This window comes from Mesorhizobium sp. Mes31 (assembly GCF_024519675.1).
Taxonomy (GTDB): Bacteria; Pseudomonadota; Alphaproteobacteria; order Rhizobiales; family Rhizobiaceae; genus Mesorhizobium.
In genome coordinates, this window is record NZ_JALJRL010000016.1 from 1 (window position 1) to 55691 (window position 55691).

The 55691-nt window shown below is 64.1% G+C and carries 56 protein-coding genes and 2 tRNA genes (1 of these 58 running past the window's edge); 29 read left to right on the forward strand and 29 right to left on the reverse strand.

Annotation, left to right across the window (positions count from 1 at the left end; translation table 11 throughout):
• Positions 1–166: 166 nt before the first annotated feature.
• Positions 167–1201 (reverse strand): aspartate-semialdehyde dehydrogenase, encoded by a 1035-nt coding sequence (locus NR193_RS23910; RefSeq protein ID WP_256753216.1) that lies wholly within the window; start codon positions 1199–1201, stop codon positions 167–169.
• 106 nt (positions 1202–1307) lie between these two features.
• Entirely contained in the window at positions 1308–1496 is a 189-nt protein-coding gene (locus NR193_RS23915; protein WP_256753217.1) for a hypothetical protein, read from the reverse strand.
• Between the two features lie 296 nt (positions 1497–1792).
• Here NR193_RS23915 and NR193_RS23920 point away from each other — a divergent pair, with 296 nt between their 5' ends.
• On the forward strand, positions 1793–3658 hold the full coding sequence (locus NR193_RS23920) for a DEAD/DEAH box helicase (protein WP_256753218.1): 1866 nt from the start codon (positions 1793–1795) through the stop codon (positions 3656–3658).
• A gap of 91 nt (positions 3659–3749) precedes the next feature.
• Here the strand turns inward: NR193_RS23920 and NR193_RS23925 are convergent, their stop codons facing one another.
• A complete protein-coding gene (locus tag NR193_RS23925) occupies positions 3750–5198 on the reverse strand; it encodes a glycosyltransferase (protein WP_256753219.1) in 1449 nt (482 codons plus the stop codon).
• Positions 5199–5339: 141 nt separating this feature from the next.
• Here NR193_RS23925 and NR193_RS23930 point away from each other — a divergent pair, with 141 nt between their 5' ends.
• Both NR193_RS23930 and NR193_RS23935 read left to right on the forward strand, forming a co-directional pair.
• Positions 5340–6050: a DUF805 domain-containing protein gene (locus NR193_RS23930; RefSeq protein WP_256753220.1), complete on the forward strand. Its 711-nt coding sequence runs from the start codon at positions 5340–5342 to the stop codon at positions 6048–6050.
• Positions 6051–6403: 353 nt separating this feature from the next.
• The gene (locus NR193_RS23935; protein WP_256753221.1) at positions 6404–6775 is read left to right on the forward strand and encodes a DUF805 domain-containing protein; all 372 of its coding nucleotides are present in this window, start codon (positions 6404–6406) and stop codon (positions 6773–6775) included.
• Here NR193_RS23935 and NR193_RS23940 read toward each other — a convergent pair.
• The 6 genes from NR193_RS23940 to leuD all read right to left on the reverse strand — a co-directional run bounded on the left by NR193_RS23940 (position 6765) and on the right by leuD (position 11377).
• Positions 6765–7250 carry a GNAT family N-acetyltransferase gene (locus NR193_RS23940; RefSeq protein ID WP_256753222.1) on the reverse strand — a complete coding sequence of 162 codons (486 nt, stop codon included), beginning with the start codon at positions 7248–7250 and terminating at the stop codon, positions 6765–6767. The genes NR193_RS23935 and NR193_RS23940 overlap by 11 nt on opposite strands.
• Before the next feature lie 4 nt (positions 7251–7254).
• Positions 7255–8358, reverse strand: coding sequence for a 3-isopropylmalate dehydrogenase (leuB, locus tag NR193_RS23945; RefSeq protein WP_256753223.1), 1104 nt, complete (start codon positions 8356–8358; stop codon positions 7255–7257).
• Positions 8359–8455: 97 nt separating this feature from the next.
• Positions 8456–8806, reverse strand: a complete 351-nt coding sequence (locus NR193_RS23950) for a VOC family protein (protein ID WP_256753224.1) — start codon at positions 8804–8806, stop codon at positions 8456–8458.
• A gap of 4 nt (positions 8807–8810) precedes the next feature.
• Positions 8811–9194: a RidA family protein gene (locus NR193_RS23955; RefSeq protein WP_256753225.1), complete on the reverse strand. Its 384-nt coding sequence runs from the start codon at positions 9192–9194 to the stop codon at positions 8811–8813.
• 248 nt (positions 9195–9442) lie between these two features.
• The gene (locus NR193_RS23960) at positions 9443–10369 is read right to left on the reverse strand and encodes a hypothetical protein (RefSeq protein WP_256753226.1); all 927 of its coding nucleotides are present in this window, start codon (positions 10367–10369) and stop codon (positions 9443–9445) included.
• Positions 10370–10771: 402 nt separating this feature from the next.
• Positions 10772–11377: a 3-isopropylmalate dehydratase small subunit gene (gene leuD / locus NR193_RS23965; RefSeq protein ID WP_256753227.1), complete on the reverse strand. Its 606-nt coding sequence runs from the start codon at positions 11375–11377 to the stop codon at positions 10772–10774.
• Between the two features lie 291 nt (positions 11378–11668).
• On the opposite strand from leuD, the gene NR193_RS23970 reads away from it, so the two are divergent.
• The 6 genes from NR193_RS23970 to NR193_RS23995 all read left to right on the forward strand — a co-directional run bounded on the left by NR193_RS23970 (position 11669) and on the right by NR193_RS23995 (position 14775).
• Complete coding sequence (locus NR193_RS23970; protein WP_256753228.1) at positions 11669–12094, forward strand: GNAT family N-acetyltransferase; 426 nt, start codon at positions 11669–11671, stop codon at positions 12092–12094.
• Positions 12095–12197: 103 nt separating this feature from the next.
• Positions 12198–12509 (forward strand): helix-turn-helix transcriptional regulator, encoded by a 312-nt coding sequence (locus NR193_RS23975; protein WP_208604591.1) that lies wholly within the window; start codon positions 12198–12200, stop codon positions 12507–12509.
• Positions 12509–12955, forward strand: a complete 447-nt coding sequence (locus NR193_RS23980; RefSeq protein WP_256753229.1) for an SRPBCC family protein — start codon at positions 12509–12511, stop codon at positions 12953–12955. Before NR193_RS23975 ends, NR193_RS23980 begins: the two co-directional genes overlap by 1 nt.
• A 44-nt stretch (positions 12956–12999) precedes the next feature.
• Positions 13000–13491, forward strand: coding sequence for an SRPBCC domain-containing protein (locus tag NR193_RS23985; RefSeq protein WP_256753230.1), 492 nt, complete (start codon positions 13000–13002; stop codon positions 13489–13491).
• A 39-nt stretch (positions 13492–13530) separates the two neighbouring features.
• The gene (locus NR193_RS23990; RefSeq protein WP_256753231.1) at positions 13531–13965 is read left to right on the forward strand and encodes an SRPBCC domain-containing protein; all 435 of its coding nucleotides are present in this window, start codon (positions 13531–13533) and stop codon (positions 13963–13965) included.
• Between the two features lie 78 nt (positions 13966–14043).
• Positions 14044–14775, forward strand: a complete 732-nt coding sequence (locus tag NR193_RS23995) for a DUF72 domain-containing protein (protein ID WP_256753232.1) — start codon at positions 14044–14046, stop codon at positions 14773–14775.
• A gap of 268 nt (positions 14776–15043) precedes the next feature.
• Here NR193_RS23995 and NR193_RS24000 read toward each other — a convergent pair whose 3' ends face one another.
• From NR193_RS24000 to NR193_RS24015, 4 genes are all read right to left on the reverse strand, one after another.
• On the reverse strand, positions 15044–16210 hold the full coding sequence (locus NR193_RS24000; protein ID WP_256753233.1) for an FAD-binding oxidoreductase: 1167 nt from the start codon (positions 16208–16210) through the stop codon (positions 15044–15046).
• A 70-nt stretch (positions 16211–16280) separates the two neighbouring features.
• A complete protein-coding gene (locus tag NR193_RS24005) occupies positions 16281–17912 on the reverse strand; it encodes an ATP-binding protein (protein ID WP_256753234.1) in 1632 nt (543 codons plus the stop codon).
• A complete protein-coding gene (locus NR193_RS24010) occupies positions 17903–18595 on the reverse strand; it encodes a response regulator transcription factor (protein WP_256753235.1) in 693 nt (230 codons plus the stop codon). Before NR193_RS24010 ends, NR193_RS24005 begins: the two co-directional genes overlap by 10 nt.
• Positions 18596–18598: 3 nt before the next feature.
• Positions 18599–20149 (reverse strand): DUF4173 domain-containing protein, encoded by a 1551-nt coding sequence (locus NR193_RS24015; protein WP_256753236.1) that lies wholly within the window; start codon positions 20147–20149, stop codon positions 18599–18601.
• Positions 20150–20692: 543 nt separating this feature from the next.
• On the opposite strand from NR193_RS24015, the gene NR193_RS24020 reads away from it, so the two are divergent.
• Complete coding sequence (locus tag NR193_RS24020; protein WP_256753237.1) at positions 20693–21583, forward strand: CoA ester lyase; 891 nt, start codon at positions 20693–20695, stop codon at positions 21581–21583.
• 99 nt (positions 21584–21682) lie between these two features.
• Positions 21683–21889, forward strand: coding sequence for a DUF1737 domain-containing protein (locus NR193_RS24025; protein WP_256753238.1), 207 nt, complete (start codon positions 21683–21685; stop codon positions 21887–21889).
• A 190-nt stretch (positions 21890–22079) separates the two neighbouring features.
• On the opposite strand, the gene NR193_RS24030 is transcribed toward NR193_RS24025, so the two are convergent.
• Entirely contained in the window at positions 22080–22502 is a 423-nt protein-coding gene (locus tag NR193_RS24030) for a metallopeptidase family protein (protein WP_091575942.1), read from the reverse strand.
• 242 nt (positions 22503–22744) lie between these two features.
• Between NR193_RS24030 and NR193_RS24035 the strand changes: the two genes are divergently transcribed.
• From NR193_RS24035 to NR193_RS24055, 5 genes are all read left to right on the forward strand, one after another.
• Complete coding sequence (locus NR193_RS24035) at positions 22745–23371, forward strand: hypothetical protein (RefSeq protein ID WP_256753239.1); 627 nt, start codon at positions 22745–22747, stop codon at positions 23369–23371.
• Between the two features lie 92 nt (positions 23372–23463).
• A tRNA-OTHER gene (locus NR193_RS24040) sits at positions 23464–23536 on the forward strand.
• A gap of 288 nt (positions 23537–23824) precedes the next feature.
• Positions 23825–24898 carry an ImuA family protein gene (locus tag NR193_RS24045; protein WP_256753240.1) on the forward strand — a complete coding sequence of 358 codons (1074 nt, stop codon included), beginning with the start codon at positions 23825–23827 and terminating at the stop codon, positions 24896–24898.
• Positions 24840–26315: a DNA polymerase Y family protein gene (locus NR193_RS24050; RefSeq protein ID WP_256753241.1), complete on the forward strand. Its 1476-nt coding sequence runs from the start codon at positions 24840–24842 to the stop codon at positions 26313–26315. The genes NR193_RS24045 and NR193_RS24050 overlap by 59 nt, the downstream gene beginning before the upstream one ends.
• Positions 26312–29662 (forward strand): error-prone DNA polymerase, encoded by a 3351-nt coding sequence (locus tag NR193_RS24055; protein WP_256753242.1) that lies wholly within the window; start codon positions 26312–26314, stop codon positions 29660–29662. The genes NR193_RS24050 and NR193_RS24055 overlap by 4 nt, the downstream gene beginning before the upstream one ends.
• A 35-nt stretch (positions 29663–29697) precedes the next feature.
• Here the strand turns inward: NR193_RS24055 and NR193_RS24060 are convergent, their stop codons facing one another.
• The 4 genes from NR193_RS24060 to NR193_RS24075 all read right to left on the reverse strand — a co-directional run bounded on the left by NR193_RS24060 (position 29698) and on the right by NR193_RS24075 (position 32417).
• Positions 29698–29937, reverse strand: coding sequence for a Trm112 family protein (locus tag NR193_RS24060; RefSeq protein WP_256753243.1), 240 nt, complete (start codon positions 29935–29937; stop codon positions 29698–29700).
• Positions 29938–30062: 125 nt separating this feature from the next.
• Positions 30063–30734: an LON peptidase substrate-binding domain-containing protein gene (locus NR193_RS24065; protein ID WP_256753244.1), complete on the reverse strand. Its 672-nt coding sequence runs from the start codon at positions 30732–30734 to the stop codon at positions 30063–30065.
• 96 nt (positions 30735–30830) lie between these two features.
• A complete protein-coding gene (trxA, locus tag NR193_RS24070) occupies positions 30831–31835 on the reverse strand; it encodes a thioredoxin (protein ID WP_256753245.1) in 1005 nt (334 codons plus the stop codon).
• An 84-nt stretch (positions 31836–31919) separates the two neighbouring features.
• Positions 31920–32417 (reverse strand): prolyl-tRNA synthetase associated domain-containing protein, encoded by a 498-nt coding sequence (locus NR193_RS24075; protein ID WP_256753246.1) that lies wholly within the window; start codon positions 32415–32417, stop codon positions 31920–31922.
• A 219-nt stretch (positions 32418–32636) separates the two neighbouring features.
• Between NR193_RS24075 and NR193_RS24080 the strand changes: the two genes are divergently transcribed.
• Both NR193_RS24080 and NR193_RS24085 read left to right on the forward strand, forming a co-directional pair.
• Positions 32637–32711: transfer RNA gene (locus NR193_RS24080), tRNA-Gly, on the forward strand.
• Positions 32712–33798: 1087 nt separating this feature from the next.
• Positions 33799–33960 (forward strand): hypothetical protein, encoded by a 162-nt coding sequence (locus NR193_RS24085; protein ID WP_256753247.1) that lies wholly within the window; start codon positions 33799–33801, stop codon positions 33958–33960.
• 263 nt (positions 33961–34223) lie between these two features.
• Here NR193_RS24085 and NR193_RS24090 read toward each other — a convergent pair whose 3' ends face one another.
• Positions 34224–34955: a class I SAM-dependent methyltransferase gene (locus NR193_RS24090; protein WP_256753248.1), complete on the reverse strand. Its 732-nt coding sequence runs from the start codon at positions 34953–34955 to the stop codon at positions 34224–34226.
• 194 nt (positions 34956–35149) lie between these two features.
• Here NR193_RS24090 and NR193_RS24095 point away from each other — a divergent pair, with 194 nt between their 5' ends.
• A complete protein-coding gene (locus NR193_RS24095; protein WP_256753249.1) occupies positions 35150–36394 on the forward strand; it encodes a Xaa-Pro peptidase family protein in 1245 nt (414 codons plus the stop codon).
• Between the two features lie 294 nt (positions 36395–36688).
• Here the strand turns inward: NR193_RS24095 and NR193_RS24100 are convergent, their stop codons facing one another.
• From NR193_RS24100 to NR193_RS24120, 5 genes are all read right to left on the reverse strand, one after another.
• Positions 36689–38131, reverse strand: a complete 1443-nt coding sequence (locus tag NR193_RS24100; RefSeq protein ID WP_256753250.1) for an amidase — start codon at positions 38129–38131, stop codon at positions 36689–36691.
• 323 nt (positions 38132–38454) lie between these two features.
• Complete coding sequence (locus NR193_RS24105; protein WP_256753251.1) at positions 38455–39546, reverse strand: Gfo/Idh/MocA family protein; 1092 nt, start codon at positions 39544–39546, stop codon at positions 38455–38457.
• A gap of 349 nt (positions 39547–39895) precedes the next feature.
• Positions 39896–41062, reverse strand: coding sequence for an ABC transporter substrate-binding protein (locus tag NR193_RS24110; protein ID WP_256753252.1), 1167 nt, complete (start codon positions 41060–41062; stop codon positions 39896–39898).
• Positions 41063–41191: 129 nt separating this feature from the next.
• Positions 41192–42040 (reverse strand): ABC transporter permease, encoded by an 849-nt coding sequence (locus tag NR193_RS24115; RefSeq protein ID WP_256753253.1) that lies wholly within the window; start codon positions 42038–42040, stop codon positions 41192–41194.
• Positions 42037–42864 carry an ABC transporter ATP-binding protein gene (locus NR193_RS24120; RefSeq protein ID WP_256753254.1) on the reverse strand — a complete coding sequence of 276 codons (828 nt, stop codon included), beginning with the start codon at positions 42862–42864 and terminating at the stop codon, positions 42037–42039. Before NR193_RS24120 ends, NR193_RS24115 begins: the two co-directional genes overlap by 4 nt.
• A gap of 356 nt (positions 42865–43220) precedes the next feature.
• On the opposite strand from NR193_RS24120, the gene NR193_RS24125 reads away from it, so the two are divergent.
• The 3 genes from NR193_RS24125 (at position 43221) to NR193_RS24135 (ending at position 47004) form a co-directional block, all read left to right on the forward strand.
• Positions 43221–44165, forward strand: a complete 945-nt coding sequence (locus NR193_RS24125; RefSeq protein WP_256753255.1) for a MurR/RpiR family transcriptional regulator — start codon at positions 43221–43223, stop codon at positions 44163–44165.
• Positions 44166–44280: 115 nt separating this feature from the next.
• A complete protein-coding gene (locus tag NR193_RS24130; protein ID WP_256753256.1) occupies positions 44281–46071 on the forward strand; it encodes an NAD(P)/FAD-dependent oxidoreductase in 1791 nt (596 codons plus the stop codon).
• A gap of 387 nt (positions 46072–46458) precedes the next feature.
• A complete protein-coding gene (locus tag NR193_RS24135; RefSeq protein ID WP_256753257.1) occupies positions 46459–47004 on the forward strand; it encodes a CatB-related O-acetyltransferase in 546 nt (181 codons plus the stop codon).
• Positions 47005–47038: 34 nt separating this feature from the next.
• On the opposite strand, the gene NR193_RS24140 is transcribed toward NR193_RS24135, so the two are convergent.
• Positions 47039–48274, reverse strand: coding sequence for an amidohydrolase/deacetylase family metallohydrolase (locus NR193_RS24140; protein WP_256753258.1), 1236 nt, complete (start codon positions 48272–48274; stop codon positions 47039–47041).
• A gap of 28 nt (positions 48275–48302) precedes the next feature.
• Positions 48303–48704, reverse strand: a complete 402-nt coding sequence (locus NR193_RS24145; RefSeq protein ID WP_256753259.1) for a RidA family protein — start codon at positions 48702–48704, stop codon at positions 48303–48305.
• 183 nt (positions 48705–48887) lie between these two features.
• Here NR193_RS24145 and NR193_RS24150 point away from each other — a divergent pair, with 183 nt between their 5' ends.
• The 3 genes from NR193_RS24150 to NR193_RS24160 all read left to right on the forward strand — a co-directional run bounded on the left by NR193_RS24150 (position 48888) and on the right by NR193_RS24160 (position 50500).
• Positions 48888–49373 carry a hypothetical protein gene (locus NR193_RS24150; RefSeq protein ID WP_256753260.1) on the forward strand — a complete coding sequence of 162 codons (486 nt, stop codon included), beginning with the start codon at positions 48888–48890 and terminating at the stop codon, positions 49371–49373.
• Positions 49374–49535: 162 nt separating this feature from the next.
• Complete coding sequence (locus NR193_RS24155) at positions 49536–50291, forward strand: COG4280 domain-containing protein (RefSeq protein WP_256753261.1); 756 nt, start codon at positions 49536–49538, stop codon at positions 50289–50291.
• Positions 50288–50500 carry a hypothetical protein gene (locus NR193_RS24160; RefSeq protein WP_256753262.1) on the forward strand — a complete coding sequence of 71 codons (213 nt, stop codon included), beginning with the start codon at positions 50288–50290 and terminating at the stop codon, positions 50498–50500. The genes NR193_RS24155 and NR193_RS24160 overlap by 4 nt, the downstream gene beginning before the upstream one ends.
• Before the next feature lie 11 nt (positions 50501–50511).
• Here the strand turns inward: NR193_RS24160 and NR193_RS24165 are convergent, their stop codons facing one another.
• Positions 50512–51147: an isoprenylcysteine carboxylmethyltransferase family protein gene (locus NR193_RS24165; RefSeq protein WP_256753263.1), complete on the reverse strand. Its 636-nt coding sequence runs from the start codon at positions 51145–51147 to the stop codon at positions 50512–50514.
• A gap of 294 nt (positions 51148–51441) precedes the next feature.
• Here NR193_RS24165 and NR193_RS24170 point away from each other — a divergent pair, with 294 nt between their 5' ends.
• The 3 genes from NR193_RS24170 (at position 51442) to NR193_RS24180 (ending at position 54419) form a co-directional block, all read left to right on the forward strand.
• Entirely contained in the window at positions 51442–52236 is a 795-nt protein-coding gene (locus NR193_RS24170) for a hypothetical protein (protein WP_256753264.1), read from the forward strand.
• 132 nt (positions 52237–52368) lie between these two features.
• Positions 52369–53052 carry a winged helix-turn-helix domain-containing protein gene (locus NR193_RS24175; RefSeq protein ID WP_091575911.1) on the forward strand — a complete coding sequence of 228 codons (684 nt, stop codon included), beginning with the start codon at positions 52369–52371 and terminating at the stop codon, positions 53050–53052.
• On the forward strand, positions 53049–54419 hold the full coding sequence (locus NR193_RS24180; protein ID WP_256753265.1) for an ATP-binding protein: 1371 nt from the start codon (positions 53049–53051) through the stop codon (positions 54417–54419). Before NR193_RS24175 ends, NR193_RS24180 begins: the two co-directional genes overlap by 4 nt.
• 36 nt (positions 54420–54455) lie before the next feature.
• Here NR193_RS24180 and NR193_RS24185 read toward each other — a convergent pair whose 3' ends face one another.
• Entirely contained in the window at positions 54456–54632 is a 177-nt protein-coding gene (locus tag NR193_RS24185) for a hypothetical protein (RefSeq protein ID WP_256753266.1), read from the reverse strand.
• Positions 54633–54841: 209 nt separating this feature from the next.
• On the reverse strand, positions 54842–55270 hold the full coding sequence (locus tag NR193_RS24190) for an Lrp/AsnC family transcriptional regulator (RefSeq protein ID WP_256753267.1): 429 nt from the start codon (positions 55268–55270) through the stop codon (positions 54842–54844).
• A gap of 123 nt (positions 55271–55393) precedes the next feature.
• Between NR193_RS24190 and NR193_RS24195 the strand changes: the two genes are divergently transcribed.
• Positions 55394–55691: the 5' portion of a saccharopine dehydrogenase family protein gene (locus tag NR193_RS24195; protein WP_256753268.1), read on the forward strand. 806 nt of this gene lie beyond the right edge of the window; only the first 298 of its 1104 coding nucleotides appear in the window; its start codon is at positions 55394–55396; its stop codon lies off the right edge, out of view.

Genomic DNA, 55691 nt, shown 5'->3' on the forward strand with positions numbered 1-55691 from the left:
GCCCCTCATCCGCCTGCCGGCACCTTCTCCCCGTATAGTGACGGGGAGAAGGGAGCTAACGGCCGAAGGCCGAGCCCGCGACCGCGGGCCGCCGGTAGTCCGGCGCCCCCGCGGAGGGCCAGCCGCGTAAGCGGCGGTGCGGCCCGTGAGCGAAAACAAAACGCCGTCAGGCCGCCTTCTTCTTCGGCTGGATCAGGCCGCGCTCGACCAGAAGTTCGGCGATCTGCACCGCGTTGAGGGCCGCGCCCTTGCGCAGATTGTCGGAGACGATCCACATAGAAAGGCCGTTGTCGATGGTCGAATCCTCGCGGATGCGCGAGATGAAGGTGGCGTCCTCGCCGGCCGATTCCAGCGGCGTGATGTAGCCGCCGTCCTCGCGCTTGTCCAAGACCTGGCAGCCTGGCGCCTCGCGCAGGATATCGCGCGCCTGGTCGGCGGTGATCGGCTTTTCGAACTCGATGTTGACCGCTTCCGAATGGCCGATGAACACCGGCACGCGCACGCAGGTCGCCGTCAGCTTGATCTTGGGGTCGAGCATCTTCTTGGTCTCGGCCACCATCTTCCACTCTTCCTTGGTGGAGCCGTCGTCGAGGAAGACGTCGATATGCGGGATCACGTTGAAGGCGATGCGCTTGGTGAACTTCTTGACCTCGACGCCGTCGGCGACGAAGACCGCGCGCGTCTGCGTGAACAGCTCGTCCATGCCTTCCTTGCCGGCGCCCGATACCGACTGGTAGGTGGCGACGACGACGCGCTTGATGGTGGCGAAGTCATGCAGCGGCTTCAGCGCCACGACGAGCTGCGCCGTCGAGCAGTTCGGATTGGCGATGATGTTCTTGCGTGTGAACAGCGAGATCGCGTCCGGGTTCACTTCCGGCACGATCAGCGGCACGTCCTGGTCGTAGCGGAAGGCCGACGAATTATCGATGACGACGCAGCCCTGCTTGCCGATCTTCGGCGACCATTCCTTGGAGACGTTGCCGCCAGCCGACATGATGCAGATGTCGGTGTCGGAAAAGTCGTAAGTGTCCAGTGCCTTGACCTTCAGCGTGCGGTCGCCGAACGACACTTCCGTGCCCTGGCTGCGCCGCGAGGCGAGCGCCACGACTTCGCTTACCGGAAAGCCGCGCTCTTCCAGTATGTTGAGCATTTCCCGGCCCACATTGCCCGTGGCGCCGACGACTGCAACCTTGAAACTCATAAAGATCTCCTGTCCCTCTCCGCTCGGTTTTTGGAGAAAACCCGCCGGCCGATGCGGGTTCCGTCCCCCGGGCCGGACCCGGGAGAGGGTGGTTAGGCCAAGGGAATCACACCGTTTTGGTGGTGGTTTTTTTGGCCGTGGTTTTGCTGGAACGAGGGGACGCGCCGACGCGCCCGGCCCAATGGTTCGCATTGAGGCTGGGGGCATCGAATGCAAGAAGAGCCATCAAAAGGCCGCGCATCGAAAAACGATCCCGTTCGAAGCGGGCTTTTACGCGGTTTGCGTCAAGAGTCAATTGCGATGCTCAGCTTCCCCTTCTCCCCCTGTGGGAGAAGGTGGATCGGCGCGCGGCGCCGAGGCGGATGAGGGGTGTTCCGGCGGAGTGAGACGTTTGCGTTCCCTGGAACACCCCTCATCCGTCGCCTTCGGCGACACCTTCTCCCACAGGGGGAGAAGGGGAAGGCAGTGCCGCTTGCCCTGTACAACCGGGGCCGCAGGAAGTACGAACGGCCAAGATTGTTTGGCTGGCGCGGCGCCGGCCCCGGCACGCGCTCCATGACGAGCGCAGACCCTGAATTCCGAAAGAGCGAGATGTCCAACTTCGAAGCACTTGTTCCCGCGCTGGCAAAGGCGCTGGAAAAACGCGGCTATTCCGAACTGACCCCGGTGCAGAAGGCGGTTCTGGAACTCGGCGAGGCCGATGCACTGGTCTCGGCCCAGACCGGCTCCGGCAAGACCGTCGCCTTCGGCCTTGCTTTGGCGCCGACCCTTCTGGGCGACGCGGAGCGCTTTGGCCACGCCGCGGCACCGCTGGCTTTGGCCGTGGCGCCGACGCGCGAGCTGGCGTTGCAGGTGACGCGCGAACTGGAGTGGCTCTACGAACTGACCGGCGCCACGGTGGCGTCCTGCGTCGGCGGCATGGACATGCGCTCGGAGCGGCGTGTGCTGGAGCGCGGCGCCCATATCGTTGTCGGCACGCCCGGCCGCCTGCGCGACCACATCACCCGGCATTCGCTCGACATGTCGGCGCTCAAGGCCGTGGTGCTCGACGAGGCCGACGAGATGCTCGATCTCGGCTTTCGCGAGGATCTCGAATTCATCCTCGACGCGGCACCGGCCGAGCGCCGCACGCTGATGTTCTCGGCCACCGTGCCGCGCTCCATCGCCACGCTGGCGCAAGGATACCAGCGCAACGCCGTGCGCATCTCGGCCGCCGGCGAGGAGAAGCAGCATCTCGACATCGAATACCGGGCGCTGAGCGTTGCCCAGGCCGACCGCGAAAACGCCATCATCAACGTGCTGCGCTACTACGAGGCCAAGAACGCGCTGGTGTTCTGCAACACGCGTGCCGCCGTCAATCATCTGACCGCCCGCTTCAACAACCGCAACTTTTCCGTCGTCGCTCTGTCTGGCGAGCTCAGCCAGAACGAGCGCAGCCATGCGCTGCAGGCGATGCGCGATGGCCGCGCCAAGGTCTGCATCGCCACCGATGTCGCGGCGCGCGGCATCGACCTGCCCAATCTCGAGCTGGTGATCCACGCCGACCTGCCGACCAATCCTGAAACGCTGCTGCACCGCAGCGGGCGAACCGGCCGCGCCGGGCGCAAGGGCGTCAGCGCGCTGATCGTGCCCAACAGCGCCCGCAAGCGCACCGAGCGCCTGTTGCAGAACGCCGGGCTCAAGGCGACATGGGCAAGCCCGCCCTCGGCCGACGACGTGATGCGGCGCGACGACGAGCGCATCCTTGCCGACCCGGCTTTCGAAGAGCCGGTGAAGGATGACGAGCGCGGTTTCATCGACGCCCTTCTCGCCCGCCATGGCGCCGAACAGGTGGCGGCCGCTTTCGTGCGCCAGTGCCGCGCCAGCCGCTCGGCGCCGGAGGACCTGATGGACGTCGCGCCGTTCACGCCGTCGCGTGAAAGACCGGCGGGCGAAAACTTCGCGCGCCGGGACGAGGCGCCCAGCCGCCGCGACGATTTCGGCGCCAGCGTCTGGTTCTCGCTGTCGATCGGCCGCCGGCAGAATGCCGAGCCGCGCTGGCTGATCCCGATGCTGTGCCGCACCGGCAGCATCACCAAGCGCGAGATCGGCGCCATCAAGATGCAGCCGGAAGAGACCTACGTGCAGATATCGGCCGATTGGGCCGACCGCTTCCTCGCTGCGATCGGTCCCGACCGCAAATTGCAGGGCAACATCGCGGTCAAGCGGCTGGACGGCACGCCCGATCTGTCGCGGGCCGGCTACCAGCCGCCAAGCCCGGACAAGAAACCGCATCGCGGCAAGGCGCCGTTCGACCCGAACGCGCCGAAGCGCAAATTCGACAAGCACCCGGCATCGGCCGATCAGCGCCCCGCCGCTGCATTCGACGCCAAGCCTTGGGCGAAAAAGCCCGGCAAGCCGAAATTCGAAAACACCGGCGCGCCGAAGCACAAGAAAGCGAAGAAGCGGCCGGCCTAGAGCATGATCCCGAAAAGTGGAATCCGGTTTTCGGGAATGCTCAAACAAAGAGATAGAGTCCCATCCCGATTCCATCGGGATGGAACAGGCTCTAACGGAGCCGCGTGGTTTGCAACGGCGCGGCGGCCCCGACACTGCCGGCCACGCTTGCCTGCAGTCCTGCCTTGATGGCGGCCCAGCTTGCCGATGACGGCGTCGGCCGATGCTGTTGGGCGATGCGCTCCGCCAGCGAAGAACGCCAGGCAGGGTCCTCCGCCATCCTGCGGATGGCAGCGTACCAGCCGGCCTGATCGTTGGAATCGATCACCGGCATCAGACCGCCGGTCGCCTCGATCAGCGACGGCGTCGTCGAGACGATGACCGGAACGCCGAAGTCGAGGCATTCCGAGGCGCCGTAGCCCCAGCCCTCGATATGCGAGGGAAAGACGCCGAAGGACGCGCTGCGATAGTAGCGGATCAGCTCCTCGTCGCTGACCAGCCCGGTGAAGGTGACCGACTGCAGCAGGCCGGGATGAGCCTCGAGATAGGCGCGCAGCGGCTCGATCATCCAGCCCCAGCGCCCGGCGCAGACAAGCCTCGGCAGCTTGACCCCTTCCTCGAGCGCCTGCTGCCAGATGCGGGCCAGCAGGATGTGGTTCTTGCGCACTTCGATGGTCGAGCAATAGATCACGAACGGTTTGCCAGCCTCGATGCGAGAGGTCGCGCCCATACGGGAAGCGGTCTCGTGCAGGATCGAGGGCATCGGAAACCGATACACCACCGGCGGATCGATGCCGGCCTTGCGCATATGACGGGTGAGCGTGGCGCCGACCTCGTCGGAAGCGCAGAACGCTGGCGCGCCGGAGCGCACGAGCTGCTCGAGATAAGACCCGAAACGACGCTCGCCGGTGCCCGAACCAAGCAAATCGGGGCGTAGTGCCGGGATGATATCGTGGCAGAGGAAGGCAAGCTTGCCGGCGGCGCCCGAGACGGCGGACCGGTCTTCCTGGGTCAGGATGTGATGGCTGATCAGCACGAGGCTGCGTTCGGCATCGGCGGTCCGGCGCGGAGCATCCTGGCTTGGGCCCAGACGGATCCGCGTCCGCCGACACAGGCGGTAGGCGCGGATCAGCAGCCTCGTCGCCTGGTAGGCGATCCCCTTGCGGCCATTGGTCACCGTCCTGGCCAGGTGACGGTCCGCCTCACGCTTGTCCCCCGGCTCCTGCCTCACCGCCGCGAAAGCCTGCGACAACGCCATGCGTCTTCCCGGCCATCGTTTGACACGGCGCGGTGAGATCTCGCCCGTCGCGACATGTTCCTGTTCATAGGGAGCAAGCGGTCGAAACCGACCTTCCCCGGGCCTGAACGCCACCACGTCCACGCAAGGGTCGGGATCCGCCAACGCCGCGTTGATCAGGAAGCTCTCCACCCGCGGGATGCCCGCCAGACCCTTGCCGGGCGGCCACAACATCAGCCCGGTGGCGTCGATGGCCAGTGTCGGGGGTCCTGTGACCTCCCCATCCTCGGTCACGACGCTGGCATCAGAACGCTCGGCTGTCATTGTCTGCTTTTGGCGAAAGCGATTGCACTTCCTGTCTTATGCTTCATTTGCCGCGGGGACGGTAGCCGTGTCGCGCGGCCTTGCCGACAGGTTCGCCCCTGTGCCACACCTTTGGCGGGGTGTGGCGAGCGGGGGTGGGCAATGCGCGGCGAAGTGCTTCACTATGACGAGGACCAGGGCTTCGGCTTCATCACCGGGGCGGATGGCAACCGTTACACGTTCAGGCGCGAGGATTTGCGCCGCGAAACCGCCTTGGCACGAGGCACGAGGGTCGAATTCCAGCCGGGCGGCGGCCAGGCGCGTGACGTTTTTTCGATCGCCGCCCAGGCCGCGGACCCGGCCAACAATGCCAGTGCGGACGCGGCAGCGGCTCAAGCTGGCAATGCGCCGGCCGCGCGCGCATCCCAGGCGCAGCATTTCGGCCGGTCCTCCGAGCCCGCCGAGCCCACCGACCTGTGGGGCTATTTCTGGCGCGGCCTGACAGGCAATTACTTCAATTTCGCCGGCCGCGCCCGCCGCAAGGAATATTGGGGTTATTGCCTGTTCTGGACGATTGCTTTGCTGGCGATCGTTGGCATCGGCATTTTCACCGATGTCGAGATGGGCAATCTCGACAGCGCCGAGATGCCGGCGATGACGGTCGGGCTTCTCGGCGTTTTCCTGCTGGCCACGTTTCTGCCCGGCCTCGGCATGATCGTGCGCCGCCTGCACGATATCGGCCTGCCGGGCTGGCTCTGCCTGGTGATGCTCATCCCCACCATCGGCGGCCTGATCATCCTGGTCTTCGCCCTCATCCCGACGCAGGCAAGGGAAAACCAGTGGGGACCGGTGCCGGCAGGGATCAGGGTTTAGTCGCGTGCATCTTGCAATCAGCGACAACCTTGGGTAGTATTGCTCATCCGCATTGTAGGGGGGGAAGGTATGCGCGGCGCGGTGCTTCATTTCGACGAGGATCAACACTACGGCTACATCAATGGAACCGACGGTATATCTTTTCGCGTAACGATATAAGCCGGGAGATCCCCCTCATCAGGGGGACGCTCGTCGGCTTCGAGCCGGACGACGGCTCGGCCCACAATATAGTGGCCGTGGTCCCAACCACACCGTCGCCAAGCACCGGCCAGCCATCACGGCCGGGCAGTCCCGCTGAAAACGCGCCTGCCGGTTCTATGGGACTGTGGGCCTACTTCCGGCGAACGGTGAGCGTGAATTATTTCAATTTCAACGGACGCGCCCGCCGCAAGGAATTCTGGGCCTTTTGGCTGTGCTTTATCCTTGTGCAGTTGGCACTTATTGGCTTCGGGATACTTGTCAATCTGGCCATCAACGGCTTCGGCATCAATGCGGGCAGGAGCTCGATTGGGCTCCTGCCCGCCGCTATCTTCACATTGGCATTCGGCCTGTCGTGGATCGCGCTGGTCGTGCGGCGTCTACACGATGTCGGCCTGAGCGGCTGGCTTGTCTTGCTCTGCTTCATCCCGGCTATCGGCGAGGTGGCCTTGCTGGTCTTGGGACTTGCGCCGTCTCAGGTGGGCGAAAACCCCTGGGGGCCAATGCCGGCTGGCGTCAGGGTTTAGCTGCGTCCGCCAGTGACTCGCCCGACAGTCTGAGGACAATCTTCTGGCCATGGCGTTCGGCGCCGAGCCGCGCGTAGAAACGCAGCGCGCCCTCGTTCCAGTCCTCGGTGGTCAGGTCGATGCGGCCGATGCCGTGGCGCCGGCAATGGTCGGCGAGAAAGCCGATCAGCGCGCGGCCGGTGCCGGCGTTGCGAGCTTTGCCGCGCACGAACAGGTCCTTGAGGAACAAGAGCCGCTCGAGATCGATGCCGGGATGCGCGATCGCCACCGATGCCAGGCCGCTGACCTCTCCCTCGACGAAGGCGAGCGCGAAATGCGGATAGGCCGGACTTTCCTCGGCCAGCCATTTCCGCGCCGCGGCAAGGGCCCGGTCGGCGGCAAGAGGCGGTTGCCGGTAATGCACCGCCATCTCGCATAGCATGGCCGCGAGTGCGGCCGCATCCTCGGTCGTCGCCCAGCGGACGTCGACCGCCATCGGGTCAGCCCAGGAATTTGGCGATGATCGCGTCGCCCATCTCAACCGTGCCGACCTCGGTCATGCCTTCGGACATGATGTCCTTGGTGCGCAGGCCATCGTCGAGCACCGCGGCGATGGCGCCCTCGAGACGGTCCGCTTCCGCCACCATGCCGAAGGAATAGCGCAGGCACATGGCGAAGGAGGCGATCATGGCGATCGGGTTGGCAATGCCCTTGCCGGCAATGTCCGGCGCCGAGCCGTGCACCGGCTCGTAAAGCGCCTTGCGCTTCTTGGTCTTGGCATCCGGGGCGCCGAGCGAGGCCGACGGCAGCATGCCGATCGAGCCGGTCAGCATGGCGGCGATGTCGGACAGCATGTCGCCGAACAGATTGTCGGTGACGATGACGTCGAACTGCTTGGGCCAGCGCACCAGCTGCATGCCGCCGGCATCGGCCAGCATGTGGTCGAGCTTGACGTCTGAATATCTGGCCTTGTGCGTCTGGGTGACGACCTCGTTCCACAGCACGCCCGACTTCATCACATTGCGCTTTTCCATCGAGGTGACGTGGTTCTTGCGGGTCCGCGCCAGTTCGAAGGCGACGCCCGAAATGCGCTCGATCTCGAACGTGTCGTAGACCTGGGTGTCGATGCCGCGCTTCTGGCCGTTGCCGAGATCGATGATCTGCTTGGGCTCGCCGAAATAGACGCCGCCGGTCAGCTCACGCACGATGAGGATATCGAGGCCTTCGACCACTTCCTGCTTGAGCGAGGAGGACGCCGCCAGCGCCGGATAGCAGATGGCGGGGCGCAGATTGGCGAACAGCTCCATGTCCTTGCGCAAGCGCAGCAGGCCGGCTTCGGGGCGCACCTCGTAAGGCACCGCATCCCATTTCGGCCCGCCGACGGCGCCGAACAGCACCGCGTCGGCCGCCATCGCCTTTGCCATGTCGGCATCGGAAATCGCCGCGCCATGCGCGTCGTAGGCGCAGCCGCCGACCAGACCGTCCTCGGTGACGAAGCCGCTGCCGAGCTTGTCATTCATGGCTGATATCAGTTTCTTGACCTCGGCCATGGCCTCCGGGCCGATGCCGTCGCCGGGGAGCAGGAAAAGATGCTTCGTTGCCATGGAGAACCGTCCCAGAAAAGATTTTGAACCGCGGCCTTGCTAAACGCCAAGCGCTTGCGGCGCAAGCCTGCAGGTCAACGGCCGGAGCACGATGTCGTCACCGATGCGAGAGAATGTTGACCAGCCTGCCATAGGGATCGCGCACATAGAAGCGCCGCACGCCCCAGGGCTCGTCGGCCGGCCCGTATTCGATGGCAAAGCCGGCCGTCTTCATGGCTTCAACCGCTTCATCGACGTCATCGACCTCGATCGACAGATCCGGCACCGGCGTGCCCGAGCCGCCCTGTTCGGCGAAGCTGACCTGGATATCCATGGTCTCGGCCGAGCCGTAGGTGGCGATCCAGCCATGATCCATGAGCAGGTCGAGGCCGAGCACGTCGTGGTAGAAACGCTTTGCCGCCGCGATGTCCTGCGTGGCGATGTTGGCAATGATGCGCTTGACCTTCATCCGATCAAGCTGTCCGCCGCAGCGCCGTGACTTCGATCTCGATCTTCATTTCCGGCTTGTTGAGCTGGCAGACGATCATCGTCGCCGCCGGCCTGATGTCGCCGAACGTCTCGCCCAGGATCGGGAAGACGATATCCACGAAGGCCTGGTCGGTGATGTAGTAATGCGCGCGCACCACATCGGCCATCGCGAAGCCGCCATCCCTGAGCGCCTTGCCGATCGTCGCCAGGCAATTGCGTGTCTGCGCCTCGACCGTCTCCGGCATCGTCATCGTCGCATAATCGTAGCCGGTCGTCCCGGACACGAAGCACCAGTCGCCCTGCACCACGGCACGCGAATAGCCGGCGGTCTTTTCGAATGGCGAGCCAGTGGAGATCAGTTTTCGCATGGGGTCCTCGCAGAATTGTTCAGGACGTTTTGAAAGGAAGGGCACCGTCGCACCATAGGCCAGACGGGACTGGCTGTTGTCCCGACGATGGAGGGATGGGGGTCGAGGTATGTTGAGATTCAGGTCAGGCCGAGTCGAAAACGGCGAATTCCGAGACCCGGAGCGGAGCGTACTTAAAGTACGTGAGCACCGGAAGCGCAGGAAGCCGCCGTTTGCAGGCCGGCATCACCTGAATATCGGCATACCCCCTAGTTCGCCGAGCCCAGCGCCTTGTCCAGCGCCTCCTTCACATCGGCCGGCCATGTCGTCGCCGCCGGCCAGGCGTTCGGCTCGCCATTGTCGCCGCGGCGGGCGAAGTAGAGCTTGTGCTGGGCCGGGTCGACCGCCATGAAGCCATCATTGCCGCCGCAATCATGCGGCACGCAGCCGCTGGCATAGAAGGCGCCCGACGCGGTCTTTTCCGTGCCGCCTCCGACCAGCAGGCTGGTCGCCATGTCTGGCATGTCCTTGCCGAGCAGCTTTTCCGCTTCCTTGTAGACGGCCTCGTTGTGGAAGGCGTCGATAATGTTGTCGTATTTCGACGGATCGACGTCCTTCCAGTCGGTGCCGGGCTCCGGCATGTAGGTCAGATTGCCCGAAGTGGTCAGCCCGCCGGTGGGCGACCATTGCAAAGCCGGCTTTGCATCACCCGGCAGCAGATAGGGCACGAAATAGATGGCGTTGTCGGACACCGCCGATGGCGGTGCGCCGCAGTCGTCCTGTTCGACCGTGGTGCTCTGGATAGTGCCGCCTTCCGGCTTCCAGACGATCACCGTTGCCGGACCGCATTGATTGCCGCCATCGCCGACATCGAACAGCGCCACCTTGACGCCGCCGACCTCGACGATCCTGTCGAAGAAGACGTCATAGTTGCTCGCCAGCTGCTGGCCGTCATAGGCAAGCACCTTCTCGCCGTCCTGCTCCGGCTGGGTGATGGTCAGATGGCCGCCTTCGAAAGGCACGGGTGCCTGCTTGTCGTCATCGGAAGCGTCGGCGGCGCCCGTTCCCTGATCGGTGGCCGGCTTTTCAGCCGCTGGTGTCTGCTGCGCGGCGGGCGTCTGTGTTTGAGCCTGGCCCAGCACTGGCAGCAGGGCAAGGGCCAGCCCCCAAGCCCCGGCAAGAAGCGAACGTGTCATGGTGGTCCTCCGTTTCGCCAGATCATAGCCGGTCATTACGGAAACGGAACACCAGTCTTGGACCGCGCTCGAATCGTCGGCGGCAATAGCAAGAATGACTCACATTGGGAGATTGGATGAAGCCTTGCAGCTTCGTCATCCCAGGGCGGAGCAAGGAGCGAAGCGACGCGGCGCAGACCCTGGGATCCATGCCGTGACATACGAGCGCTGTTGCGGTGCTGAATTCTGTTCCGCCGCATGCTTGGCCGGCAGTAGCGGCATGGATCCTCGGGTCAAGCCCGAGGATGACGAAAGCGTGGATGCAAGGAGGACTTAGCCTGCAGACCCCAGCGCCTCGTTCAGCGTCGCCCTCCTCGTTCTACCGAAGCGAAGACCCGCCGGCGCGGCGTGCCGTTCAGGCTTTCAGGCCCAGGGGCGCAGCTCGGCGTTGCGCTTTTCGAACGAGGCAATGGCGCCGGCCTTTTCCATGGTCAGGCCGATGTCGTCGAGCCCGTTGAGCATGCAGTGCCGCTTGAAATCGTCGAGGTCGAACTTGACCACACCACCATCCGGCCCGCGGATTTCCTTGGCTTCGAGGTCGATCGACAGAGTGGCGTTGGAGCCGCGCGAAGCATCGTCCATCAGCTTCTCGAGGTCCTCGGGGCTGACGGTGATCGGCAGCACGCCGTTCTTGAAGCAGTTGTTGTAGAAGATGTCGGCGAACGAGGTCGAGATGACGCAGCGTATGCCGAAATCGAGCAGCGCCCATGGCGCGTGCTCGCGGCTCGAGCCGCAGCCGAAATTGTCGCCGGCCACCAGGATCTGCGCCTTGCGGTAGGCCGGCTTGTTGAGCACGAAATCCGGATTTTCCGAACCGTCGTCATTGTAGCGCATTTCGGCGAACAGCCCGGTGCCAAGTCCGGTCCGCTTGATCGTCTTCAGATAATCCTTCGGGATGATCATGTCGGTGTCGACATTGACGATCGGCATCGGAGCGGCGACGCCGGTGAGCTTGGTGAATTTTTCCATGGCTTTGCCCGTGTTTTCGTTGCGGGGGAGTTTGCTGAGGCCCGGTTTACACAAAGCCGCGGGCAAATAAAAGCCAACTGTTTGTGCGCGACGCATCGCCTATGGCAGCGCAAGGCAAGTTTGAAATCTGGCGACGACCCGCCCCGTCTCGACCGGGGGCCTCCAGCATGTAGCTGGCGCTCTTCCCCTGAGCTACGGGCCGCCGTAATGGCTGTATCATGCCGCACGCTGAAACTGAACCACCTCAAAAATGGCTTCGAAATCCTGGCCAGCTGATGCAGTCTGGCAGTCATGGTGGAAAACTCCCAAATCCTCTACGCATGCGAACCCGCGCTCGACGTCGCCGAATTCCGCCGCGTGCTGGTGGAATCCGGCCTCGGCGAAACGCGCCCCGTCGATGACGAAGCGCGACTGCAAGCGATGCTGTCGGGCGCCAATCTGGTGCTGACCGCGCGTCTCGATGTGGAGGGCAAGCCGCTGATCGGCGTCATCAGGGCGGTCACCGACTTTTCCTGGGTCTGCTACATCTCCGAACTCGCCGTTTCCCAATCGGCGCAAGGGCTTGGCATCGGCAAGGGCCTGATGGACGAGGCGCAGCGGCAGCTTGGGCCGTCGGTTGCCATCAGCCTGATCTCCATGCCCGACGCCGTCGGCTTCTACGAGCGCATCGGCATGAAGCGCATGACCGACGCGTTCTGGTTCTCCCGCAAGCGCTGACGCTTTCCACCCATGATCGCCTTGCCTGGCGTACAGGCAACTTTTCGTGATCCGCAAGCCGCCTTGACATGCAACCAAATGGTTGCATATTAGAGTCATGAGCATGGATGCAGTCTTTCGCGCACTGGCCGACCCGACACGCCGGCAATTGCTGGACAGCCTCCATGCCAGGAACGGGCAGACGCTGAACGCGCTGTGCGCGGAGATGGACATGACGCGCCAGGCGGTGACCAAGCACCTGGCGATCCTGGAGGAGGCGAACCTCGTCACCACCATCCGCAAGGGGCGAGAGAAGGAGCACTACCTCAACCCCGTTCCCATCAACGAGATCGCCGACCGCTGGATCGGCAAGTTCGAACGGGGACGGCTGACCGCCCTCAGCGACTTGAAGAAACGCCTCGAAAGGGAAGACTGATGAGCAACAGCTTCGTTTACGTGACCTACATCCGCACCACGCCCGAAAAGCTGTGGGAGGCGCTGACCGACCCGGAGTTCAACCGGCAGTTCTTCCTCTGCTCCTATCAGGAGAGCGATTGGAAGGTGGGCTCCAGCTGGAAGCTGATGTTCCCCGACGGGCGCCTTGCCGACAGCGGCGAAATCCTCGAGATCGACCCGCCGCGACGCCTGGTTATCAAATGGCGCAATGAATGGATGCCGGAGGTGAAGGCCGACGGCTACACGCGCTGCACCTTCACCATCGAGCAGGACGGCGAGTTGATGAAGCTTGCCGTCACCCATGAGGCGGACGGGCCGCACAGCCTGATCGGCAATGTCGCCAAGGGCTGGCCGCTGGTGCTGGCCAGCCTGAAGAGCCTGCTCGAGACCGGCAAGGGTTTCGAGCGTCCGCCATCAAAAGAGTGAGGGCCTCGTTTCGATACCGAAACAAAATCGATGTGGAGACATCCATGATGCACATTCCCAGCGTGCGGAGCATGACCAATGGCGAGACGATCATGGCATCGGCCGACATCGGCGCGCCTCCGGAACGCATCTTCAGGGCGCTGGTCAGCACGGAAGTCGAGCAATGGTGGGGTTCAGCCGACACCTACCGAATGACGGATTGGTCGGCCGACCTGCGTATCGGTGGCCATTGGAACGTCACTGTGCGCTGGGCTGACGGCAGGGACCTGCCGGCCAGCGGCCAATTCGTCGAGATCGAGGCGCCGCGCCGGATCGTGCAGACGCGTGCCTATGAGTGGGATCATCCCACGCTTGGCCGGCGGCCAACGACGGTCGCCTGGCTGCTGCAGCCGATCGCCACCGGCACCCGCGTCACCATCTGCCATGGCGGCTTTGCCGGGCTGAGCGAAGCGGCGGCCGAACATGCCGAAGGCTGGGGCCGGGTGCTGGCCTGGCTGCAGGCTTATGCGACTTCGGGCTACCGGGCTGCAGCCTGACGAAGCTTCTTGTTGTCTAACCGTAAGAAGGAGGAGGCCATGAAGGAAATCTGGCACGAGATCAGCATCAAGAGCGCGCCCGGCACCATCTACCAGGCGTTGACGCAGGCGGACAAGCTTGCGCAATGGTGGATCCCCGACACGCGGGGCGAGTCCAGACCCGGCAACATACTGGAGTTTCGCTTTGGAGACGGCTGTCAGCTCATGCGGGTATCCGCTCTCGAACCGGACAGGCTGGTGTGTTGGCAGCCGACGAAAGAGGACGATTCGGACTGGGCCGGAACGCAGATCCAGTTCACCGTTCTTCCCGTCGACGGTCAATCCACTGTTCAGTTCCGGCATTCGGGATTTCGCGGCAATGCCGATCGCTATCCCTATTACTCGATGAGCTGGGCGGTCTTCCTGCTGAGCCTCAAGCAGCTTGTCGAGGACGGCGAGGGATTCCCGTTCCCGAACCGTTGGATTCACCAGTAAGTCGATCCGGAATCTGGCCCGGTGCATTTGGCTAAACCTCCGCCTTGACCCGCACCTCATCTGGTCCACATCCCATGCATGGAAAAGCGGGGATGTTTCATAGGCACGGCCGGTTGGGGAATTCCAACCCGATACAAGGAAGACTTCCCGCAACCCGGCTCGCATCTCGAACGCTACGCCCGGCACTTTCCGATCGTCGAGATCGACACGTCCTTCTACAAGCCGCACCGCCGCGAGACCTATGAGCGCTGGGCGCGATCGGTGCCCGACCGTTTCCGCTTCGCCGTCAAGATACCCAGGACCATGACCCATGAGCAGCGTCTCGTCGGCTGCGAGGCGCTTGCCGAGGTTTTCTTCCAGCAGGTTGAGGGTCTCGGCGAAACGCTGAGCGTGCTTTTGGTGCAACTGCCGCCGAGCTTGCCGTTCGAGCCCGACATGGCTCGCGGTTTCTTCGACATGTTGGGAAAGCGAACCCAGGCCAGGCTGGCATGCGAGCCGCGCCATCCGAGTTGGTTCGATGCGGAGGCCGAGGCGCTTCTGGCCGGTTGCCACGTCACGCGTGTTGCGGCCGATCCTGCCCCGGTCCCCGCCGCGGCGGTGCCGGGCGGCTGGTCCGGCCTTGCCTATTTCCGCTGGCACGGCGCACCGCGCGTCTACTATTCCGACTACGATGCCGAGAGTCTCGACCGGATCGGTCGGCAGGTGAAGGCAGCGGCCGCTTCGGGCGCCGAGGTCTGGGGCATCTTCGACAACACGGCCGCCGGCCATGCGCTCGGCAACGCCCTCGCTGCCGACGCGATGCTTGCCTAGACTTCGTCATCCTAGGGCGGAGCAAGGAGCGAAGCGACGCGGCGCAGACCCTAGGATCCATGCCGCGACGTTGAAGTGTCACGGCGGTGCAGAACTTCTACGGCAACGCACGCCGATCGGTGCGCATTTTATTCTGCGCCGTTGGAGCCCACGGCAGCAATAACGGCATGGATTCCAGGGTCTCCACGACGTCGCTTCGCTCCTGCTCCGCCCTGGAATGACGAAGAAAATGGGCGCCTCGGCAAATCCTGAAGGCCGTTCGAGCCCTTCAAATCACATTCAATTCCCGGAACGCCCGCCCCTCCGCGACCCGGCTGTAACCAAACGCCGAGCAATCCACCGTGCGGTAGCCGCCATGCACGATCAGCTCGGCCAGCGCCTTGCCGACCGCCGGCGCCTGCTGCAGGCCGTGGCCCGAGAATCCGTTGGCGAACAGGAAATTGCCGACCTCAGGATGCGGCCCGATCACCGCGTTCTGGTCGAGCGTGTTGTAGTCGTAATGGCCGGCCCAGGCGCGCGTCGGCTTGATCGCCTCGAAGGCGGGAATGCGGGTCGCCAGCACCGGCCAGATCACCTCTTCGAACAGCGGCCAGTCGACGTCGAAATCCGCGGGGTCGGCAGGGCCGTCGCCCTCTTCCGGCTCGGCGCCGCCGGTGAGGTAGACCGAGCCTTCCGGGCGCACATAAATTCCGGAGGGATCGACCAGCAGCGGCATGTCGGCGTATTTCTCGCGCGCCTCGAAGACGAAGACATTGCGCTTGCGCGGTTCGACCGGCAGCGCCAGCCCGGCAAGGGCCGCGACCTTGCCGGCATTCGGCCCGGCGGCGTTGACAACGGTGCCGGCCTCCAGCGTCTGGCCATTGTCGAGGCTGACGCTGGTGACGCGGTTACCGTCGCGCGCAATGGCCGTGACCGAAGCGGTGATGAAATCGATCTTCTTGTCGCGCAGCGCCTTGCGGAACAGCATCAGCATCGCATGCGCGTCGAACCAGCCTTCGCCGGTCCGGCCGTAGGCGCCGGCGGAAATGCCCTCAGTCGACAGCCACGCGAAGCGCCGCGTCAGCTGCTCGGCGTCCTCGAACACGATGTCGGCGCCCTCGGCGATCTGCGCCTCGTGGTTGGCCTTGAGGATCGGCAAGCCATTTTCCCCGGCGAGAATGAGATAGCCGCCCTCGCGGAAACCGATATCGGCGTCGGCACCGAACTCTTCCTTGAGCCGCCGGAACAGTTTCAGCGTGAATTGCGACAGCCGGATGTTTTCCGGAATGGAGAATTGCTGACGGATCGAGGCCATGGACAGCGTGGTTGCCGCGTGGGCGAATTGCGGATCGCGCTCGATCAGCGCGATCGAGCCGGAAAACCCTTCCTCGCGCAGATAATAGGCGATCGAGGACCCGACGATGGCCCCGCCGATGATGACGATGTCGTAGCGCACGCTTTTGCCTCTCCAAGCCTGGAGCATGATCCCGAAAAGAGCGTACCGGTTTCGGAATCAGGCTCCCATTTCATACAACCGGCAGATTGATCTCGAAGCGCGTGCCGCGTTCGGAGTCAACCAGCCTGATCGTACCATCATGCGCTTTCAGGAGGGCCAGCACGATGCCAAGGCCCATGCCGGTGCCGCCCGAATCGCGCCGCGTGGTGAAGAACGGCTCGAAGATACGGGTCCGGTTGCTCGGCGAAATGCCGGCGCCGTCGTCATCGACCAGGATGGTCGCTCTGCCCTCGGCGTTCGCCGCCGTGACCGAAACCTGCGTCGCGCCATGCCTGGCCGAATTGTCGATGAGATTGGCAAGCACGATGGCTCCGTTCTCGGCCGATATGCGCAAGGTCAGATCGCCGCCGGCCTCGACGCGGACCGCCAGCCTGTTGTCGATCGGGAGCAGCGCCAGCACTGCACCAATCGAGGTGGTTTCGCCGCTCGGCGCACGATTTTCGGCGCGCGCCAGCTCGAGCAGGCGCCGCACCAGCAGATTGAGCCGCCCCGCATCGGTGACGATATTGTTGGAGAATCGCCGCCGCTCGGCATCGTCCATCGCCGAACCGGAATCGCGCAGCAGCTCGGCCGCGCCCTGGATCGCCGTCAGCGGGGATTTGAGCTCGTGCGAGACATGGGTGGCAAAGGTCTGGATGCTGTCCGATCGTGCTTGCAGCTTTTCCGCCATGTCGAGGAAGGCGGCAGACAGCTCCGCCATCTCGTAGGTGCCGTGATGGTCGAGCGGCCGGATGGCGTCGCGATCGCCTGCGGCGATACGCTGGGTGCGGTCGATCAGCGCATAGATTGGCCGGCTGACGGTGCGGAGAAAAACCAGGCCGATGAGCAGCGTGCCGCCGAGGATGGCGATCGCCGCCAACGTCACCTTGCCGCGCTCGCCATAGAGATGCTTGACGATGTTGTTGGGTGTCCGCGAGACATAGACCACGCCGGCGACCCGGCCATCGACGGCCACCGGCAGGGCGACGAAGACACGCACCTTGGTGCCACGGCTGACCGAATAGAGCGGCGGCGTGGGTTGGTCGGGGATACGCAGCCTGAGTGCGCTGGCATGGCGCCCGGTGAGGGCCTCGCGCACCTCCTCGACGTCGGCGAGTGACAGGCCGACCTCGTTGCGGCCGGCAATGACGACGCCCCTTGGATCAAGCAGCCGGAAGCCGGCCAGCGTGGTTTTCTGCGTAGCGTCGAGAATGCCGGACAAGCGCGCGCCGATCGCGGCGAAGACAGGATCGGCAGTCGCGGCGACCGCCGCCGGCCGTGTCGGAAGCACATAATCGGAGGCGAGATCGAGGCGCGGCTCGATCGGCCGATAGCCCGGGTCGATACTTCGGCCCGGGTCGACACTTCGGCCCGGATCGACGCTCCGGCTCGCGCTTGCGTTTGCCTGCGGCATCGCCGCACCGAGTTTTTCCTGGGGGATGCCGGCGTCACGCACGTCCTGCGCATAGATGGCGGCGATGGCGGCACCTTGCGCGATCAGCTCCGCTTCGGTCTGGCGGATCAGCTGGTTCTCGTAGAGCCGGAAGAAGAACAGGCCGACCAGCGGCAAGGCCATCACCATGATCAGGATGGCGACGACGACCGTGGCGAGACGTGGCCGCCACTTGCGGCCAATCCATTTGCGCGAGGTCGTCAGCCGCATCGGCCGAGCCGGAAGCCGACGCCATGCACGGTCTCGATGACATCCGGGCAACCCAACGCCGCCAGCTTTGCGCGGATGTTGCGGATATGGCTGTCGACGGTGCGGTCGGCGACATGGACCTTGCCGGCATAGGCACTGGCCATCACCGCGTCGCGGTCGAGCACATGCGTGGGCCGCGCCAGAAAACCCTTCAGGATCGAGAACTCGATCCCCGTCAGGGCAAGCGGCTTGCCATCGAAGCTGGCGGCGTGGCTGACCGGCGCCAGGGCTAGCTTGCCGTGCGCGAACTGCCTGTCGTCGGCCGGTTCGGCCGGCGCCGGGCGGGCGCGCCGCAGGATGACGTTGACGCGGGCGACCAGCTCTCGCGGGCTGAACGGTTTCGTCACATAGTCGTCGCCACCCATTTCGAGCCCGAGGATGCGGTCGATCTCCTCGTCGCGCGCCGACAGGAACAGCACCGGCACATTGGATGTCTGCCGCAGCCGCCGGCAGACCTCCAGCCCATCCATCTCCGGCATGCCGATGTCGAGCACGACCAGGTCAGGTGTGTGCCGTTCGATCGCCCGCAGAGCGGCAGCGCCATCGGAAACGGCAGCCGTTTTCATACCGGCCTTTTCCAGCGCGAAACAGATTACCTCGCGGATATGCGGGTCATCGTCGGCGACGAGGATATGATGCGGCATGGATCAGCGGCCCGGCACGTAAGGTTCGGTAGCGGAGGGAATCACGAGCGGGCCTCTCCTGTCGAGATAGCGATTGAGCCGCCAGTCGCGAAAGCTCCAGGCCCGCCAGTTTTGTTGCAGGGTGCGATACCAGCCTTCGTCGCTGCCGCGCACTCCCGCCAGCTCGCGGAAGGCCGGATCATTGGCGGCCGCAGTCCGGCTCTGATGCTCGAAGAAACGATCGAGCGCCGGAAACGCGCCCGGACCGAGCGAGCGCAGATACCAGGCGTCGAGGGTAATGCCCTGGCCGGTCATTTCGAGGGAATGGTCGACATTGTAATTGGCGATCGTTGCTGCGAAGTTGATGAAACAGCAGGCATAAAGCGTCGCCGATAACGTCAGAAGATTGGCGGACAGCAGCCATTCATTGGATTTTCCAAGCGCGATGCGGGCGATGATCAGGGCAAGGCCGGCCGCCACCAGCCCCATCCAGACGAAAGCGGCGACGCGCCAGTAGGTCAGCGCATAGATGCCGATATAGAGGTCGAGGCGCAGGATCGACGAGATGACAAGCATGATGTTCTGCGCCACCCAGGCATAGACCAGCCGGCGGATGACCGGATCGGCCGATGTCGTGCTGCCGGGCCGCAGCGCCGCCAGCACGAAGCCGGCGGCAAGCAGCGCGGTGACGATCAAGGGATAGGCGCCGCGATGCGCATAGGCGGCGTAGCTCAAGCCGTCGGGAAGGGCGGCCCCGCCCCACAGATAGGCGGCGTCGAGTCCGGTCTGCAGTGCAAACAGCATGTTGAAGATAACAAGCGCGCGAAGAATGGCCGCCTTGCCGAACAGGATATCCTCGATGGTGGTGACGGTTGCCTCGGATTGAGCGCTGACATCAGCCACCGGCGCCGCACGCGGGACACGGCGGAACAGGCGCGGCAGGCGTGGCCGCAAGAAGGCCCAGACGCCGGCGAGCACGAACAGCCAGAAGGCAATCCGCGCCAGCTGGATGAGATCGAGCAGCTTCAGAAGGTCGATCAGCGACAGCCAGTAATCGATGACCGGATTGGCGGCGCCGAACAGCGCCAGGAAGACCGCGCCCAGGGTCAGCGGCATCACCCAGACGGCGAGCGCCGCCAGGCGGACGCGGCGCCGGCCGGACCGTCGCGCCGCCTTGCGCCAGCGGATGAAATCGCCAACGAGCCGGAACGGCGCCGCCAGCAGGAACAGCCCGATCTGGCCGGCAATGCGAGCGATGCTGTGTCGCAGACGGCCGCTGAGCGAAAGCGCGAAGACGACCATGGCCGCAAGCGCGACCGACACGGACAAGGCGCTGACATTCTCCGTGAGCGGCAGCAGCGCGACAAGCAGAGCGGCGGGCTTGATCCACAGCCTGCCGTCGCTGAAGGCGGCGGGATGCACGGCGACGACGGCAGCGGCAATCAGGATGGCGAACAGGAAAACCGTGATGCCGGCGGGCTGGCCGTAGAACAGGAAATCCGCAAGTGCTGCCAGCAGCACGGCAACACCGAGGCGGCTGCAATAGCTCGGCGCGGCGGTAAACAATGATGTCATGACCTAGTCTTCCCAACGGTGTTCAGCCTGGTTGTCGGCGGGCTCCTGCGGACAAAGGGAATGAGAATCGCCGTGGGATTCGCGCGCGGCGGATCGACCAGCCACCAGCCTTCGCTGCGCAATCGGTGGGGCAGGGGCCAACGGGGTTTTGCTCGCTTGTCCATGCCGCCTGTCTCGCAGGCCGGCCAGGAAACGATTGGGCGGATTGGAGGAGGTTTTCCGCAAGCGTGTGCAGTTTTCGTGCAGGGGCACGCTTTACTGCTGGTGCACTGCCCGCCCTCCTTTCCGAGCTTTGGCGCTGCCCCTCACCTGCCTGCCGGCATCCTCTCCCCGTAAACGGGGCGAGGGGCGCTCGTCGCCGCTTTCGCCAATCATCAGTGTTGCAGGAAGGGAGCCGAGGTTGCGGCCAGCCTCTTTCGCCCCGTTTACGGGGAGAAATGACCGGCAGGGCAATGAGGGGCGGTGCCAGCTTTCGCGATTGGCTCGTCTCAGGTACGGGTCGGACGGCTTGCCTCCACCAACCGCACGCGGCATAGATCAGGCATGGAACCCTATCGCCCGCGCCGTTCGGTGCTCTACGTCCCGGCCTCCAACGACAAGGCCTTGGCCAAGATCGCGCAGCTTTCCTGCGACGCCGTCATCATCGACCTCGAGGATGCCGTCGCCCCGGCCGACAAGGTTGCGGCGCGCGAAAAGCTGGCGGGGATTTTCGCCAACGGCCCGCTTGCCAACCACTTCGGCCACCGTTGCGAGATGGTCGTGCGCGTCAACGCGCTGGCCAGCGAATGGGGCGCCGCCGACCTGCTGGCCGCGGCAAGCTGCGAGCCGGATGGCATTCTCTTGCCCAAGGTCGACACGCCGCGAAACCTGCTCGAGGCCGGCGACGTGCTCGACGACAATTTTGCCCCGGACAGCGTGAAACTATGGGCGATGATCGAGACGCCCAAGGCACTGCTCAACATCGGCACCATAGCCGAACTTGGTCGGGATCCGGCCTCGCGTCTGGTTTGTTTCGTTGCCGGAACGAATGATTTGGTCAAGGATACCGGCGTGCTGGCGACACCCGACCGGCGCTATCTCGTGCCGTGGCTGATGCAGATGGTGCTGGCGGCGCGTGCCGGCGGTCTCGACATGCTCGATGGCGTCTCCAACGATTTTCGCGACCTCGAAGCCTTCGCCCAGGAATGTGCGGAAGCGGCCGCCATGGGATTCGACGGCAAGACCCTCATCCATCCGGCGCAGATCGAGGCGGCCAACCGCGCCTTTGCGCCGTCCACTCAAGCCGTGGCCGAGGCGCGCCTGGTCAGCCAGGCCTTCGCGCTTCCGGAGAACACCGGCAAGGGCGTGATCGCGCTGAACGGCAAGATGGTCGAGCGGCTGCATCTCGCGCAGGCTGAAAAACTGCTGGCGAAGGCAGCCGCCATCGGCGCATGATCCCGAACCGAAGGTCGGCGAAGCAAGAAGCGGAAACCGGCTTTCGGAAAGATCATGCTCGAAACAAAGAAGACAGAGCACTCACGACAGGACTGAAAAATGAAACTCTACCGCTTTCTGACCGGCCCGGACGACGCCAGCTTCTGCCACAAGGTGACGGCGGCGCTGAACAAGGGCTGGCACCTGTTCGGCTCGCCGACCTATGGCTATGACAAGAAGGCCAAGGCCATGCGCTGCGGCCAGGCCGTGGTCAAGGATGTCGAGGGCCAGGAATATGGGCCCGATACCAAGCTCAGCGACTGGTAGAGTTTGCAAAGCGCCAACACAGGCTGTGTCGAGATTCAGGTCAGGCCGAGTCGGAGTCGAAGACGGGCGCGAAGCGACCAAACTGGGTGGTGCCCGAGAACCGGAGCGGAGCGTACTTTTGGGTACGTGAGCACCGGAAGCGCAGGGGACCGCCATTTGCAGGCCGGCATCACCTGAATATCGGCACAGCCTATTCCGCCGCCTCTTCGATCCGCTCCATATCATCGTCCGACAGGCCGAAATGATGGCCGATCTCGTGGATCAGCACATGGGTGACGATGTCGCCCAGCGTTTCCTCGTTTTCGGCCCAGTAGTCGAGCATGGCGCGGCGGTAGAGCGTGATGCGGTTCGGCCCTTCGCCGGTCTGCGGATTCCAGCGTTCGGCGATGCCGCGTCCTTCGAAAAGGCCGAGCAGGTCGAACGGGGTTTCCAGCGACAAATCGTCCATGATCTCGTCGGTCGGGAATTCGGCGATCTGGATGATGATCTCGCCGGTCAGCTTGCGGAACTCCTCCGGCAGGTGGGCGTAGGACTCCAGCGCCAGGAACTCCAATTCCTCCATGGATGGCGAGAACTGGTCGTGCCAGGTACGGGTCTTGTAGATGCGGGCCATGCTTTGTCCTTTGAACCCGGCATATAGGCTTTCGCGCCGGAATCGGCAAATGACGCGGGACTGTCGGAGCCGCTGCCGGTTTGCTAACGGGGAGCCACGGAGGGTGGTACTCCGTTTTGTGTAGAAATCCATCGACTGACTTGTTGTAGTGATTGCTTTTTTGTCGTGCTCGTCGTAGCTTCGAATCAATGCGGATTCGGAGTGCAGTCGTGTCGGACTTCAGCCCTGACGAGATACTTACTATGAAGGTCTTGCTCTCTCGCGTTGTGCGCGGTGAGGATGAGAAAAAGCGTATTGACGACGAACTCGCTGCTCTAAAGGCAAAGAAAACTGAAGCCGAGAAGCGGCGGGCTGGCGCGGTTACCGCATTCGAAACTTTCGGCTTCGACACTGACGACGGTGAGCTTTGGAAAAAAGTTAAGATAGCCATTGGGGAAGATGCCTGGTGGGAAGCCATCGCGATGGGTGGCCGCGTCGTTAAACATTTAGCTGACAAACAGAATGAGGCCGCGAAAGAAGCTGAGGCGGAAGCCCCGGAGGGTGACGAAGCGTCCGCCTCTGACGAAGCTTCCGATGACCGTGAATATCCACCTGCCAAAGATGGAATGCCGACTATCCGCGAAATCGTACTTGCTCAGCTTGCCGCTGCCGCCGAGACAGGCATAAAGGCGGCAGATATTCGCAGGTTTATTGAGCAAACTTATAGCCAGACTGTCCATGAAAAGACGGTCGGCATGACGTTGTATCGCCTCTCCAAAGACGGGCTATCCCGTCGAGAGGGGCGCACATGGTTCTCCGCTGCGCCTAGTGCGAAAACGGAGAACCCCGGCGCTGCAACGCCGGGGCCCCAAGAAGGTGTCATTGGCTAGAAAGGAGAGTGCGTGATGTGGTCCATCACCCCGAGAAGATTTAGAGCCTGATTTACCGGGAAGGGGGGACTGTTGTTCCGCCTTCTCCCGATGCCCCTGTAGCTCAGTTGGATAGAGCACCGGTTTCGTATCCGGGGGTCGCGGGTTCAATTCCTGCCAGGGGCTCTCCTACTAACCGCTTAAAATCTAAGGCGATTTGTCGCCTTAGTCAAGTTTTGAAGGAATCTGGTTTCTTCTTAGTCTTCAATAGGATGCCGGTGGCGCGATCAAAATCGCCGCCGGCCTCACCGTGTCTCGTTCGTGAGCCACGTCCGAAATGCCTCGATTGCTCTCCTTGGGTGGCATTTGGAGAGCCGGGAGGAATAAATTCCTTGTGACTCTGCTTGACTCTTCCGGCCGCCTCTGGAATCTATAGGAACATAACAGGAACAATGTGAGTGGAAGCTGACCGTCATGGCGATGACCGCCGTGGCGCGGGAGACTGTTTTTGCCCTGCGCCGCCAGATCGCGAAGATCGAGGGAACGTTGCCCGAGCGCCTGCAGGCGCCGGCCGCCGCGACCTCCGATGCTGACGTCGGCACCGATCCCCCGCCCGGTACCGATCTCACAATCGTCCGGCGTGGCATTGCCGCGGCCTTGCCGGATGCGTTCCTGTCCATCGGGGTCGAGCGCCTCGATGCCGCCCTGAGCGGCGGCCTGCCGAAAGCCGCCCTGAGCGAAATCCATGGCACGCAAACCCGCGATGCCGGAGCCGTCGCCGGCTTCGCTTTGTCGCTCACGAGCCTGATCCTCAAGCAGGCGCAGGGACTGCCAGTCCTGTGGATCGGCACGTCGGAGATTTTCCGCGAGGCCGGCTTTCCCTATGCCAGGGGGCTACGGGCCTCGTTCGGCATCGAGCCCGAGCAATTGCTGTTTTCCGAAGCGCCAAAACTTGTCGATGCGCTGTGGGTCGCCGAGGAGGCCGCCCGGATGACGGCGCTCGCCGCCGTCATCCTCGAGATTCGCGGCAATCCGCAGCGGCTGGACCTGACCGCGACGCGCCGGCTGCATGCGAGGGCGCTAGGTGCCGGCCGGCCGGTGTTCCTGCTGCGGCAGGCGGCCGAGCCCGAGCCGACGGCAGCACCCGTCCGCCTCATCGTCGCGTCGGCGCCGGCAACACCACGCGACACCATCGCCGGGCCGCTCGCCGGCTCGATCGGCCGCCCGGCCTTCACCGTCACCATCGGCAAGAGCCGCACGGCCCTGCCTGGACAATTCACACTGGAGTGGAACCCCGATGAACGCGCATTCGACGAAAGAGCGGGCGACGAAAGAAGGGACGAGGAGAGACGGGCCCAGAAAGAACGGGCAAAGAATCCTGTCCCTGTGGTTTCCCTATCTGGCAGTGGAAAGGATCCTGCGGCAGCGTCTGGGGCGGTCCTGGCGTTCCCGGCCGTCGGATCACCTGCCGCCATCTCACCCACCGCTCGTGATCAGCCACCGCCAAGGCAACGCGCAACGCATCTCGGCCCTCGACGAGCGGGCTGAGGCATTGCACCTGAAGCGCGACATGGGCATCGCCGATGCGCGCGCCATGCATCCGTCGATCGACATCGTCGAGGCCGATCCGGAGGCAGACCGGCGTCTGCTCGAGGGCCTTGCCGACTGGTGCGACCGCTACACCCCGCTGGTGGCGCTGGACGCAACAGACGGCCTGTTTCTCGACATCACCGGCTGCACCCATCTGTTCGGCGGCGAACGCGCGATGCTGGACGACATCCTGTCGCGCTTCTTCCATCAAGGTTTTGATGTCCGCGCCGGGCTTGCCGCCACGCCGGGCGCGGCCTGGGCCGCGGCACGGTTTTCCGGCGACCGCATCGTGCCTTCCGGCGAGGAGGAGGCGCTGCTGGCGCCCTTGCCGCTGGCGGCGCTACGCATCGCACCGGAAACCCGCGCCAGCCTGGAAAGCGTCGGCCTGCGCACGGCGGGCGCCGTCATGGCCGCACCGCGCGCGCCGCTCGCCCGCCGCTTCGGCGCCTCCTTGCTGTTGCGCCTCGACCAGGCGCTTGGCCGTCTCGACGAGGCTGTGTCGCCGCGCCTTCCCGTCGCGCCGCTTTCGGTCGAACGCCATCTGGCCGAGCCCGTCACCCTGACCGAGGATATCGAGCGGCTGGTGGGCATGCTGGCGACGACCTTGAAGACCGATCTCGAGCGTCGCGGCGAGGGCGCCAGGACGCTGGCGCTGCTGCTCTTTCGCGTCGACGGCGCCGTCAGCCGCATCGCGCTCGGCACCTCGCGGCCGATGCGCGAACCGATGCTGATCCAGAAATTGTTCCATGAACGGCTGGCCGCGCTCGAGCAGGACATCGATGCCGGCTATGGCTTCGATCTCGTCCGGCTCTCGGTGCTGTCGGCGGCCACCTTCGACATGCAGCAGGCCGACCTCGCCGGCGAGACGACCGACGACGGCGCCGATATCGCGCTGTTCGCCGACCGCATCCGTGCCCGGCTCGGCGATGGCGCGGTTTTGCGGCCGGTCACCGTCGAAAGCCATCTGCCGGAACGCGCCGTCGCCACGATCCCCTTCACCGAAGCCCCGCGCCGGACCACGCCGCCGAAGAAGCCGGACAGGATGCAGGCTCCGGCGACCGTCTTCCCGCCGGAACGGCCGATCCGGCTTTTCCGCTCGCCCGAACCCATCGATGTGCCGGCCACCGAAATGCCCGAGGGCCCGCCGCTGAACTTCCGCTGGCGGCGCGCGCTCTACCGGGTGACGCGCGCCGAGGGGCCGGAACGCATCGCCGCCGAATGGTGGCATGAAGCCGCAAGCGACGAGGCGGCCTCGACGCGCGACTATTTCCGCATCGAGGATGCCGACGGCCGCCGCTACTGGCTCTACCGGCAGGGCCTCTATGGCGGCTCGCAGGTGCCTCCGCGCTGGTTCATGCATGGTGTCTTCGCATGAATGCGCTGACCGTCATTCCCTATGCCGAGTTCGGCATCCAGTCGAATTTCTCCTTCCTGCGCGGCGCCTCCAAGCCCGAGGAACTGGTGGTCGCGGCCAAGCTCATGGGCTTCTCGGCGATCGGACTTGCCGACCGCAACACGGTGGCAGGCGTGGTGCGCGCCTGGCAGCAGGCCAAGGTCGAGACGCTTTCCTATCACCCCGGCTGCCGGCTGGTTTTTTGCGACGGCACGCCGGACATTCTCGCCTACCCGCAGGACCGCAAGGGCTGGGGGCATCTCTGCCGCATGCTCACCCAAGCCAATCTGCGCGATGAAACCGAAAAGGGCGCCACCCTTCTCCAGCGCGGCGACCTCCTCGAATGGGGGGACCTGATGTCGCTGGCGGTCCTGCCCGATCTGTCGACGGGCACGCAGGACAGTCTCGCTCTGCTTCGCCAGCTCAAGGACCGCTTCGGCAGGAACCTGCGGCTCGGCGTCTCGCCTTGCTATGCCGGCAATGACCGCTTCCGGATCGAGCAGGCGGCAGCGCTGGCGGAGATCGCCGGGGTGCCGCTGATGGCGACCAACGACGTCCTCTACCACACGGCGGAACGGCGCCCATTGCAGGACGTGCTGACCGCGATCCGCCTCAACACGCCCGTCGCCGAGGTGGGGCTGCAGCTGGCCGCCAATGCCGAGCGCCACCTGAAACCGCCGATGGAGATGGCGCGCCTGTTCCGCCGGCATCCCCAGGCACTGGCCGAGACCTTGCGCTTCGCGCAGGAGCTGAGCTTCTCGCTCGGCGACCTCCAGTACAACTACCCCGATGAACCGACGGAATCGGGGCTCGGGCCGCAGGCCGAGCTGGAAAGACTGGCGCGGGAGGGGGCGGCCAGCCGTTATCCGGCGGGCGTGCCTGCGTCCGTGACCAAGCGCATCGGAGAAGAGCTCGCCCTCATCGAACGTCTCAACTACGCCCGCTATTTCCTGACGGTTTACGACATCGTCAAATACGCCCGCAGCCAGGACATCCTCTGCCAGGGGCGCGGTTCGGCCGCCAATTCGATCGTCTGCTTCTGCATCGGCATCACCGAGGTCGGGCCGGACCGGATCGACACGCTTTTCGAGCGCTTCATTTCCGAGGAGAGGAACGAGCCGCCCGACATCGATGTCGACTTCGAGCATGAGAAGCGCGAGACCGTCATCCAGTACATCTACGAGAAATACAGCGCCAAGCGCACCGCGCTGGCCGCCGCCGTCATCAGCTATCGCGGCCGCTCGGCGCTGCGCGAAGTATCCAAGGCGATGGGCCTGTCGGAGGACGTCAGGGGGTCGTTGTCAGGCTCGATCTGGGGCTGGTCGACCTCGGAGCTTGGCGAAAAGGAAGCCAGGGCCGGCGGCCTCGACCGGTCCGACCCGGTGTCGCGGCACGTGATCGAACGCGCCAACGAGATCATGGGTTTTCCCCGTCACCTCTCCCAGCATGTCGGCGGCTTCGTCATCACCAGGGACCGGCTCGACGAGATCGTCCCCATCGTCAAGACGGCGATGGACGAGCGCAAGATGGTCGAGTGGGACAAGGACGATCTCGACGCGGTGAAGATCCTCAAGGTGGATGTGCTGGCGCTCGGCATGCTGACCTGCCTGAAGCGCGCCTTCACCCTGCTTGAAGATCATTATCCCAAGGCTCGGGACAGATATGGCCGACCCTATGTGCTGGCCACCCTGCCGCCGGAGGACGACAACGTCTACGACATGATCTGCCGCGCCGACACGCTCGGCGTCTTCCAGATCGAATCGCGCGCCCAGATGTCGATGCTGCCACGGCTCAGGCCGCGCACCTTCTACGACCTCGTCATCGAGGTGGCGATCGTCCGGCCGGGCCCGATCCAGGGCGACATGGTCCATCCCTACCTGCGCCGCCGGCAAGGCAAGGAAAAACCCGAGTACCCAAAGCCGGAGCTGGAAGAGATCCTCGGCAAGACGCTGGGTGTCCCGCTGTTCCAGGAGCAGGCGATGAAGATCGCCATCGTCGCCGGCGGCTTCAGGCCCGGCGAGGCCGACGAGCTGCGCCGCGCCATGGCCACCTTCAAGCGCACCGGCACCATCGGCAATTACCGCCAGCGCATGATCGACGGCATGGTCGGCAAAGGCTACACGAAGGACTTCGCCGAGCGCTGCTTCAAGCAGATCGAGGGCTTTGGCGAATACGGCTTTCCCGAAAGCCATGCCGCCTCCTTCGCCCTGCTCGTCTATGCCTCCTGCTGGTTCAAGACCTTCTATCCCGACGTCTTCTGCGCCGCGATCCTGAATTCGCAGCCGATGGGGTTCTACCAGCCGGCCCAGCTCGTCCGCGACGCGCGCGACCATGGCGTCGACATCCGCGACGTCGACGTCAATTTCTCCGTCTGGGACTGCACTTTGGAAAAAGCGGCTTTCGACCCGGCCCGCATCCTCGCGCGCCATGCCGAAATGCGTGGCATCATCGAGACAAATCATGCGCTGCGGCTCGGCTTCCGTCAGATCAAGGGCCTGTCGGAGGAGCGCATGAAGATTTTCGTCGCCAGGCGTGGCGACGGCTACGAATCGGTCAGGGATGTCTGGCTGCGCTCCGGCCTCGATGTCGACGAGATCGAAAGGCTGGCGCAGGCCGATGCTTTCCGGTCGCTTGGCCTCGATCGCCGCGAGGCGCTGTGGGCGGTGCGCGCGCTCGACGGCAAGAGTGCCGCCGAAAGGCTGCCGCTGTTCGACCAGCCGGCGATCCGCCTGCGCGAGCTGGAGCCCGAGACGAAGCTGCCGAAAATGCCGCTCGGCGAGCATGTCATCCACGACTACCGTTCGCTCGGCCTGTCGCTGAAGGCGCATCCGGTTGCCTTCCTGCGCGAGCGGCTCGACCGGGCCGGCGTCACGCCCAATGCCAACCTGCCTTCGGTCCGCGACGGCAGGCGGGTCTCCGTCGCCGGGCTTGTCCTGGTGCGGCAGCGGCCCGGCAAGGGCAACGCGATCTTCCTGACGCTGGAGGACGAGAAGGCCGTCGCCAATGTCATCTTCTGGGAGAGAACCTTCACCCGCTATCGGCCCATCGTCATGGGCGCGCGGTTCGTCCGGGTCACCGGGAAATTACAGTCGGAATCGGGTGTGATCCACATCGTCGCAGAGAAGATCGAGGACTTGACGCCCTGGCTGACCGTGCTTCTGGAGAAGGTCAGCGAGGCCAGACCGTTGATCGCCAGCCCCCCGGCCGCCAAGGAGGGCACGGATCGCGATGGCCGACCCGCGCCGCGGAACGCGCCGATCGGAAAGGATCTCGCAACGCTGTCGGAAGAAGCGGAGAGGGTCATGCCCAAGGGGCGCAATTTTCAGTAGGCGCGGCCCGCGTCTTCGAAGGATGGCTCTGCCGATTACGAAGGCCCACTCAAACGCGGCGGGGACAGGACGTCCTCCACTGACAACGTCCGCGCTTCCGAAGGCAGCATGATCGGGATGCCGTCACGCACCGGATAGGCAAGCTTGGCGATCCTCGATATCAGCTCGCCGCGCTCCGGATCCCAGGTCAACGGGCCCTTGGTCAGCGGGCACGCCAGCAGCTCCAGCAGCTTGGGGTCGACATTGACCTTCTTCCCGTCCCGTCCGTCCGCCATTCGGTTCCGTCCTTCTATGGGGCAACCGCTTCAGGCCCGGTTTAGCCCTTCAGGTTTTCCGAAGCGTTTGCGCTGCCACGATCGGCGATTGGTCTGAAGCTGCTGTTCTGCGTCCCTCTGCCACCTTACTGCAGACTCGAACCGAAATCCTCATTCTCGCGCGCCAGCGCCATTTCGGTGATGGCGATCAGCGTCTCGGCCCGCGTCTTAAGGTCCGCCGCTTCGAGCAGCGCCTGTTTCTCGGCCGGCCCGTAGGGCGCCATCATCGACAGCGCGTTGACCAGCATGGCGTTTTCGGCCCGGCTGACACTTTCCCAGTCGGCTTCCAGGTCATTGGCCTGCAGATAGGCGCGAAATGCCCGGAGCAACGATGGCCGGTCGATCTCGCTCGCCGCCTGGTCTTCGTGGAGATCGGCGAGAAAGGGAGCCAGCTTGCACTGGCGAAACGGTGTCTTGGCCGTCAGTTCATGGGCGATGCGGAACCGGCACACGCCCTGCAGCGAAATCAGGTAGCGGCCGTCACCGGTCTCGGAAAAGGCGATGATGCGGCCGGCGCAGCCGACATTGCAAAGCTCCGGCTCGCCATCGGCGCGCAGCGCGCCATCGAGGCTGGGCTGGATGATGCCGATGAGGCGCGACCCGGCAATCGCCTCGTCCACCATCTGCAGATAGCGCGGCTCGAAGATGTTGAGCGGCATGCGACCGCCCGGCAACAGCAGCGCTCCGGCAAGCGGAAAGATCGGAATCGTCGACGGCAAATCCGTATCCAGCCGGTAGTGCGCGTTTCCCGCCTGCACCTATTCCTCCGATCGCTTCATCGAGAAGCGCCAATTCCTGTCTTATCTGGCGCGGTCATCGCCGACCACAAGCCCGTGCGGCAAAACAACCGCAGCTCAGGAGAACAGCAGCGACGACAGTTTGCGCCGCGCCGCCAGCGTCGCCTCGTCGGTCATGCCCCATGCCTCGAACAGCTGCAGCAATTGCGTCTTGGCGCCATCGTCGTTCCACGCCCGGTCGGCCTTGATGATGGCCAGCAGATTGTCGGCCGCCGCCGTGCGCTCACCCCTGGCGTTCTGGATCATGGCGAGATCGAAACGCGCCTGGTGATCCCCGGGGTTTTCGGCCAGGCGCCGCTCGAATTCGGCCGGATTGCCAAGCGCTGCTGCCTGCGCCGCCAGCGCGATCCTGGCGCGCACGGCTGCCAGCGGCGGCGCATCCTTCTTGGCCTCCGGCGCTGTTGCCAAAAGCGCCTCGGCGCCCTCGGTGTCACCGGCCTCGAACAACAGGTCGCCCAGCCCAGCGATCGCCTCGATCGTCTCCGGCGCCTGAGCCAGGATGGCGTCGTAGATATCGGCGGCGGTCTGCATGTCGCCGGCGTCGCGCGCCTCGGTTGCCGCTGCCAGGGCTTCGGCCACCGGCGGCGCGCCGTTGCCCTTGCCGCCCACCTTGGTGATGAATTCGGCGATCTGGCTCTCCGGAATGGCGCCCATGAAGCCGTCGACCGGCTGGCCGTCCTTGAAGGCGATGACCGCCGGGATCGACTGGATGCCGAGTTGGCCGGCGATCGACGGGTGGTCGTCGATGTTCATCTTGACCAGCTTGACCTTGCCGCCGGCGGCCCTGACGGCCTTCTCCAGCTGCGGGGTCAATTGCTTGCAAGGCCCGCACCACGGCGCCCAGAAATCGACCAGCACCGGCTGGCGGCGCGATTCCTGGATGACGTCGGCGGCAAAGGCTGCGGTCGTCGTGTCCTTGATGACATCGCCGGCGGGGGCGGCGGGCGCATCGCCAAGCGCGACTTTCGCCGGCGCGGGCGCGGTTCCACCATACTGCACGGTGGTGGCGTACTGGCCGCCATTGCCGCCATAGGAGCCGCCAAACGGTTTGTTGTCGCTCATCTCTTTACCCTTCCATGGCGCGGCCGGCCGGCGGCCCAGCGCCATATCCCTTGACGCATCGGTTTCAAGCCATCCATGTGGCGATCACGCGGAGACTTTCAAGATAGCAGCATCGTGCCCGGTTGCCTCGACGAATTTGATCAGGTCCGCCGACGCGATCGAGGTCGTCGCCTCATTCGTCAGCGGATGCGCGTTGATCACCGCATGCTCCATCAGCGCCCTGTCGAGCACGACCTTGACCCTGCCCGCCGTGTCGTTGACCAGACCGAAGACCGTGACGGCGCCCGGCACGACGCCGAGCAGCTCCATCAGCATCTCCGGCCTGCCGAAGGAGACACGGCCGGCGGCGCCGATCTCGTGGTGGATCTGCTTGAGGTCGACGACCGCGTCCTCGCCAACGGTGACCAGGAAGAAATTGTCCTTCTTGTCCTTCAGGAACAGGTTTTTGGTGTGGCCGCCGGCGATTTCACCGCGCAGCGCCTGCGAATCGGCAACCGTGAACAGCGGCGGATGGCGCCGCGTCGAGGCGGCAATGCCGAGGTCGGCAAGAAAGCTCATCAATTCGGCTTCGGTCTTCGGCATCGATTTTCTTCTTCGTCCCGTTTCCTGCCATGCCGTTTACGGCCAATGGTGCGGCCGACACAAGACCGTCATGCGACATGATGGTCAACGCGCCCGCCACATAGTGCCGGCGGCCTGCCGGCGTCGCCCGCCGCGTTGCAAAAAGCCTGATATTTCCCTGTTGCAATCGCCGCGCTCTTCAGCCATATAGGCCCGGCTTGCGGCCAAGACGCCGTGTGAGCGGGTGTAGCTCAGGGGTAGAGCACAACCTTGCCAAGGTTGGGGTCGAGCGTTCGAATCGCTTCACCCGCTCCAGTTTCCTCTCAGGGAATCAAGCATTTGCGAAGAAAGGCCGGACATTGATCCGGCCTTTTCGCTTTTCGGGCAGCACCAGGGCAGCACCTGCGCTTTTATCCCGCCGCCGCAGGCGGACCCGACAGAAGCACGCGATTGTTTCGGCTTGAAGTCCAGAAGCGGGCTTGGCTGGCCAGGGCGTGCCCGATGCGAATGCCGAGGGGAACATTCTTTTCGTCGCGAAGTTCTGACTTTGCCTTGGTTTAACTCCCCGTGGCCAAGGCTCGGAAGTTGCCTCTACAGCTTCCACAGCCCGTCTCGGTGTGGGGGCAAAACTACCCGAGACGGGCTGATTAACCCAGCACCGGCTTCTGACTGCCAGGCTGCGGCGGACGCATCGGTCATTGCCGCCTATCGGACCGACATCTGGCGCGCGCTGCGAAGTGGGTGAACATTCGAGCGGAGGGCCAAATGGCCGAGGTCCCACCCGCCGGATGCGGACTTCATATTCGCCCGGTTGGTTAGATGCTCTGCGTCTTCTCGCGGAAGGCCAATGAGCACTCTGCCGGACAAACTTGCCGGCATCTCGGAAAACAGATCATAGACCAGCCAATTGTCGGCCGGATCTTGCAGCGCAACGAACCTCATGTGGGCCTCCATTGCTGGCGAGGCCCAATTTAGATGGGATCCAGTTCGTGCTGCCTTCTCCATTTGGATAGTGATCGTTCGGCCATTGGGTCGAACTCCGGCGGCCATAGCCTCCGGCCTCGGCCGCGAAGCTGCTTACCGCAAAGGCGGCCGCCTCCGCGTGGGCCGGACGCATTTTCGACCGCCCACCCTCCAGATCCTCACAGGTAGGGGGAGGCAAGCCCATGGGGCCTGCGTGGCACCGAAGCTGGCGCGCCACTTACTCGTGGACGAAATGGCCGGTGCGGTTGGGGGTCTCTGGGCTGCGCACCACACCGGCCACCGCGGGAAGGTTCTATGTCCCCCGCTTGCTTAAATTACGGTCTATTAGCCGCCACGCAACTAAGCCTATCGGCGACACCGAGCCGTAGGGAATGGCTCCCTGGACATGTTGCAGCGTTGCGCTTGGGTGCGCTCGGCTATGGCGAACGCCCGGCTGACCGATCCCGACCCGGGACACCTGATGAAGCCGGTTCCAGAAGAGTTGATGACCATGTGGAAGATCGGCCGCGACGTTGGCAACCCGCGCAACAACCGGCCCGATCTGCTCGACGAGGTGAAGGACGAGCTGTTCGACCTGTAGGGAGGAGATCCATTGCCGCAATTCCGCCGGCGTGGGTGGTAACGATCAAGCCTTCCGCAGCCTCACTCCGGCCCTGATGGGGCCCGCGCTTTCTGCCAGAGCGAAACCGAAGAATCGCGGATGAAAATGGCCGGCGCCAGTTGGGCGGGGTGGGCTTAGGGTGACGCCGGCCAAGCGGACATTACGTCCGCCGCAATCGCAATATGCGTCAGCCGGCCGGGGTGCGGCTATGGCGTGATCGCGGAGCCACGTAGCGTGGTTGTTCAGCGTTTGATCCGGATGCCAATTCCCATGACTCTGTCGGAATTGGAGTGAAATAGAAATTCATGGAAATCAGCGCGTCCCAATTCCTCGATCTTTAGCTCCCTCCAGAATTTCGGGACCGCATCGTCTCCACAAAATCGATCGTTGATATCGTGAAACATGCAGAGGCGCGCCTGCCGACCGACATTCTGGTAGTCGCGGGCAACCCATTCGTAGGAGTGATTTCCGTCGATAAGAACGAGGTCAAATGCTTCATCGGCGAACGCGTCCGACGTCTTGCCGGCAAGAAACGCGACGGGTGTCTTGAAGACGATGCGCGCGGAAGTCGGAAGGGTGGAAGCAATATCGATGGTCGTCGCCTTCAGGCCGGGATTGAGCCTCGACAGACACGCCGCCATGAAGGAAAAGGTAAATCCGTCGCAAGTTCCCACCTCAAGAAAGCTGCCGATCGGTTGGCTGGCCAACAGCACCATGGCTTCCGCCAGTTGCCTCGGAATCTGCCACAAACCGGGCGCGTGGAAATTCATGTTCCTGACATCCTCGCCATACAGCCCACGCCGGTCGTAGCGCAGGCCAATCTGGCGGATTTTCGCCTCGAGAAACGTGCTGCGTGAAAGCTCTTCCCTTTTCGCATTTTCAATTTCTCGAACCGCCCGTTCCAGCTTGCCGGTCGCGAAACGCGAACTGAGTGCATAGATCGGCTTTTTGATAAGTTGCTTGAGTGAAGGCATTTGCAGATCGCGATCCTTGGGAGCCTCGCATGCATAACACGCTCCATGATCCGGCAAAGACCAGGCAGCCTCTCCTTCGCCGCTCGGGCCCTGTGAAATCTTGCCGGCCGGCAGGTTGCCGCTTGCCGGTATTTCCCACTTGATCGTCGATCCCCGGAATGCTCCGTTGCCGCTTCGGACATCCGGAGAGATCCATGACGGGCTTTGTCGACCGCCAGCGCGCGACGCATTTGATGGAACGCGCCAACATTGATGCGCTGGTGCTGTGCGCGCCCGAGGCATTCCACTATGCGACCGGCGCGTCGATCGGCCCGGCGGGCCTGTTCCAGCGGGCCGGCGCCGGCTTCGTCGTCGTCCCGGCCCGGCAAGACCTGCCGATCGGTGTGGTGGTGGCGGATTTCAACGCGGCGCAGCTGCAACGGGCCGTGCCGGATGCCGTCGTGCGCGGCCACCCGATCTGGATCGAATCCGCGACCCTCGACGCCTCGACATCCGGACAAAAGCTGGCGCAACGCATCGAGGCCGGCCTGGCCTCGTCCGGCCGCGCGCCGGACTTTTCCCGGCCGGCGACGTTCGAGCTCGCCAATTCCGTCCATCAGCTGAAGCAGATCCTCGCCGGGTTCGGGCTCGACCGCGCCACGATCGGCGTCGATCTCGATTTCATAGCCGCCGCCGATTTTTTAGCCATGCAGGCGATGTTGCCGGCCTGCGCGATGGTCGACGGCTCGCCGATCCTCGACAGGTTGCGGGCGATCAAGTCGCAAGGCGAGATCGACCTCCTGCAGCAAGGCGTCATCCTGTCGGAAGCCGGGCTGGAGCGGCTGCTGGTGGATGCCATGGCCGGCATGCGCCAGGCCGATCTCATTGCCCTCTACCGCGAAGGCGTCGCCACCGCCGCGGCCGGACTGTCCCATCCGGTCGCGACCGCCGAATATGTGACGCTCGGCGCCCGGGCCAAGGGTGCCGATGCCAAGGCAATGCCCGGCGATCCGCTGAAGTGCGACATGGTCTGCACCGTCGGCGGCTACGCTTCCGACATGTCGCGCAACTTCACCTTCGGGCCGCCATCCGCCGAGCAGGCCGAACTGCATGCGATCGCCGAACGGGCCTTCGAGGACGGGCTGGCCGCGCTTGTCCCCGGAACCTCGCTCGCCCACGTGCATCGCGTAGCGACCGAGAGCCTGGCACGGCAAGGTCTGCGCTCGTATCGCCGCGGTCATTTCGGCCATGGCGTCGGCCAGTCGGTATTCTCCGAGCAATGGCCGTTCATTGCGGCCGAAAGCGAGGTCGTGGTCGAGGCCGGCATGGTGCTGGCCTTCGAGATCCCGCTCTACATCGACGGTCTCGCCAGCTTCAATCTCGAGGACCAGTTCCTGATCACGGCGGATGGGCCCGTTGCCATGAACCGCCTGCCGAGGCGGCTGGAAACGATCGGATAGCAGGGCTTCAAATCTGCCCCCTGGAGATTGGCCGAGGCCCCTTCACCTTCGTCATCCACGGGCGGAGCAGGAGCGAGGCTCCCTCGCGGACACCCGAGGATCCATGCCAGGACCTTGGCCGGAGAGTGCAGCAGAGCAGAATTCTGAACCGCTGAAACGCTTTGAAGACGCGGCATGGATCCTGGGGGTCTGCGCTACGTCGCTACGCTCCTAGCTCCGCCCCAGAATGACGAAGCGATGGGCGATTCGACCAATCTCGAAGTCATGCTATTGCCGTTGAATGATCAACCCTTGCTAAGCGCTTATCGGCGGTCGCCGATCCCTCCACGGCATCTCCTGCTCCAGCTGCGCCGACGCGGCCAGCACCGTCGCTTCGTCGCCATAGCGGCCGACCAGCTGTACGCCGATCGGCACGCCGCCTTTCGACCAGCCGAGCGGCAGGGAGATCGCCGGCTGCCCGGAAATGTTGAAGGGGAAGGCGAACACCGCGTCCGTCCATTTGGCGTTGTAGCGGTCGATGTCGGTCTCGGACATGTCGTAATAACCGAACGGGCGCGGCAGCTGCGTCAGCGTGGGGGTGATGAAGAGATCGTAGGCCGCGAGATCGCCGACGATGTCGCGGCCCACCTGCCTGAGCTGCTCGACATCGGAGATGTGGCGGACGCCGCTGGTCGCGCGGCCGCGCTCGATGATCGCCCAGGTCACCGGCTCGACATCGCCTGGCGTCACCGGCCGGCCGACCACCGTTTCAAGGTAGTCGAACGTCGCCGCCGTCTGCACGCAGGTCATGTTGGTGTAGGTCTTCCACACCGCATTGGCGTCGAGCGGCATGTCGTGCTCCTCGACATGGTGCCCCAGCCGCTCGAGTGCCGCCACGGACGCCAGCACCGCCGCCTTCACCTCCGCGTCGATGGACGTGCCGTTGGGCGGCGTGACGCAAAAGCCGACGCGCAGCGTCCTCGGCGCCCGCGCCGACAGGCTGAGCCAGCTGCCATCGGGAACCGGCGGCGTATAGGGGTCGCCCGGCAGCGCGCCGGCCACGGCATCGAGATAGGCCGCCGTGTCGTGCACCGTGCGCGAGCAGCACAGGAAATAGGCGCCGCCATACCAATAGTCGCCGAAAGGCGCGAGGCTGACGCGGCCGCGCGACGGCTTCAGGCCGACAATGCCGCAGCAAGAGGCCGGGATGCGGATCGAGCCGGCACCGTCGCTGGCTTCCGCAATCGGCACCATGCGTGAGGCGATGGCCGCGGCGGCACCGCCGCTCGAACCGCCGGGTGTGATGCCCTCCTTCCACGGGTTCTTCGTCGGGCCGTAGAGTTTCGGTTCCGTCGTGATCGACCAGCCATTCTCGGGCGCGTTCGACTTGCCGACCAGCACCAGCCCCGCCGCCTTCATGCGGCGGACGACTTCGGTGTCGAAATCGGCGACGACGTCTTTCAGGTAGAAACAGGAGTTGGTGTTGGGCGCCCCGGTCCAGGACGAGGCCAATTCCTTGAGCAGGAACGGCACGCCGGCGAAGGGTGCTGATCTGTCGACCGTCTGCGCCTGGGCGCGTGCCATGTCGTAGAGGCGATGGATGACCGCATTAAGCGCGGGGTTGAGCCGCTCCACCAGCGTGATCGCCGCCTCGACCAATTCGGCTGGCGAAACCTGACCGCCGCGCACCAGCCCTGCCAGATCGAGTGCGTCGGACTCGGCGTAGGTTTTCAGCAGACTGTCGGTGACGGCGGCCATGTATTGCTCCTTCTGTCGGATCGGTGGCTGAGAGACTCACCCTCACCCAGCCTCCGCTTCGACTGGCGTGACTGATCGGCCCGCGACTTGATTGCCACGTGGTTCCCCCAATCCGTCGCTGCTTCGCAGCGCCACCTTTCCCCCCTCCGGAGGGAAAGGAAGGGAGCCCCGTTGGAAAAGCGTTGACGGCAAAAAGCTTGGCGCCTTCCTCTACCCCGTCGATCGGGGGAGAGGTGTCTCAGCGAAGCCGAGACGGAGTGGGGGTCGACCAGCGCAGCATAGCACAATGCATGCGCGAAGCGGCCGGATGAGGGAGCGTCACTTCAGGCCAGCTCGACGGTCCGCCCCAGCGCGATGCTCTGTTCGGCGGCCAGCACGATGCGCAGGCTGTTGACCGCCGCATCCATCTGCTCGGTGAGGTCGAGATCCTCGCGGATGGCGCGCAGGAAGAACGCCTGCTCGCGGTCGCAGAGTTCCTGATGGCCGGGTTCGTCCTCCATGCTGACGATCTCGTCCGGCTTCGAGAAATTCTTGTCGCCGTCGACCTGTGCGTAATGGATCTTGAGCGCGTCGGTCTTGGTGTGACGGTCGATGTCGGCGGAATTCGACACTTCGGCGAGCTCGGTCGGGCTGCTCGCCTGCTGGCCGGCGACGATCGACACCGCGCCCTTGGGGCCGACCACGTCCTTCACGAAATAGGCCGTCTCGCTCATCATCGGACCCCAGCCGGCCTCGTACCAGCCGACCGAGCCGTCATCGAAGGTGACGTGCAGATGGCCGTAATTCTGCTTGTCGGCTTCCGCCCACAACTTGGCGCCGATGCCGTGCACGCGCACCGGCTTGGCGCCGGTCAGCTGGCACATGACATCGACATAATGCACGCCGCAATCGACGATCGGGATCAGCGAATCGATCAGGTTCTTGTGCCAGTGCCAGGCGCTGCCGCTGCTCTGCTGGTTGAGGTTGAGGCGCATCACCAGCGGCTTGCCGAGCGTCTTGCCGACTTCGATGAACTTGATCCACGACGGGTGGACGCGCAGGATGTAGCCGAGCACCAGCTTGCGGTTTTTCGCACGCGCCGCGGCGACGACCTTCTCGGCATCCTCGATGTTGGTGGCCAGCGGCTTTTCCATGAACACATGGCAATTGGCCGCGATCGCCTTCAGCGCGTATTCGGCATGGGTGTTCGGCCAGCTGTTGATCGAGACGGCGTCCGGCCTGGTCTCCTTCAGCGCCTGGTCGAAATCCTCATAGAGCGGATATCCGGCCAGTTCGGCCGGGATCTTCTTGTTGCTCTTGATCGAGCGGCTCATGATGCCGACGATCTCGAAGCCGTCGAGCCGGTGATACGCGCTGGCATGCGAAGCGCCCATATTGCCGAGACCAACCACCAGCACTTTTACCTTGTCGGCCATTTCAGCCTCCCAAATTCTTGATTGAACCTTAGGCGGCAAAAGCTCTTGCCGCCCGAATCTTTGGCTGGGACAATCACCTCAGGTCGGTGCCGCCCCTCATTGCCCTGCCCTTCCTCTCCCCCGTCGATCGGGGGAGAGGTGTCGAGCGAAGCTCGACGGAGTGGGGGTCGACCTTCGCACCCGCCTGAGGTTACTTGCTCGCCAGATTGTGCCTGTCTTGCGGCGACTGCGCGTTTGGCGAACGTCTTCCCCCACTCCGTCGCCGTTTCACGGCGCCACCTCTCCCCCCTCCGGAGGGAGAGGAAAGGAGCCAAGAGGGGCAGCGCCGACATAGCCCCGTTTGCAGTCCTTACTTGACCGCCGAATCGAACAGATGCGCCTTGATCTTCTCGACATCGAGCGCGGCAAAGCCTTCCGACAGCTTGACGCCGTCGGCATCGGCCTTGACCTTGGCCTTGTCGAAGTCGTTGGCCGGGCCGATCAGATCGTTGGTGCAGACGTCCTCGGCCTTCACCGGATTGGTGATCTGGCCGATCTTGTGGATCTCGTCGAAGAAGCCCTGCCAGCTCGCCATGTCGTGCGAGCCCCAGCCGCCGCGCTTGTCCATGTCGCCGCGGAAGACGTTGATCTGCTGCAGGATCGAGGTGGTGCCAAGCTCGGGCCCGAGATTCTTGGCCAGCGTCGGGAACTGCTCGAACACCGCTTCGACGGCGGCGCGTGGATTCTGGTAGCCGAACTCGAGGCCCATCGCCCAGCCGCGCAGGTACTTTTCCAGGAACGCCTTGCGGTCGGGGTCCTCGAGATCGGCGGCGCGCACGACGAAGGTGTTGGCCGGCAGTTTCGAGTTCTGCACGCCGAGCCAGTATTCGAAGTCAAGGCCCTTGGCGATCCATTCGGCGCGCAGGCCCTCCCATGACAGGGCGGCGTCGCCCTGGCCGCCGGCAAGGGCCGTGCCCCAGGTCGGCCAGCCGGCCTCGACATATTTGACCTTCTTGATGTCGACGCCTTGCGCTGCCAGCAGCGGGTCGGTGATCGACTGCCAGGCGGCGGAACCGAGCAGGATGGTCTTGCCTTCGAGCGTCTTCAGGTCCTTCGTTCCTTCGCCCTTGCGGAAGGCGAAGCTGAACGTGTCGCGCGCGCCCATGTGGAACACCGACTTCAGCTTCATGCCGTTCTGGATGGCGAAGGAGAACACGCCGGGCGATGGAAAGCCCATGTCGGCCTGGCCGACATCGACGAACTTCACCGTCGCCGTGCCGTCCGACGGACCCGGCTGCATGTCGGTGTCGAGCCCGTCGAAATAGCCGGCCTTCTTCGCCGCCCAGTAGGGATAGTCGTCGAGCACTTCGAGTGTGCCGCGCGGTGATATCCAGGTGAACTTGCCATAGGGCTCGGCCCTGGCCTCAAGGCCCGTGACGCCGAGTGCCGTGGCCGTCACCAGGCCGGCGCCGGTGACCTGCAGGAAGTAGCGGCGGCTGATCCCCGCCTTGTGGCTGATCGCATTTTCTTTGGTCATGACATTCCCCTTCTTGTTGATTGTCGGCCCTGTCGCCCGCCTCCCGGGCGCCGTCATTGCGTCTGCGTTAAGTCCTTGTCTTGTGCATGTCGTTGTCCCAAACCGCCGCGCATTTTTGGGCGACTTGCCCTATGCCTCCCAGCTCGCCCATTTCTTGCCAATCAGGAAGAACAGCACGTAGATCAGGATGCCGAGCGTCGACAGGATCAGCACCACGGCGAAGAACTGCGGCATCTGGATCATCGACGAATAGGTGGTCAGCCGGTTGCCGAGACCAAAGCCGCCGCCGACCATCTCGGCGCCGACCGCGGTCAACAGGCCGAAGATCGCGCCGATCATCAGGCCGACCAGGATCATCGGCAGCGCCATCGGCGCGCGGATCTTCCAGAATATCTGCAAGGTGCTGGCGCCATAGGAGCGCGCCAGCGCGATCTTGGCGCTGTCGACGCGGCGAAAGCCGGTGGCCGCATTGATCATCACCATCGGCCCGGCGGCCAACGCGACAGCGATGATGCGCGGCGTGTAGCCGAAGCCGAAGCGCAGGATCAGAAGCGGCACCAGCGCCAGCATCGGCGTGGTGACGAGCAGCAGGATGTAGGGCGCGACGATCTTTTCGGCGAACGGGAACTGGGTGATGACGGCGGCCAGCACCAGGCCGATGATGGCGCCGATGGTGAAGCCGGAAACCAGTTCGACCAGCGTGTAGCCGAGATGCGGCGCGATCAGCGGGAACTCGTCGAACAGCGCATAGGCGATCGAGCTCGGCGGCGGCATGATGTAGAGCGGCACATGGAACAGCCGCAGCGCCAGTTCGATGCCGCCGACGATGATGACCGCGACGGCTATGATGGCCGCCACCTCCTTGCCCGACTTGATGCCGGGGCCGCTGGCGAAGGCCGACAGGTTGGTCAGGCTGACCTCGTGGCCATCGCCGGACTTGGCTTTCGAGAACTCCGGTATTGCGTCGCCTCCGCTCACGGTCTGATCCTCACGATCTCGGCGCTCGGGCGCTCCGCCGGCTTCGGTCGCGTGCGTTCGCCGACGATGTCCATCTTGATCCGGTTGGTAAGGTCGAAGACTTCCTTCGTCGCCATGATCTCCAGCGAGCGCGGCCGTGGAAACGGCACGCGATATTCCTTGGCGACGCGGCCCGGCCGCGCGCTCAGCACCACCACGCGGTCGGAAAGGAAGATCGCTTCCTCGATGCTGTGGGTGATGAAGACGATGGTGGTCTTGGTGTCGAGCCAGATCTCCTCGACCAGCCGGTTCATCTCCTCGCGGGTGAAACTGTCGAGCGCGCCGAACGGCTCGTCCATCAACAGCACCGAGGGTTTCAGCGCCAGCGCCCGCACGATCGCCGCGCGCTGCTGCATGCCGCCCGAAAGCTCGCGCGGAAACTTGCCGCCAAAGCCATCGAGCCCGACGCGGTTGAGCAGATGCGCGATCCAAGCCCGGTCCTGCTTCTCGCCCTTGATCTCGAAGGGGAAGCGGATGTTGGCGTCGAGATTGCGCCAGGGCAAAAGGTTCGCTTCCTGGAAGACGATGCCAATGTCCGGGCGTGGGCCGGTGATCTTGATACCGTCGAGCCGGATCTCGCCACTGGTCAGGCTGTGCAGGCCGGACATCGACCACAGGAGCGTCGTCTTGCCGCAACCGGAAGGACCGACGATCGAGACGATTTCATTGGCCTTGATATCGAGGCTGCAGCGGTCAAGCGCCAGCAGATCGCCGGACGCCGTGTGATAGATCTTGGTCGCGGCCTGCACGCCAAGCTTCGGGGTTGGTGCATCGCCCAAGTTCATGCGCCCCTCGGAGATCGCGCGATGATCCAACAGGTTCATCCGACCGCGAAAACAGTCTGTAACTATCCTACTTTCCTGTCAAGCGGGGAGTCGGAGGCTTCGTCGCCAAAATAGCCTCATTACAGTTATCATTCTGTTTTCATTGCATTTTCTTAACCTTGAAATGCATGTTGCTTTCCTACATACTCAGTGCCGTCGGGCGGATGCGGCGCGAGACGTGCGGTTGTGAGAGACAAGCGGCGAAGGCGATATGCATTGGCGACACGCGGCAGTTGTGGCGTGCCCGAACGCATGGAACGACAGCGTGCAACCATGGTAAGAAGTCAGCTCCGCAACCCAGGGAAAGACTTGACTTCATGACCGAAGCTGACAGCCAGGACCGGCGGCTCACGAGTGGCGATGCGGAGGGGCGCGAGCCTGTCCGGCGCATTCCCGACATCATCTCGCTGGTCAAGGATTCCTACAGCGAATTGCGCCCTGCCGAGCGCCGCGTCGCCGATGTCGTGCTCGACGATGTCAAATACGCGGTCGACGCTTCCAATGCCGCACTTGCCCAGCGCGCCGGGGTCAGCGAGCCGACGGTGACCCGGTTCTGCCGCGCCATCGGCTGCGAGGGCGTGCGCGACTTCAAGCTGAAGCTGGCGCAGAGCCTGGTCGTCGGCGCGCTCTACCTCAGCAAGCCACCCGCCACGAGCGGCGACAACGGCATGCCGTTCTGGAACGCCGTGTTCGGCGAAGCGCGCCGGGCCCTGCAGGAGGCCGAGCGGCAGCTCGACCCGGGGCAGCTGCAGAAGGCGGCCGAACTGATCGCCAAGGCACGCCAGGTCACCGTTTTCGGCCTCGGCGGGAGCTCCTCGGCGCTGGCGCAGGAAACCCAGTACCGGCTGTTTCGCTACGGCATCACCGTCAGCGCCCAGTGCGACCCCTATCTGATGCGGATGACCGCCTCGACCCTGAAACCCGGCGACCTGGTGATCGCCATTTCGGCGACGGGGCGCACGCGCGAGGTGATCGAGGCAGTGGAACTCGCCAAGCACTACCGCGCCAATGCGATCGGCGTGACGGCGCCCGACACCGAACTCGCGCGCGTCTGCGACGTCAGGCTGACGGTGGCGGTGCCCGAATATCCAGACACGCTGAAGCCGACGGCGTCGCGCTTCGCCTTCCTGGCCGCGATCGACCTTATGGCGGTGGCTTCCGCCTACAGGCTCGACGGCTCGGCGCGCGAAACCGTGCGCCGCATCAAGTACAACGCCCAGATCCACCGCACCGGCAAGGAGATGGAGCCGCTCGGGGATTAGTACTTTCCTTCTCCCCGTTCACGGGGAGAAGGTGCCGGCAGGCGGATGAGGGGCAGCGCCGGGCTCGACAATTATCGTCCCAATACAAATTGGGCATCGCAGCAAGAGGGAAAGAATGCTCGACATGGCACCATCGAAACAGGCCGCCGCATGGCTCGGGTCTTTCGCGCGGGCGCTCGAAGCGGGCGACGTGGCGGCAGCGAGCAACCTGTTCGTCGATGATTGCTACTGGCGTGACCTTCTGACCTTCACCTGGAACGTCACGACTATGGAAGGCCGCGAGGCGATCGCCGACATGCTGCGGGCGACGCTGCCGACGACGAAGCCTACAGCATGGCGGCTGACCGGCGAGGCGACCTCGGACGAGGGCACCATCGAAGCCTGGTTCAGCTTCGAAACCGCGGTGGCTACAGGCCAGGGCGCCATGCGGCTGCGCGACGGACGCTGCCAGACGTTGTTCACGGCGATGACCGAGCTCAAGGGGTTCGAGGAGCGCAAGGGACCGGCGCGGCCGCTCGGCGTGCGCCACAAGGCCGACCCCGAGCGCGAGACCTGGTCGGAGGCGCGGGCGCGCGAGACGCGTGAACTCGGCGCCGAAGAGCAGCCCTATTGCCTCGTCATCGGCGGCGGCCAGGGCGGCATCATGCTCGGCGCGCGGCTGCGGCAGCTGGGCGTACCGACCATCGTCATCGAGAAGAACGCCCGGCCCGGCGATTCCTGGCGCAACCGCTATCGCACGCTCGTGCTGCACGATCCGGTCTGGTACGACCATCTGCCCTACATTCCGTTCCCGGAAAACTGGCCGGTGTTCACGCCCAAGGACAAGATGGGCGACTGGCTGGAAATGTACACGCGCGTCATGGAACTCAACTACTGGGTCGCCACCAAATGCCTCAGCGCTTCCTATGACGAGACCGAAAAGGTCTGGACGGTGGTCGTCGACCGCGTCGGCCGGCGCATCACGCTGAAGCCGAAGCACATTGTCTTTGCCACCGGCGCCTACGGCCCGCCGCGGCGGATCGACTTGGCCGGCGCCGAAACGTTCAAGGGCGAGTTGCTGCATTCCAGCCAGTATTCCAGCGGCGAGAAATTTCGCGGCAAACGCGTTGCCGTCATCGGCGCGGCAAGCTCGGGGCATGACGTCTGCGTCGACCTGTGGGAAAGCGGCGCGAAGGTGACCATGATCCAGCGCTCGCCGACCACGGTGGTCAAGTCGGACACGCTGATGGAAGTCGGCTTCGAGATTTTTTCCGAAAACGCACTGGCGCGCGGCATCACCACCGAGAAGGCCGACATTATCGTCGCCTCGACGCCCTTCGCGCTGGTACCGAAGGGCCAGCGGGCGCTTTACGAGGTGATCAAGAAGCGCGACGCCGCCTTCTATGATCGCTTGCGCGCCGCCGGCTTCGCCATCGATTTCGGCGACGACGAGACCGGCCTTTTGATGAAGGCCTACCGCACCGGCTCGGGCTATTACATCGATGTCGGCGCTTCCGATCTGATCATCGACGGCGAGATCGGCGTCCGCAGTGGCGTCGCCATCAAGTCGTTGACGCCGACAGGCATTCTTTTCGAGGACGGCAGCGAACTGGCCGCCGACGCGATCATCGCCTGCACCGGCTATCAGTCGATGAACGAGACCGTGGCGCAAATCGTCTCGCGCGAGGTCGCCGACAAGGTCGGCCCGTGCTGGGGCCTCGGCTCGGGCGTGAAGGGCGACCCCGGCCCATGGCAGGGCGAGCTGCGCAACATGTGGAAGCCGACGGCGCAGGAAGCACTGTGGTTCCACGGCGGCAACCTGGCGCTGTCGCGCTTCTATTCGAAATATGTGGCGCTGCAGATCAAGGCACGGATGGAAGGCATCGCAACGCCGGTTTACGGGAAGCCGAGCAATTCGGGGCGGTGAGGCAGGACTTGGCAATCAAGGCGGAAGCACTGCTTCGATGGAAGATCGCCCCCCACTCCGACGAGCTTCGCTCGCCACCTCTTCCCCAATCGACGGGGGAGAGGAAAGGCGCGCGTTCGCCAACCTTGGCGCCCTTCCTCTCCCTCCGGAGGGGAGAGAGGTGGCGCTGCGAAGCAGCGACGGAGTGGGGGAAGCCCTTTCGCCAAACGCGCAGCCAAAAGACAGGCCTGCCGCCCATCTTCCCCTAGGGGGAGATCGGCCAATCGGGCCGCTACTCGAAATTACTTGCACACTCTTCAGATACGGTGAGTAATCCCCCTGTATTGCCTGGCAATTTCCGGGGGGAAGCCGGTGGGACTGCTAAGAGGACTTCGCATAAGACTGGGGTTGAAGAAGGTAGCGTTGCCGCCGCTGCCCGGTGTCGAGATCGGTCGTCACACCTACGGCCTCACCAAGGAATCTTTCTTCGTTCCGCATAAAAACGTGCAGGTGCGAATAGGCTCGTTCTGCTCGGTTGGGCCGGGTGTACTCTTCATCTGCGCGGCCGAACATCGCGTCGACACCGCAACCACCTTTCCGATCCAGTTTGTGGACGGGAAGATCCGCAATGCGCCGGGCACGGTCGGCAAAGGGCCAATCACGGTCGGCCATGACGTATGGTTTGGTGCCCGCTGTATTATCCTTGGCGGCGTCACAATCGGCAACGGCGCGGTCGTCGGGGCCGGCAGCATCGTCACCAGGGATATTCCGCCCTATGCCGTCGCGGTCGGCAATCCGGCCCGTATCATCCGCTACCGATTCGCGCCCGAGGTCATTGAGCGCCTGCAGGCCCTGCAGTGGTGGAACTGGAGCGACGATCTGATCCGCGAACGCGTCGAGCTTTTGACGACGGCGGGTATCGAGCGGTTCCTGAGCGCGGCGGAGCCGGCGTAACCACGCCGGCGCTCATCAACGCGCACCGCGCTGCTCAATCGTGGCTGTGGCCAAAATGCCTGGCCGCAATATCGACATGGGTGTGGCGGGCATGCGCCTCGAAACGTTCGGTCTCGCCGGCATCGTTTGCCGCCTCGTTCGGCCACCAGGTGCCGCCGATGACGATGCCTTCGCAGACCAGCCTCTGGTCGGCGACCAGCGATGCGCCGACCGCATCGACAAAGGTGAAGCGGCCCGGGCGCTGCCGAAGCACGGCGACGTCGCCGACGGTGCCGACCGCCAGCGTGCCCAAATCAGGCCGGGCGATCGCCTGCGCCGGACGCTGCGTTGCCGCGCGCAGGACCTCGACCAGCGGCATGCCGAGCGCCAGCAGTTTCGACATGCAGACCAGAATGTCGAAGGCCGGCCCATCGACGCAGTAGAGATGCACGTCGCTGCTGATGACGTCGGGCGCCAGCCCTTCCTTGAGCATGGCTCTCGCGACCGCGAAATCGAACGAGCCCATGCCATGGCCGAGGTCGAAGATGACGCCGCGTTCGCGCGCCAGCCGCATGTCGGGCCTGACCGCGCCGGAGGCAAACACCGGCGCGTTGGGAAAGGGGCGGAAGCAGTGGGTGAGGATGTCGCCCTTGCGCAGGCGCGGCAGCACTTCCGAGCGGCCGGGCGGCGGCTCGTCGATATGCGCCATCAGCGGCATACCGGCCTTGTCCGCCGCCTCCAGCGCGAGATCGACCGGAGCGATGCCGCTGGTGCCGCCGGCATGGCGTCCGGAACGAACTTTCACGCCGACGACCACGTCGGCGTGCTCGCGCACCGCGGCGACGACCTCGCGCGGATCGCAGAGCCTCAGATCGCTGCACTCGCCGACCGACACCGTTTGCGAGAAGCCGAAGATGCCGGCAAAGGAAATGTTGACATAGGCCAGGATGCGCACCTTCGAGCGCTCGATGACATGGCGGCGAAAACCGAGGAAATTGCCCGCGCCCGCACTGCCCGCATCGATGAAGGTGGTGGTGCCGCTCTTGGCCGCAAGACGGTCGGCGTCGACGCCAAGCGAGGTGCCGCCCCAGTAGACGTGGCTGTGCAGGTCGACCAGGCCGGGCGTGACGATGCAGTCTCTCGCATCGATGACTTGCGTTGCGTGTTCGGCATCGATCGCGGCTTCGGTCGCGGCAACACGGCCATTGGTGATGGCAACATCGCGCTGCCCGTCAAGACCCGTGGCCGGGTCGATGACGCGGCCGCCCTTTATCAGCAGATCAAATTGCATCGGCACCTGCCTCCGTCGTCTCTTGCCGTCAGACCGGCCGATAGGCGACGGCCTCGACTTCGATCTTGATGTCGATCATCAACCGCGATTCGACCGTGGTGCGAGCCGGCGGATTCTTGGGAAAATGCCTGGCATAGACGGCGTTGAAGGCGCCGAAATCGCGCGCATCTTCCAGCCAGACCGTCGTCTTGACCACATCGTCCATGGTGCAGCCGGCAAGCGCCAACGCCGCCCTGACGTTCGACAGCACCTGTTCGGTCTGTTCCGATATGCCGCCCTTGACCACGATGCCGTCGCTGCCGACCGGAACCTGGCCGGAGACATAGACCAAATCGCCGGCCCGCACGGCCGGCGACAACGGCACATGGGACGTTCCAAAACATTGCTTCGGCAAGGCACAGCCTCCTCTGATGACGCGACGGGACGCCATGGGCGGCTCCCGCTTCGATCGACATTTACCCCGATCGGGGCGATCCTCATAGAGGCCTTGTTGGAAAGCAACATTCTTCGAAATCCATGTTGCTTTATTACAGAGGCGCCTGCATCGTACCCATTGACAGGCAGTCTTCCAGCCGCAACGGACAGACGCATTTCGAGACCGGAGAAAACAGCAATGACCTACGACAAGAACCCGTTTCCGGCCGGCGACGCCGATCGCCACGCGCTTTGGGAAATGCTGGTGCGGCGCGACATCGATGCTTTCATCAGCCAGGACTGGTCGATGGTCGAGGATGATTTCGTGGCCTCGAGCTTCTTTGGCATGCACGCGCATTTCCTCGGCAATGCCGACGCCTGGCGGCTGCAGTTTCCCCGGCTGGAAGTCTATCGCGACGAGTGGCTGCGCCAGGCCAAGGAGACCGCGGCGACGAAATTCGCCGAGCCGCTGCGCGAGGCGCTGTTTCGCGTCACCAACATGCGCGACATCGATGTCGATGGCGACCGCGCCGTGCTGCACAAGAAATTCGACGGCTCCGTCGCCAAGGCGGACGGCGGCGTCGACAGGCTGAAATGGCAGACGCTGTATTTCTGCACCAGGGTCGGGGGCAGCTGGAAGATCGCGGGCTTTGTCGGCTACATGCCGCACCCGCTCGGCAGCTAGAGGTTCGGGAAAGGCGGAGGGCGCAACGCTCATTAGCCGGCTATGATATTGCCCAGACCCTCGCCCCTCCTCGTCCCGTTGCATTCGGATCTGCAAGAATTCGCTGTCGGACGCCGTGGCGATGTCTATGCTGGAAAGAGTGCTTTCCCAAGGACAGGAGCCATGACCAATCTAGCACCGTTGGTTTCGACCATAAGCGCGGCCTTTCTCGGCTCGTTCGTCGAGATGGTCGAAGCCTTCACGATCGTGCTTGCGGTCGGCCTGACCCGGGGCTTGCGGCCGGCATTGACCGGCGCTGTACTGGCACTGGCGGTGCTGACCGCGCTCGTCCTGGCTTTCGGACCATTGCTGGCGCTTGTTCCCATCACCATCCTGCAATTCGCCGTCGGCGTGTTGCTCATCCTGTTCGGTATGCGGTGGCTGCGCAAGGCCATCCTGCGCAGCATCGGAATTGTTCCGTTGCATGACGAGGAGGCGGCCTTCTCGAAGGAGACTGCGGCGCTTCGCCGGCAGTCCGGCGATCGCCGGGCTGACTACCTGGCCGGGCTGGCGGCATTCAAGGCGGTGCTGCTGGAAGGTGTCGAGGTGGTGTTCATCGTCATCGCGGTTGGCGGGGCGCATGGACAGACACTCAACGCAAGCCTTGGAGCGCTGGCGGCGTTCGTCCTGGTGATGGTCATCGGCCTCGCCGTGCATCGCCCGTTGGCGCGCGTTCCCGAAAATGCCTTGAAGTTGGTTGTCGGCCTGATGCTGACCAGCTTTGGCATTTTCTGGACCGGTGAAGGTATCGGTGCCGACTGGCCCGGCGCCGATCTCGCCTTGCTGGCGATCTTCGCGGTCGTTGCGCTCGCATCCCTTGCCATCGTCCGCTGGCTGCGCGACGCCCATCCCGCTCCGGCCGGAGAACGTCCTCGATGAACATCGTGCGTATTGTCCTGAAAGAGCTCGCCGGCATGTTCATCGACGATGGCAGCCTGGCGCTGCTGGCGCTGATCCTGATTGCCGGAATCACCGCGGCGGTGAAGCTGCTGGCGCTGCCGCCGCTTCTCGGCGGCATCCTGCTGCTGATTGGCTGCCTGGCTATTCTCGCGCGGAGCGTGCGGCGGGCCGCATCGCGGCGTCGATGACCAGCCGATGATCAATAGAGCGTGACAAAGGGCTGGAACAGCAGGCCGGTCGCCCTGAAATGCTCGACCAGTTCAATGGCCGGGAAAATGGCAAGGAAATAGAGCCCGTCGTAGAACGTACGCTTCAGCGCCCGCGTCGACAGCTGCAGCTCGTCGAGGTCATGGTACAGCAACGGGTTCGGCCAGAACCGGGGCGTGTTGCGCGCGTAGGCAATGTAGGCGGGGCCGAACTTGCCCAGCAGATATTCGGCTTCCTTGCGCGCCGTGACCCGGAAGATCAAGAAGCTGGCAAGGCCGAGCGCCACGGCCGCCAGCAGGGAGCCATAGATCAATCCGACCCCGACCGCCCCGACCGTCGAGAAGAAATAGAGCGGGTTCTGCATTATCGAAAACGGTCCCGCCGACACCAGTTCCTGGTTTTTCTTGGCGCCGACATAAAGGATGCTCCAAAGCCGCCCGGCAACGCAGACGAGCACTAGGCAGAAGCCGAAGAGCTCGAGCGTTTCATGTCCGTTCGAACCCTCGATCAGGGCTGGCTTGGCAACCAGCAGAAGCAGCACCGCAAGCACCGCCGCGGCTCGCACGAAGATCAGCCGCTTGCGCTGGACGAAGGCTTCTGAAACCGGCTTGAGGGAAGCGTAGGTCATCGCGTTTTCCTTGGGGTCCTGACAAACCCGGTGGCACTGGGGCACGACATTGATGGCGGATGCAAGGCAATGGCCTTCTATCGGCGCACCGCGTGGCGTTCGTAAAGGCCTTTTGCGCGGCCCGCGGCCATTCTTACGAAATTGTAAGCTGCCGGACAGGCGAGCGTGATTTTCCTTGCCTAGGATGCCGGCTCATTTCCGCTTGGCCGGGTTCGAGCGGCGCGGCGACGGCTTTTCGCCCGATGAAGGTCATGGGCAACAATTCCGCGAACCATCAGCCTCAGGACGTCCGCCATGCTCTCGCCCGACACGCACCCCACCGAACCGAGCCACAACAGGGTTCCGGACGTCACCCTCGATTTCTGGCTGATCAAGCTGATGGCGGTGACCATGGGCGAAACGGCGGCCGATTATCTTGCCGTCAATCTTGGGCTTGGGCTCACCGTCACGTCGCTGATCATGACCGCTGTCCTGGCCGCCGCCCTTGTCCTGCAGTTCGCGCAAAAACGCTACGTGCCCTGGGCCTACTGGCTGGCGGTGGTGCTGATCAGCGTCGTCGGAACCCTGGTCACGGACAACCTCGTCGACAATTTCGGCGCGCGCCTGCAGACGACGGCCATTGCTTTCTCGGTCGCGCTCGCCGCGACATTCGCGGTCTGGTACGCGAGCGAGCGAACGCTGTCGATCCACACCATCTTCACCACCAGGCGCGAGATCTTCTACTGGCTGGCGATCCTCTTCACCTTCTCGCTCGGCACCGCCGCCGGCGATCTCGTCGCCGAGACCTTCGAGTTGGGCTATCTGTCCACCGGCCTGCTGTTCGGCGGCACCATCGCGCTCATTGCGCTTGCCTACTACCTGCTCGATCTGGACGGCATCCTGGCCTTCTGGCTCGCCTATATCCTGACACGGCCGCTCGGCGCCTCTTTCGGCGACCTGCTGTCGCAGCCGGTCGAATATGGCGGCCTCGGTTTCGGCACCATCTTCACCAGCCTGATGTTCCTTGGCTGCATCATTGCCCTTGTTCTCTACATGACGCTGAGGGAGACGGCCGACGAGGCCGAGGAAATCCTGCTGGAGTCGGATTAGGACAAAACTTCGCCAGAAACCCGGACCATGAGCCCGCTGCGAGCCGCCGCGGGTTCAGGCTCGTGATATCCTAGGAACGGATCCATGCCGGTGCTAGCCTATCCCCGATGTCGGCAACAAACCGGAACAGCCATGCGACTTCTTCTTGTCGAGGACGACCTCAAGACGGCCGACTACATCGTCAAGGGATTGACCGAGGCCGGTCATGTCTGCGACTTGCTGCGCAACGGACACGACGCGCTTTTCGCGGCGGCCAGCGGCGGCTATGACGTGATCGTGGCCGATCGAATGATCCCCGGTCTCGACGGCCTGTCGATGGTCAAGGCGATCCGCGCGGCAGGCGTGCGGACCCCGGCGATCTTTCTCACCTCCGTCGGCGGCATCGACGACCGCGTCGAGGGCCTCGAGGCCGGCGGCGACGACTATCTGGTCAAGCCCTTCGCCTTTTCCGAGCTGCTTGCCCGCATCAACGCGCTCGGCCGCCGGCCGGCCGCGCAGGAGCAGAAGACCGTTTTGCGGGTTGCCGACCTCGAGATGGACCTGATCATGCGACGCGTCACCCGGCAGGGCCATCCGATCGACCTGCAACCGAGGGAGTTCAGCCTGCTAGAGGTGCTGATGCGCGGCGAAGGACGCGTCGTCACCCGCACCATGCTGCTGGAGCGCGTCTGGGATTTTCACTTCGATCCCAAGACCAGCGTGGTCGAGACCCATATCAGCCGGCTGCGGACCAAGATCGACAAGCCGTTCGAAGCCCAACTCATCCACACGGTCCGCAACACCGGCTACAGTCTGCATGCACCGCTAGCGCCATGACGGGTACGAGAGCCCGTCTGCTGCGCAGCACGCCCTTTCGGCTTGCCCTGACATTCGCCTTCCTGTTCGTGCTGGCCTTCGTGCTGTCGGGCGCCATCGTCTACCAGATGATGAGCGCCGATCTTGCCGAGCGGCTCGATGAAGCCATCAAGGAAACCTACTCGGTCGTGGCGGCGACCTATGAGACCGATCCCGAGGACCTGATCGCCACGGTCACGAGCCATTCGCAGCTCAGCCCCAAGAAGGAGCAGCTCTTCTCGCTCACCAACCCTGCCGGAAACCACGTGGCCGGCAATTTCACCGCGGCGGGGCTTCCCGACGGTTTCTCGATGTTCGACGCCGTCCTGCCCGGCGTGCCTCCAGGCACCGAGTACCGCGCCTATTCCGGCTCGATCGGCGGAAACAGCCTGACCGTCGCCTTCAGCCTTTCCGAGACGGAGGAGCTGGAAACGGTGGTGCTGATGAGCTTCGGCTGGGGAACGCTCATCATCACCGGGCTGGCGGTGGCCGGCGGTGCCCTGCTTGCCACGCGCGTCCAGCGCCGTCTCGACGGCATTGCCGCCACGATGGTGGACGTCTCGCATGGCCGGCTGGAGGCCCGCATCCCCCTGACCGGCAATGGCGACGATATCGACGTCGTGTCCACCCAGGTCAATGCGGCGCTCGATCGCCTGTCGGGACTGGTCGAAGGCATGAGACTGGTCAGCGCCAACATAGCGCACGACCTGAAAACACCGCTCAACCGGCTGCAGATGATCCTAGATACCGCGTCGGAAAGGAACCTGTCGGGCCAGGAGGTCTCCGACGAACTTGCCGAGGCGCATGCGGAGAGCCTGCAGATCAACGAAACCTTCGACGCGCTGCTGCGGATCGCCCAGATCGAGGCTGGCGCCCGCAAGGCGCGGTTTACCGATGTCGATCTCGGCGAGGTGGTGGAAACCATCGCCGAAATCTACGCCGGTGTTGCCGAGGACGATGGAAAGTCCTTGTCGGCGACGGTGCTCCATGGAAGCCAGATCCATGGAGACCGTGAACTGCTGACGCAGCTGTTCGCAAATCTCGTGGAAAATGCCTTGCGGCACTGCCCCCCGGGCACCGCCATCGAATTGTCGGTGACGCCGCAGGCCGACCATATTCTTGCAAGGGTCAGCGACAACGGGCCCGGCATTCCGGCCGATGAGCGCGACAAGGTGTTTCAGCGGCTGTACCGGCTGGACAACAGCCGGTCGACGCCCGGCAGTGGCCTCGGCCTCAGCCTGGTGCGGGCCATCGTCGACCTGCATGGGGCGACGGTCGTCCTCGAAGATTGCCGGCCGGGGCTGGCGGTAACCGTGAGTTTTCCGAGAGCCAAGCCACCGGCCCCGTAGACGTGCGAGCCGACGAGAACCCGGGCCGCATCGCGGCTACCACATCCACAGCGTCTGCCAGTGCTCATGCGGCGAAGACCCATTTCCCGATACAACAGCCAGCAGAAGAATGATGGTAAAAAGCACCAGAGATGTGGTTGCCCATATCTCTTTGCTGGTGCCGCTGGAGTCACTGCGGTACAGCATATGCGAAACCCGAACCCAGAACGCCATTGTAATTTCCATCTACGGGTTTTCGACTTATGCCGAATATCTTTTACCGCAGGTCAGACGTCGATATACGCTGTCAAACATACAAGGGATTTGCCGGTATCTTACAAATCGGTAAGTGAAAAGCGCTGAACGTTCGCATCGATAAAGTCCGCACGTGTCGACGGGGAAGTGCCGCGACGGTGCCTCCCCCGCGATCACCACCCGATTGATCAGCGGTCGATGCGCGTTGACAGGATGATCGACGACAAGGTCCGCTCGACCCCGTCCATGGCGCCGATCTGGTCGAGCAGCAGATCGAGATCCCGGATCGACGGTGCATCGACGATGACGATCATATCGAAATTGCCGCTGACGGAATGCAGCGCCCTGACCGGCGCCAGCGCGCGCAGGCCGCGCACCACCTTGTCGGCAAGCTTGGGCGTCACGGTGAGCAGCACATGCGCCCGCACCAGCCCCTGCTCGTAGTCCGGCGCCAGCCTGACGCCATAGCCGGTGATGATGCCGCGCTGTTCCAGTCGCTCGATCCGGCTTTGCACGGTTGTCCGTGAAACGCCGAGCTTGCGCGCCAGTTCGGCGGTCGAGGCGCGCGCATTCTCGCGCAGCAGGGAAAGCAGGGCTTGTTCGGCGTCACTGATCATTTCGACGATTCCTGTCGGCATAGTGCGCAATCAGAGTTTCGTTTCGAACAATTCCACGCTTCCTTTCGACGAGCAAGCTGCGATTCTGGCCTCAGAAATCAGCTTTTACGCGAGGGATCGGTCATGAAGAAAACTGTTGTCGTCGGCGCCGGCAAGATCGGCTCGACCATTGCCGGGATGCTAGCCGGTACTGGTGATTATCAAGTCACCCTGGTCGACCGCTCGGCGGCGCAGCTCGCCGCGGCGGAACTGCCTGCGGCGGTCGCCACGCTGGAACTCGACATCGAGGCATCGGGCACGCTCGAAGCGGCCTTGGCCGACAAGTTCGCGGTGCTCAGCGCCGCCCCGTTCCATCTGACGACGCGCATCGCCGAGGCGGCGGCAAGTGCTGGCGTGCACTATCTCGATCTCACCGAGGATG

Excerpts from the sequence above, each read along its gene's own strand:
- NR193_RS24190 (WP_256753267.1), bottom strand. The coding sequence starts at position 55,270 with ATGATCAGTGACGCCGAACAAGCCCTGCTTTCCCTGCTGCGCGAGAAT.
- NR193_RS24130 (WP_256753256.1), top strand. The coding sequence starts at position 44,281 with ATGCTCGACATGGCACCATCGAAACAGGCCGCCGCATGGCTCGGGTCT.
- NR193_RS24010 (WP_256753235.1), bottom strand. The coding sequence starts at position 18,595 with ATGCCGCATCATATCCTCGTCGCCGACGATGACCCGCATATCCGCGAG.
- NR193_RS23985 (WP_256753230.1), top strand. The coding sequence starts at position 13,000 with ATGATGCACATTCCCAGCGTGCGGAGCATGACCAATGGCGAGACGATC.
- trxA (WP_256753245.1), bottom strand. The coding sequence starts at position 31,835 with ATGAGCGACAACAAACCGTTTGGCGGCTCCTATGGCGGCAATGGCGGC.
- NR193_RS23940 (WP_256753222.1), bottom strand. The coding sequence starts at position 7,250 with ATGGCGGTCGACGTCCGCTGGGCGACGACCGAGGATGCGGCCGCACTC.
- NR193_RS23970 (WP_256753228.1), top strand. The coding sequence starts at position 11,669 with ATGGTGGAAAACTCCCAAATCCTCTACGCATGCGAACCCGCGCTCGAC.
- NR193_RS24025 (WP_256753238.1), top strand. The coding sequence starts at position 21,683 with ATGAAACTCTACCGCTTTCTGACCGGCCCGGACGACGCCAGCTTCTGC.
- NR193_RS23950 (WP_256753224.1), bottom strand. The coding sequence starts at position 8,806 with ATGAAGGTCAAGCGCATCATTGCCAACATCGCCACGCAGGACATCGCG.
- NR193_RS23960 (WP_256753226.1), bottom strand. The coding sequence starts at position 10,369 with ATGACACGTTCGCTTCTTGCCGGGGCTTGGGGGCTGGCCCTTGCCCTG.
- NR193_RS24015 (WP_256753236.1), bottom strand. The coding sequence starts at position 20,149 with ATGACATCATTGTTTACCGCCGCGCCGAGCTATTGCAGCCGCCTCGGT.
- NR193_RS23920 (WP_256753218.1), top strand. The coding sequence starts at position 1,793 with ATGTCCAACTTCGAAGCACTTGTTCCCGCGCTGGCAAAGGCGCTGGAA.
- NR193_RS23975 (WP_208604591.1), top strand. The coding sequence starts at position 12,198 with ATGGATGCAGTCTTTCGCGCACTGGCCGACCCGACACGCCGGCAATTG.
- NR193_RS24155 (WP_256753261.1), top strand. The coding sequence starts at position 49,536 with ATGACCAATCTAGCACCGTTGGTTTCGACCATAAGCGCGGCCTTTCTC.
- NR193_RS24140 (WP_256753258.1), bottom strand. The coding sequence starts at position 48,274 with ATGCAATTTGATCTGCTGATAAAGGGCGGCCGCGTCATCGACCCGGCC.
- NR193_RS23955 (WP_256753225.1), bottom strand. The coding sequence starts at position 9,194 with ATGCGAAAACTGATCTCCACTGGCTCGCCATTCGAAAAGACCGCCGGC.
- NR193_RS23980 (WP_256753229.1), top strand. The coding sequence starts at position 12,509 with ATGAGCAACAGCTTCGTTTACGTGACCTACATCCGCACCACGCCCGAA.
- NR193_RS24150 (WP_256753260.1), top strand. The coding sequence starts at position 48,888 with ATGACCTACGACAAGAACCCGTTTCCGGCCGGCGACGCCGATCGCCAC.
- NR193_RS24090 (WP_256753248.1), bottom strand. The coding sequence starts at position 34,955 with ATGCCTTCACTCAAGCAACTTATCAAAAAGCCGATCTATGCACTCAGT.
- NR193_RS24085 (WP_256753247.1), top strand. The coding sequence starts at position 33,799 with ATGGCGAACGCCCGGCTGACCGATCCCGACCCGGGACACCTGATGAAG.
- NR193_RS24180 (WP_256753265.1), top strand. The coding sequence starts at position 53,049 with ATGACGGGTACGAGAGCCCGTCTGCTGCGCAGCACGCCCTTTCGGCTT.
- NR193_RS24100 (WP_256753250.1), bottom strand. The coding sequence starts at position 38,131 with ATGGCCGCCGTCACCGACAGTCTGCTGAAAACCTACGCCGAGTCCGAC.
- NR193_RS24145 (WP_256753259.1), bottom strand. The coding sequence starts at position 48,704 with ATGGCGTCCCGTCGCGTCATCAGAGGAGGCTGTGCCTTGCCGAAGCAA.
- NR193_RS24035 (WP_256753239.1), top strand. The coding sequence starts at position 22,745 with ATGAAGGTCTTGCTCTCTCGCGTTGTGCGCGGTGAGGATGAGAAAAAG.
- leuB (WP_256753223.1), bottom strand. The coding sequence starts at position 8,358 with ATGGCAACGAAGCATCTTTTCCTGCTCCCCGGCGACGGCATCGGCCCG.
- leuD (WP_256753227.1), bottom strand. The coding sequence starts at position 11,377 with ATGGAAAAATTCACCAAGCTCACCGGCGTCGCCGCTCCGATGCCGATC.
- NR193_RS24030 (WP_091575942.1), bottom strand. The coding sequence starts at position 22,502 with ATGGCCCGCATCTACAAGACCCGTACCTGGCACGACCAGTTCTCGCCA.
- NR193_RS24075 (WP_256753246.1), bottom strand. The coding sequence starts at position 32,417 with ATGCCGAAGACCGAAGCCGAATTGATGAGCTTTCTTGCCGACCTCGGC.
- NR193_RS24175 (WP_091575911.1), top strand. The coding sequence starts at position 52,369 with ATGCGACTTCTTCTTGTCGAGGACGACCTCAAGACGGCCGACTACATC.
- NR193_RS24110 (WP_256753252.1), bottom strand. The coding sequence starts at position 41,062 with ATGACCAAAGAAAATGCGATCAGCCACAAGGCGGGGATCAGCCGCCGC.
- NR193_RS24160 (WP_256753262.1), top strand. The coding sequence starts at position 50,288 with ATGAACATCGTGCGTATTGTCCTGAAAGAGCTCGCCGGCATGTTCATC.
- NR193_RS24170 (WP_256753264.1), top strand. The coding sequence starts at position 51,442 with ATGCTCTCGCCCGACACGCACCCCACCGAACCGAGCCACAACAGGGTT.
- NR193_RS24095 (WP_256753249.1), top strand. The coding sequence starts at position 35,150 with ATGACGGGCTTTGTCGACCGCCAGCGCGCGACGCATTTGATGGAACGC.
- NR193_RS24105 (WP_256753251.1), bottom strand. The coding sequence starts at position 39,546 with ATGGCCGACAAGGTAAAAGTGCTGGTGGTTGGTCTCGGCAATATGGGC.
- NR193_RS23990 (WP_256753231.1), top strand. The coding sequence starts at position 13,531 with ATGAAGGAAATCTGGCACGAGATCAGCATCAAGAGCGCGCCCGGCACC.
- NR193_RS24060 (WP_256753243.1), bottom strand. The coding sequence starts at position 29,937 with ATGGCGGACGGACGGGACGGGAAGAAGGTCAATGTCGACCCCAAGCTG.
- NR193_RS24005 (WP_256753234.1), bottom strand. The coding sequence starts at position 17,912 with ATGCGGCTGACGACCTCGCGCAAATGGATTGGCCGCAAGTGGCGGCCA.
- NR193_RS24125 (WP_256753255.1), top strand. The coding sequence starts at position 43,221 with ATGACCGAAGCTGACAGCCAGGACCGGCGGCTCACGAGTGGCGATGCG.
- NR193_RS24055 (WP_256753242.1), top strand. The coding sequence starts at position 26,312 with ATGAATGCGCTGACCGTCATTCCCTATGCCGAGTTCGGCATCCAGTCG.
- NR193_RS23910 (WP_256753216.1), bottom strand. The coding sequence starts at position 1,201 with ATGAGTTTCAAGGTTGCAGTCGTCGGCGCCACGGGCAATGTGGGCCGG.
- NR193_RS23995 (WP_256753232.1), top strand. The coding sequence starts at position 14,044 with ATGGAAAAGCGGGGATGTTTCATAGGCACGGCCGGTTGGGGAATTCCA.
- NR193_RS24165 (WP_256753263.1), bottom strand. The coding sequence starts at position 51,147 with ATGACCTACGCTTCCCTCAAGCCGGTTTCAGAAGCCTTCGTCCAGCGC.
- NR193_RS24020 (WP_256753237.1), top strand. The coding sequence starts at position 20,693 with ATGGAACCCTATCGCCCGCGCCGTTCGGTGCTCTACGTCCCGGCCTCC.
- NR193_RS23925 (WP_256753219.1), bottom strand. The coding sequence starts at position 5,198 with ATGACAGCCGAGCGTTCTGATGCCAGCGTCGTGACCGAGGATGGGGAG.
- NR193_RS24185 (WP_256753266.1), bottom strand. The coding sequence starts at position 54,632 with ATGGCGTTCTGGGTTCGGGTTTCGCATATGCTGTACCGCAGTGACTCC.
- NR193_RS24045 (WP_256753240.1), top strand. The coding sequence starts at position 23,825 with ATGGCGATGACCGCCGTGGCGCGGGAGACTGTTTTTGCCCTGCGCCGC.
- NR193_RS24120 (WP_256753254.1), bottom strand. The coding sequence starts at position 42,864 with ATGAACTTGGGCGATGCACCAACCCCGAAGCTTGGCGTGCAGGCCGCG.
- NR193_RS23930 (WP_256753220.1), top strand. The coding sequence starts at position 5,340 with ATGCGCGGCGAAGTGCTTCACTATGACGAGGACCAGGGCTTCGGCTTC.